This window comes from Pseudomonas sp. K2I15 (assembly GCF_002204795.1).
GTDB lineage: Bacteria > Pseudomonadota > Gammaproteobacteria > Pseudomonadales > Pseudomonadaceae > Aquipseudomonas.
In genome coordinates this window covers 1-57,671 of record NZ_NIXO01000015.1, presented here as the reverse complement: position 1 = coordinate 57,671, position 57,671 = coordinate 1, and the positions used below count along the sequence as shown (strand labels likewise).

19 protein-coding genes and 4 pseudogenes (1 of these 23 running past the window's edge) are annotated in these 57,671 nt (G+C 62.4%); 9 read left to right on the top strand and 14 right to left on the bottom strand.

The annotated features are described in order from the left end of the window. Positions 1-97: the final stretch of an efflux transporter outer membrane subunit gene (locus CEC48_RS11830; protein WP_088423906.1), read on the top strand. 1,310 nt of this gene lie to the left of the window's left edge; the window shows 97 of its 1,407 coding nt (coding positions 1,311-1,407); its start codon lies beyond the left edge, outside the window; its stop codon occupies positions 95-97. A gap of 61 nt (positions 98-158) precedes the next feature. Here CEC48_RS11830 and CEC48_RS11825 read toward each other — a convergent pair whose 3' ends face one another. Beyond that, positions 159-1,787 carry a PvdJ/PvdD/PvdP-like protein gene (locus CEC48_RS11825; protein WP_088423905.1) on the bottom strand — a complete coding sequence of 543 codons (1,629 nt, stop codon included), beginning with the start codon at positions 1,785-1,787 and terminating at the stop codon, positions 159-161. A gap of 152 nt (positions 1,788-1,939) precedes the next feature. On the opposite strand from CEC48_RS11825, the gene pvdM reads away from it, so the two are divergent. From pvdM to CEC48_RS11800, 5 genes are all read left to right on the top strand, one after another. Next, entirely contained in the window at positions 1,940-3,289 is a 1,350-nt protein-coding gene (gene pvdM / locus CEC48_RS11820) for a pyoverdine-tailoring dipeptidase-like protein PvdM (RefSeq protein WP_088423904.1), read from the top strand. 27 nt (positions 3,290-3,316) lie between these two features. Continuing rightward, positions 3,317-4,594, top strand: coding sequence for an aminotransferase class V-fold PLP-dependent enzyme (locus CEC48_RS11815; RefSeq protein WP_088423903.1), 1,278 nt, complete (start codon positions 3,317-3,319; stop codon positions 4,592-4,594). Positions 4,595-4,625: 31 nt separating this feature from the next. Further along, a complete protein-coding gene (locus CEC48_RS11810) occupies positions 4,626-5,501 on the top strand; it encodes a formylglycine-generating enzyme family protein (protein WP_088423902.1) in 876 nt (291 codons plus the stop codon). Positions 5,502-5,640: 139 nt separating this feature from the next. Then, on the top strand, positions 5,641-7,290 hold the full coding sequence (locus CEC48_RS11805; RefSeq protein WP_088423901.1) for a cyclic peptide export ABC transporter: 1,650 nt from the start codon (positions 5,641-5,643) through the stop codon (positions 7,288-7,290). A 142-nt stretch (positions 7,291-7,432) separates the two neighbouring features. Then, a complete protein-coding gene (locus CEC48_RS11800) occupies positions 7,433-9,853 on the top strand; it encodes a TonB-dependent siderophore receptor (RefSeq protein WP_371917762.1) in 2,421 nt (806 codons plus the stop codon). A gap of 50 nt (positions 9,854-9,903) precedes the next feature. Here the strand turns inward: CEC48_RS11800 and CEC48_RS11795 are convergent, their stop codons facing one another. The 7 genes and pseudogenes from CEC48_RS11795 to CEC48_RS11780 form a co-directional block, all read right to left on the bottom strand. Further along, positions 9,904-10,866, bottom strand: a complete 963-nt coding sequence (locus CEC48_RS11795) for an alpha/beta hydrolase (RefSeq protein WP_088423899.1) — start codon at positions 10,864-10,866, stop codon at positions 9,904-9,906. An 84-nt stretch (positions 10,867-10,950) separates the two neighbouring features. Further along, entirely contained in the window at positions 10,951-23,280 is a 12,330-nt protein-coding gene (locus tag CEC48_RS11790) for a non-ribosomal peptide synthase/polyketide synthase (protein WP_088423898.1), read from the bottom strand. Beyond that, positions 23,280-23,489: pseudogene (locus CEC48_RS32185) on the bottom strand (phosphopantetheine-binding protein); the annotation flags it as partial. The pseudogene CEC48_RS32185 and the gene CEC48_RS11790, both read right to left, overlap by 1 nt. Positions 23,490-23,672: 183 nt before the next feature. After that, positions 23,673-28,043 (bottom strand): annotated as a pseudogene (locus CEC48_RS32180) (amino acid adenylation domain-containing protein); the annotation flags it as partial. A 177-nt stretch (positions 28,044-28,220) separates the two neighbouring features. Next, positions 28,221-32,774: pseudogene (locus CEC48_RS32175) on the bottom strand (amino acid adenylation domain-containing protein); the annotation flags it as partial. Positions 32,775-32,933: 159 nt separating this feature from the next. Continuing rightward, a pseudogene (locus CEC48_RS32170) lies at positions 32,934-34,187 on the bottom strand (condensation domain-containing protein); the annotation flags it as partial. Positions 34,188-34,342: 155 nt separating this feature from the next. Next, positions 34,343-46,711, bottom strand: a complete 12,369-nt coding sequence (locus CEC48_RS11780; protein WP_088423896.1) for a non-ribosomal peptide synthase/polyketide synthase — start codon at positions 46,709-46,711, stop codon at positions 34,343-34,345. Between the two features lie 209 nt (positions 46,712-46,920). Here CEC48_RS11780 and CEC48_RS11775 point away from each other — a divergent pair, with 209 nt between their 5' ends. Next, a complete protein-coding gene (locus CEC48_RS11775) occupies positions 46,921-47,172 on the top strand; it encodes a type II toxin-antitoxin system HicA family toxin (protein ID WP_088423895.1) in 252 nt (83 codons plus the stop codon). Further along, positions 47,169-47,525 (top strand): type II toxin-antitoxin system HicB family antitoxin, encoded by a 357-nt coding sequence (locus CEC48_RS11770; protein WP_088423894.1) that lies wholly within the window; start codon positions 47,169-47,171, stop codon positions 47,523-47,525. Before CEC48_RS11775 ends, CEC48_RS11770 begins: the two co-directional genes overlap by 4 nt. Here CEC48_RS11770 and CEC48_RS11765 read toward each other — a convergent pair whose 3' ends face one another. Then, the gene (locus tag CEC48_RS11765) at positions 47,526-48,698 is read right to left on the bottom strand and encodes an MFS transporter (protein WP_088423893.1); all 1,173 of its coding nucleotides are present in this window, start codon (positions 48,696-48,698) and stop codon (positions 47,526-47,528) included. Between the two features lie 134 nt (positions 48,699-48,832). Here CEC48_RS11765 and CEC48_RS11760 point away from each other — a divergent pair, with 134 nt between their 5' ends. Continuing rightward, on the top strand, positions 48,833-49,417 hold the full coding sequence (locus CEC48_RS11760) for a TetR/AcrR family transcriptional regulator (protein ID WP_088423892.1): 585 nt from the start codon (positions 48,833-48,835) through the stop codon (positions 49,415-49,417). Positions 49,418-50,370: 953 nt separating this feature from the next. Here CEC48_RS11760 and CEC48_RS11755 read toward each other — a convergent pair. The 5 genes from CEC48_RS11755 to CEC48_RS11735 form a co-directional block, all read right to left on the bottom strand. After that, entirely contained in the window at positions 50,371-51,882 is a 1,512-nt protein-coding gene (locus tag CEC48_RS11755; protein ID WP_088423891.1) for an MDR family MFS transporter, read from the bottom strand. Beyond that, positions 51,872-53,002 (bottom strand): HlyD family secretion protein, encoded by a 1,131-nt coding sequence (locus CEC48_RS11750; RefSeq protein WP_088423890.1) that lies wholly within the window; start codon positions 53,000-53,002, stop codon positions 51,872-51,874. Before CEC48_RS11750 ends, CEC48_RS11755 begins: the two co-directional genes overlap by 11 nt. Further along, complete coding sequence (locus tag CEC48_RS11745; RefSeq protein ID WP_088423889.1) at positions 52,999-54,447, bottom strand: efflux transporter outer membrane subunit; 1,449 nt, start codon at positions 54,445-54,447, stop codon at positions 52,999-53,001. The genes CEC48_RS11750 and CEC48_RS11745 overlap by 4 nt, the downstream gene beginning before the upstream one ends. Before the next feature lie 103 nt (positions 54,448-54,550). Next, entirely contained in the window at positions 54,551-56,812 is a 2,262-nt protein-coding gene (bglX, locus tag CEC48_RS11740; protein WP_088423888.1) for a beta-glucosidase BglX, read from the bottom strand. A 121-nt stretch (positions 56,813-56,933) separates the two neighbouring features. Beyond that, positions 56,934-57,671: helix-turn-helix domain-containing protein (locus tag CEC48_RS11735; RefSeq protein ID WP_256579702.1), on the bottom strand; the 738-nt coding region annotated here is incomplete at its 5' end.

Below are 57,671 nucleotides of genomic sequence, written 5' to 3'. Positions count from 1 at the left end.
TTTGAATGTGCAATTGCGCCGGTCGCGGCTGAACGCAAGCATTGCGCTGTATAAGGCACTGGGGGGTGGATGGCAGGTGCCAGGCACCATCAACTGAACAACAAAATTCCAATCCAGGAGCCTGGCTTGCCGGCTCCTGCAGTTGAACGACGCACCCTTTAGAGCACCCGCTCCTTGACCTTCAAATGCCGCGCGTACCAAGGCCGCCTGGGCACCTTGCGAAACAACCCGGTCAACGTGTCCTCATCCGCACCGAAGGTAATCCGCAGTGCCAGCTTCATGGTCTCCGGGTCCATCTCCATCGATTTTCCCATCTGCAACCCTGGCGTGGTGCTGCAACCATGGGTATCCGGCCCCAGCCATGGATCATCCACTTCCACCCAGCGCCCCGGCGCAAACCAGGGCACGCCGTTGACCTGCAAGCGGCTCACTTCCCCCGGATGAAAACGCTCATGAGCGCGAAACCAATCCTCGATGCGGTCATCAATCCAACCGTGAAAACGCCAGAACACCGGATTCACATGCGAGGAAAACGGGTCACCCAGAAAGTCATTCTCCGGTGCATACCAACGCCCCGCAAAGTCAGCGGGATCACGCGCAAAAGGCACCGGGGCACCGTTGGACGGGTCACGTGGCACCGAGGCCCAGCGCATATGCAGCCAGTCGTGCAGCCCCAGTTCCACCTCGGAGCCGAACTGCCCTAACGTCAGTTTCGCGAGGTAACGCGGGTCACGGTACTGCGACTCCCAGACCTCGAAATTACTGTGGTAAGTCTCGGCTGCCTTGATATCGCTGACCCACTGGGTGTACGCGCTGTCATTCGCCGCCCTCCAGGTGGGCGGTAGCGCAAAACCGTCATGGTTGTCGAAATAGCGGACAAACCCTTGGCGATCACGCTCCAGCCCCGGTTGCGGCTGCGGGAAGTATGCCCACGATGGCAAATCCTGCATCGAACGGGCGGCGCCGAGCATGTGCCGGTGCATGAAAAAGAAGTCGATACCCGAACCGTTGCGATCCTTGCGCGCCCCACGGGCATCGCGCTCGTTGTCACGTGGGCCCGGCTGCCAGCCGATCCCCCGCAAGGCATTGCGCTTGTCTTCAGAGAGTTTATGCCACTGGTCACGAGAGGCGTGCCAGAGCTGGTGAAACAGACGGTGTTCAGGAGCAATCAGCCAGGCCAGTAACGTTGGGTTGAGACCAATGCGCTCACGGGCTTCGGGAAACAGCTGCTTGGTGGCGACAAAATGGTTGTCTTGTTCGAGCAGGGCCAATGGCCGATCCAGGCTGAGGACTTGCCCACTCAGGGTGCCGCTGCCAGCGTTACCGAACTCGGCCCAGACTTCATCGAGGGTCATTTTGAATTCATAGGCAGGAGCACCGTCCGCTGCATCGCGGTCGATCAGGCGCCAATACAGATGCGCCCCGTCGCCCGTAGCCAGGTCACCCAGCACACGGTAGCGCGGTTCGCCGTCGGCACGCAGCTGTTCGGCGGTGTCCAGGTAGCCACGCAGGCCACGCCCTCGCGGTGCGATGTCGAGGAGCAATTCCAGGCCGTCCAGGGGCAAGCCGTTCAGACCTGCATCGCGCCCTGCCAACCGCACACTCCAGACGCCGCGCAGGCTGTCCGCCAAATGCTGGCCGGCGGTGTCTGCCAGGTCGACCGTGGCTTCGCCGGGGGTAATCGGAAACTCTTCACGCGTCAGCTCGCGATGGGCATAAAAGGCCGCAGGCACTGCAGCGCCAGTCAGCGCCAGGCCGGCGATAAACCCTCGTCGAGAAATCGTCATTGCTTTACCTGTGTCAGCCATCAAGCAGGCTTTATCCAAGCTAGAACGTTCGCTGACAGGGGAAATTTAGCACCGCCGGCAACACGCCTAAATTTTCTCGCCCATCGCTCGTTCATCCCAGATAGCAAAGGCCTCAACTGACTGAGATGGCAATGACAAAACCACGTTCGAAAAAGGCGTTGTACCTCGGCCTGCCACTGGTCCTGGCCATTGGCGCCGGGGCCGGGTTCCTGGTTTGGGACCATTGGTTCAAGGGTAATGCCGGGTACCCGTTGGCGGTAATCAAGCAAGCCAATGAGTTGCAGGACCGCCTGCTGTCGTTCGACAGTCACATCACCGTGCCGCTTAACTTTGGCACCGCCGGCAACGAAGCTGACAAGGATGGCAGCGGCCAGTTCGACCTGGCCAAGGCCAACCGAGGGCGCTTGTCCGGCGCAGCCCTGACGATTTTCGGCTGGCCGGAAATGTGGAACGGCCCCAACGCGCCCCACAAGCCCACCGAAGGTTTTGTCGAAGAAGCCCGCCACCAGCAGGAGACTCGCTACAAGATCATTTCCGGCATGGTCCGCGACTTCCCCAACCAGGTCGGCATTGCCTACACACCGGATGATTTCCGGCGCCTGCATGGCGAAGGCAAGTTTGCGATTTTTATCAGCATGCTCAACGCCTATCCGCTGGGCGATGACCTGAATCAGTTGAACCTGTGGACGGCGCGCGGCATGCGCATGTTCGGTTTCAGCTACATCGGCAATAATGCCTGGTCGGACTCGTCGCGCCCGCTGCCGTTTTTCAATGACTCGCCCGACGCCCTCGATGGCCTCTCGGACATCGGCAAGCAAGCGGTACATCGCCTCAATGACCTGGGCGTAATCATTGATGTCTCGCAAATGTCTACCAAGGCCCTGGAGCAAGTGGCGCAGTTGAGCCGCACCCCCATGGTGGCCTCCCACTCGGCGCCACGGGCGTCGGTGGACATACCGCGCAACCTCAGCGACAAAGAACTGCAACTGATCAAGAACAGCGGCGGCGTAGTCCAGGTGGTGGGCTTCCCTGCGTACCTGCGCCCCCTCAGCCAGCCCATCCAGGACAAGCTCAACGCTCTGCGCGCACGCTTCGACCTGCCGCCACTGCCCAACCTGGCCGTGGCCCTGATGCCTGGCGATCCGATCATCTCGGCCTGGCCCGAACAGAAGTTCGGCCAGTACGCCAGTGCGCTGTACGCCATCCTCGAAGAAGAACCCAAGGCCACTCTCAAGGACCTGGGCGATGCCATCGATTACACCGTGCGCAAGATTGGCATCGACCACGTCGGCATTGCCTCGGACTTCAACGACGGCGGCGGAATCAAGGGTTGGGAGAACGTCGGCGAAGTGCGCAACGTGACCGCCGAGCTGATCCAGCGCGGCTACTCCGAAGCCGATATCGCCAAGCTGTGGGGAGGCAACTTCCTGCGGGTCTGGGACCAGGTACAAAAAGCCGCCAAGCCATTGGCCAACCGCTGAACCACCCCCAATGAATGAAGTGAATTCATGACCGACCGCCGTACATTTCTCAAGCAGGCCGGGCTTCTCGCCGCGAGCCTGCCGCTGGGCACTGCCATCATCCCCCAGGCACTGGCAGGCAATGCGGCACCACCTGGCGACCCATGGGCAGGGTTTCGCCAACTGTTCACCCAGGACCCGGACTACCTGCACTTTTCCAACTTCCTGGTGGCCTCGCACCCCAAACCGGTGCGCGACGCGATTGACCGTTACCGCGCACAGATCGACCGCAACCCGGGCCTGGCCATGGACTGGGACCTGCAAGAGACCTGGAAACGTGAAGGCCAGGTGCGCGAATGGGCCGGCCGCTACCTGAATGCCAGGCCTGGCCAGATCGCCCTGACCGGCAGCACCTCGGAAGGGCTGGCGATGATTTACGGCGGCATCCACGTGCGGCCAGACCAGGAGATCCTGACCACCGTTCACGAACATTACGCTACCGCCTACAGCCTCGATTTCCGGGTACGCAAGCAAGGCACGCAGGTACGCAAGATCAAATTATTCGAAAACGCCCATTCGGTATCCGTCGACGAAGTGCTCGGCTCTATCGAGCGCAATATCCGTCCCAACACCCGCGTGCTCGGCATGACTTGGGTGCAGTCCGGCAGCGGCGTCAAGTTGCCGATCGGCGAGATCGGCAAGCTGGTGGATGAACACAACCGCCACCGCGACGACAAGGACCGCATCCTCTACGTGGTCGATGGCGTGCATGGCTTTGGTGTCGAGAACCTCGACTTCCCGCAGATGCATTGCGACTTTTTCATTGCCGGCACCCACAAGTGGATGTTCGGCCCACGGGGCACCGGGATCATTTGCGCCCGCTCGGAGCAGAACACCGACGTGACACCGATGGTGCCGACCTTCTCCGAAGACACCAACTTCGCGACCACCATGACACCCGGTGGTTATCACGCCTTCGAACATCGCTGGGCCGCAGACGAAGCGTTCAAGCTGCACCTGCAACTGGGTAAGCCGCAGGTTCAGGCGCGCATCCATCAGCTCAACGATGAACTGAAAACCCAATTGCTGGCGCACTCGAAGATCGAGCTGGTGACACCCCGCAGCTCCGATTTGTCGGCGGGCTTTACCTTCTTCCGGGTCAACGGCCAGGACAGCCGCGACGTGGCGGCTTACATGATGAAAAACCGGGTAGTGATCGACTCGGTCTATCGGGATGCCGGCCCGGTGATTCGTACCTCCCCGGGCCTGCTCAACACATCGGCCGAGATCCAGCGCTTCATGACCTTGCTGAGCCAACGGTTGTGACACCTCTTTTTCTTTTCATCGAGATGCTCCCATGAACCATCACCCGCACCTCAAACCACTGGCCGCACTGATTCTGACGACACTGTGCGGTGCCCTGCTGCCAGGCCTGGCGCAGGCCGCCACGCCAGCACCCGGTAAAGTGTTCAAGGACTGCAAGGACTGCCCCGAAATGGTCGTGCTGCCCGCCGGTACGTTCACCATGGGCACCCCCGAAGACGAAGTGGGCCGCGAGCCCGACGAAGGCCCGATGCACCCGGTCACCTTCGCCAAGCCCTTCGCCATGAGCCGCTTCCAGGTCACCGCCGGCGAGTGGGACAGCTATGTACGCCAGTCCGGGGTCAAGATCGCCAATGGCGATGAGCGACCGGGCCGTGAATGTGTCGCCAGCAAGCCACGCTATCTACAAGGGCCGCGCCAACCTGCCGTATGCATGGACTTTGAGGATGTGCAGAGCTACGTCGCGTGGTTGTCGAAGAAAACCGGCCATCACTACCAAATGGTCAGTGAAGCCCAGCGCGAATACGCCGCCCGTGCCGGCTCCACCGGCCCGTTCCCCTTCCCGTTCGATGAGGGCAAGGGCTACAGCATCGCCCTGCATGCCAATACCTACGGCCCGGCGGACGGCTACAGCTATTCGTCCCCGGTGGGCAGCTACCCGCCCAACGCCTTCGGTATGTACGACATGCACGGCAACGTCTACGAATGGACCGCCGATTGCTACAACGACGATTACGTCGGCGCCCCAGGCGACGGCAGCGCCTGGCTGACCGGCAAATGCGAATTCAGGCGCATCCGCGGCAACGACTGGGGCGAAGCGCCCGTGTTCTCCCGCTCCGGCAACCGCAACGCGCTGATACCAGACAACCGTGGCGACTGGATCGGCTTTCGCGTCGTGCGGGATCTGTAAGGCGGCCAGCCATCTAAATTAACCCTCCTCCCAGTCGTTTTACAGGTGTGTGCGACCCGCCGTGCAATGCACTGCGGCGCACCACCGCCCTCTATGCCACCCAGGCCGCGCCCGGCCGCTCTTCAAGCAGGGAACCTCCATGAGCAAACCAACACGTGGGGTGATCAATGAATTGTTCACCCTGCTCAAACCCTTTCGGCTGATTGTCGTCGGCTCCATCCTGCTTGGCATGGTCGGTGGCCTCAGCGTCACGGTATTGCTGGCGACCATCAATACTGTGCTGCACGCCGACAGCGGCCTGACCAACACTGTGGTCGGCGCCTTCGCCGGCCTCTGCCTGCTGGCACTGGTCAGTTCGATCTTTTCCGATATCGGCACCAATTATGTGGGGCAAAAGATCATCGCCCGGCTGCGCAAGGAGCTTGGGGAAAAAGTCCTGTCGGCGCCGATCGAACAGATCGAGCGCTACCGCAGCCACCGCCTGATCCCGGTACTCACCCACGACGTCGACACCATCAGCGATTTCGCATTCGCCTTCGCGCCGCTGGCCATTTCCCTGACCGTCACCCTTGGCTGCATGGGTTACCTGGCGATGCTGTCATGGCCGATGTTCCTGATCATGGTGGTCGCGATCATCATCGGTACAGTCGTCCAGTACATTGCCCGGGGCCGCGGAATCAAAGGATTCATGGAGGCCCGCGACGCCGAAGACGAACTGCAAAAACACTACAACTCCATCGCCGAGGGCGCCAAGGAGTTGCGTATCCATCGTCCACGCCGGCACCGCATGTTTGTCTCAGGCATAGAAAACACTGCCGACAAAATCTGCGACACGCAGATCCGTTCGGTGAATATTTTCGTCGTCGCCAAGACCCTCGGCTCCATGTTGTTTTTCGTGGTGATCGGCCTGGCGCTCGCGCTGCAATCATTGTGGCCGAGTGCAGACAAATCAGTGATGAGCGGCTTTGTGCTGGTGCTGTTGTACATGAAAGGTCCGCTGGAGCACCTGATCGGCACTCTGCCAATCGTCAGCCGCGCGCAGATAGCCTTGCGCCGCATTGCAGCCTTGTCGGAACAGTTTTCCTCGCCCGAGCCCCACCTGCTGCTCAGCGACCAAGGCAACAAAAGCACGCCGGTGCACAGCTTGGAACTGACTGACGTCGCCTACAGCTTCCCCCCCACCGAAGGCAGCGCACCGTTTCGCCTGGGGCCGGTAAACCTGAAGATCGAGCAAGGCGACATCATCTTCATTGTCGGCGAAAACGGTTGCGGCAAAACCACCCTGATCAAGCTGCTGCTTGGCCTGTACGCGCCGCAGCAGGGGGAGATCCGCCTCAACGGCCAGGCCGTGACCGCAGTGACCCGTGACGACTATCGCCAGTTGTTCACCACGATCTTCGCTGACTACTACCTGTTCGACGATGTGGTGCAAGGCGACACGCATATTCCCGAAGATGCCAACCAGTACCTGCAACGCCTGGAGATCGGCCACAAGGTCAGCGTGCGTGACGGTTCGTTCACCACAACCGACCTGTCCACCGGCCAGCGCAAGCGCCTGGCGCTGGTCAATGCATGGCTGGAGGAGCGCCCGGTGCTGGTGTTTGACGAATGGGCCGCAGACCAGGACCCGACGTTCCGGCGAATTTTCTACACAGAGTTGCTGCCGGATCTGAAGCGCCTGGGCAAAACCATCATCGTGATTTCCCACGACGATCGTTACTTCGACATCGCCGATCAACTGGTTCGCATGGAAGCCGGAAAAGTGGTCACCGAACTTCAACCGGCATGAATAAGTTCGATTCTCATTCTGGTTTTTGCAGCCTCGTGCGTCTAACTAAGAATCGATAACAACTACGCAACCATTAAAACCAGTAAGAGTGAGCACAATGTCAGCAATTGCGGGGATTCCACGTTTTACCAAGGCCTTGTTCATGCGTCGTATGCTGCAGCCGGGCTTCAGCGCCACCGCGTTCAGCATGGCGCTGGCGTTGCCGTTCAGTGCGCAGGTTCAGGCCCAGGAGATCAGCTTCAATATCCCGGCACAATCGCTGGCAAGCGCACTGCAGGCACTGGGCACCCAGTCGAACATGCAAGTGCTGTACAGCGCCGATGATGTAAAGGGCCAGCGCAGCCAACCGGTGAGCGGCCGGTTTTCGTCTGAACAGGCGTTATCGCTGATGCTGGTGGGGACCGGCGCAGTGTTCACTGTTCAAGACAACACCGTCACCGTACGTGCCAGGGCAACGGGCGACTCGCTGGAACTGGGTGCCACTACTATCAGCGGCCGGGCTGTTGAATCGGCCTACGGCCCCGTGGACGGTTACGTCGCCACCCGCAGCGCCACCGGCACCAAGACTGATACGCCCATCCTGGAAATCCCGCAAACCATCAACGTGGTCACCGCCAAACAGATCGAGACCCAGGGCGCACTGAACTTGACCCAAGCCTTGCGCTACACGCCCGGCCTGAACACTGGCGGCTTCACCGACCGCAACGCGATCGCTGACGAAATCACCAGCCGTGGCTTCGCCCCTACCCAGTTGTACCTGGACGGCGCTTACCTGCCCTATGCCGGCAGCCTGGGCGGCGCTCCGCAGATAGACCCGTACACCCTGGAGCGCATCGAAGTGCTCAAAGGCCCGTCGTCGGTGCTCTTTGGCCAGAACCAGCCAGGTGGCCTGATCAACATGGTCTCCAAGCGACCGACCACGGAACAACGCACTGAAGTCAAGATCGGTGCCGGCAGCTACAACCGGGTCAACGGCGCATTCGACACCAGCGGCCCGCTCGACGAGCAGAAAGAGTTCAGCTATCGCATCGTCGGCGTCGCGAAGAAAGGCAACCAGCAGGTCGATCACACCCACAGTGAACGCATGCTGCTGGCGCCAAGCCTGACCTGGGCCCCGAACGACGACACCTCCCTGACCGTACTGGCGCAAATCCAGCGGGACCGGGGGCTGGAAGACTATCAGGCGCTGCCGATGATCGGCTCTCTGGAGCGTGGCCCCAACGGCAAGCGCATCGACCGCAATTTCTTCTCCGGCGACTCGAAATACAACGACTACAAACGTGACCAGTTCATCCTGGGCTACGATTTGACCCACAGCTTCAGCGACAACCTGAAAGGTCGCTCCACCGCCCGCTACACCGACGTGCGCGACGACTACAAAGGCTTCTACCTGCGCAGCTTCGTCACCGACGCAGTCACCGGCGCGGTCGACCAGACCCAGGCCAATCGCGTCAAACTCGACTGGCGCCAGCACAACACCGCTTACACCATCGATAACAACCTGGAATACAAATTCAACACCGGCGCGCTTGAGCACACCACTCTGGTCGGCCTGGACTATCGCAACTTCAACCGCAAATACACCGGCTACAACTCCTACAACGTGCTGCCGATCAACCTCTACGGCGAAAACAACAACTACGACACCAGCAGCGTGACCCCAGAGAAAACCACCAAGTGGGACAACACCGTGCGCCAGACCGGCGTCTACCTGCAGGACCAGATCAAACTGGACAAGTGGATCCTGACCGTTGGTGGCCGCCAGGACTGGGCCGAAGTGGAAAACAAGGACCTGATTGCAAACTCCATCACCGAACAGCGTGACAACAAGTTCACTGGCCGTGTCGGCCTGACCTATGTCACCGACTTCGGACTGGCGCCATACGTCAGCTACTCCGAATCCTTCCTGCCGACCGTCGGCACCACCGCGCCCGAGCGTGGTGGCAAGGCCTTCGCGCCGACCGAAGGCGAACAGTACGAAGTGGGTGTGAAATACCAGCCGTTCGAGAAGACCCTGATCACCGCTTCCGTGTACCAGATCAAACAGAAAAACGTGCTGAGCCAGGATAACGAATACACACAGTACTCGGTCCAGCAGGGCCAGGTGCGCTCCCGTGGTGTTGAACTGGAAGTCAAATCGTCGATTGCCAACGTCGACGTACTGGCCGCCGCTTCCTACTTGGATGCGTTCTACATCAAGAACAACTACGGCAACACCGGCAACCGCACCGAGCAACAAGCGCCGGTTTCAGCCTCGCTGTGGGTTGACTACCACTTCACCCAAGCCGTGCTCAATGGCCTGACCTTCGGTGCCGGCGCCCGCTACACCGGCCCCAAGCCGGGTGACGCAGCCAACTCGTTCGAGATCCCGGGCTTCGTGGTCTATGACACCACCGTCAGCTACGACCTGAGCAAAGTATCGCCAAGCCTGCGCGGCGTGGAGACCAGCCTGAACGTGCAAAACGTGTTTAACCGCGAGTACGTGTCCCACTGCAACTATTCGTTCGGCTGCTACTACGGCCAGGAGCGTGTCGCCTCGGTTGACGTGACGTACAACTTCTAAGCAGCACCCACAAAAAAACCGGGCCTGGCCCGGTTTTTTTGTGCCTGCTCTCAAGCTGTCAGCGCGGTTCGCAATGCCTGGGTCAATTGACCGTACACCCCGTCGATATCCGGCACCACGCTCTGCAAGCGCAGGAAGTCGTGAATCAACCCGGCGTACTCGATCACCTCCACCGCCACCCCCTGATCCTGCAAACGTCGGGCGTAGGCACGGCCTTCATCCAGCAGCGGGTCATGACCGGCCAACGCAATCAACGCCGGTGGCATTCCCTGGTAACCCGGCGCCAGCAATGGCGAGAAGCGCCAGTCAAGACGATCCGCCGCCTCCCGGGCGTAATGCCGGTAGAACCATTCAAGTGTCTCGCTCTCCAGCAGATACCCCTCGCCGAACAACTCGGTCGACGGGCTATTGGTGGAAGCGTCCGTCACCGGATAGCACAGCAGTTGCCAGCAGGGTTTGATTGCCAGTGTCGCGGGCTCAAGCACCGACTGCAACGCCAGTACCGTCGCCAGTGTGGCCCCCACACTGTCGCCACCGAAAGCCACGCGGGTGATGTCCAGGCCTTCGCCTGCGGCGTTATCGGCCAGCCAGGCCAGGGCATCGGCGCCATCGTTCAGCGGCGTCGGGAACCTGTGCTCCGGTGCCAGTCGATAACCCACTGAAACCACCGCACACGGGGTTCTGGCGCAGAACTCGCGGCACACCCCGTCATGAGACTCCAGGCTGCCGACCACATAGCCACCGCCATGAAAGTACACGAGTACCGGCAGGCTCTGCGCCGAAACGGCAGCAGGACGGTACACACGCAACGCCAGCGTCGAGCCATCGCGTGCCGTGAATTCGATGGCGCTACAGCGCACCTGCGCAGGTGCCTCCCAGCGCAGTTGCGCGGTGGTGCGCTCGAACGCCTCACGGGCCTGGGCAGGCGTTGACAGGTGAAACGGCCCAGGGCCGTCCGCCTGGCTTTCTTGCGCCAGGTCGAGGAAGGCATTGAGTTCCGGATGCAAGGACATCGCAGGTTTCCTTATGAAAAAGCCACAGACGAAAGAGGAGCCGCAAGGGCCCCTCTTTGTATAACGTTGGATCGGCCTCAATCCTTAAGCCGCTTGTGCCACGCAATGCTCGATCAGCGCCTCCAGTTCGGCCTGGTACTCACGCATCAACTGTTCAACGGTTTCGGCACGGTAGCGGCGCGTGCTGAAGATACAGCGCATCGCCAGGCGTCCGTCATACACCTGCCCCACCACTTCCAGCCAATTGCCCAGCGCCGCCTGCGGGCTGTAGCAACTGCCATAGCTCTCCTGAGCCGGCACCAACATCGCCTTGTCATCGAAGCTCTGGTCGAACTGCCCCAGGTAGTTGAAGGTGACACGCGCCTGCGGTGCAAGGCGCAAGGTATCGGCCATTTGCCCACCGCTCATGTGACGCAGTATTCCATAGCCCAGGCCTTTGTTCGGTACGCCCGCCAATTGCCGCTGCACTGCACGCACCGAGGCCCCGATATCAGCCCCGGCACCGGGTGCCAGGCGCACCGGGAACATACTGGTAAACCATCCCAGGCTGCGGCTCAGGTCGATGTCCTTGACCAGGTCTTCGCGGCCATGGCCTTCGAGCTGGATCAGTACCGAAGGCTGCCCGCTCCAGCGGCACAACACCCGGCTCAACGCCGCGAGCAACACATCATTGATCTGCGTCTGGTAGACCGCAGGCACCTGTTTGAGTAACTGCTGGGTGTGCTCCTGCGACAGGCCCATCAGCGCGACCGATTGGTACTGCACCTGGTTCTTGCCACGCGGGTTGTCGCACGGCAGCTCACTGCCCGGCTGGTCGATCTGCTCAAGCCACCAGGCTTGCTCCTGCGCCGGATAATTCGCCGCGTACGCTTGCAAACCCTCGGCCCAGGCCCGGTAGCTGCTGGTGCGAATCGGCAGGGCCGGCGCCTGGCCATTGCTGTAAGCCTCATAAGCGACCTGCAAATCCTGCAGCAGCAAACGCCAGGAAACAGTGTCGATCACCAAATGATGGATCACCATCAATACCCGGACCTGGCCATCGCCCAACGTCACATGAGCGGTACGCCACACCGGCCCGTCTTGCAAGTCCAGGCTGCGCTGTACCTGTTCGGCATACAGTTCAAGCTCAGCCTCATCGGCCACGGTGTGTTGCCATAACAAGGGCTCAGTGGCCCATTGCGCCTGCATTTCCTCAAGTGGCTGGTAATGCTGGTAATGGCGTGCGCCCACCTCACGAAAGCGCAAGCGCAGGGCGTCGTGCTGCTTCAACATGCAGCGCAATGCCAGCTCCAGCGCCGGCAGATTCAGCGCCTGGCGTGCACGCAGCATCAATGCCTGGTTGTAATGATGCGGCTCGCTCATACGCTGGTCGAACAGCCACTGCTGGATCGGAATCAGGTTGAACTGGCCCTCGGCGGCCACCTGCGACACGTCATCGATCACCGTGGCGCCGCTGCTGGAGCGCTGCTCGAAAATCGCCTCGATGGTCTGCCCGCGCATCAGGTCCCGCAGCTTGAGGTCCATCTTCAGTTCAGGGTGGTTGCGTACCCGCGACACGACCTGCAGGCTGAGGATCGAGTCACCGCCCAGCTCGAAGAAGTTGTCGGTGATACCCACGCGCTCCACTTGCAACACATCAGCCCAGACCTGCGCCAGTAGTTGCTCGTCACGAGTACGGCCGGGGACATACTCGCTGCCCTTGAATTCAGGTTCCGGCAAGGCCTGGCGATCCAGCTTGCCGTTGGGCGTCACAGGCAGCGCCACCATGCAGATGATCTGGGTGGGCACCATGTAATCCGGCAATTGCGCGCGCACGTGCGCCTTGAGGCGATCACCGATGGCCATGCCATCGGGCGTCACCACATAACCGATCAGTTGCTTGCCCGATGCACTGTCACGGGCGATCACCAACGCATCGCTGACGTCGTCCAGTTGCCGCAGGCTCGCCTCGATTTCCCCCAGTTCAATGCGAAAGCCCCGGACCTTGATCTGGTGATCAATTCGCCCGACGTAATCAAGCACACCATCAACGCGCTGACGCACCAGGTCGCCACTGCGGTAGAGACGATCGCCCGGCGGCCCGAAAGGGTCCGGCACAAAGCGCTCGGCACTCAGGTCCGGACGACGGTAATAGCCGCGGGCAATGCCCTGGCCCCCGATGTACAGTTCACCGGCAATCCCCGGCGGCAGCGGGTTGAGGTCTTCGTCCAGCACGTACAACGCTCGCTCGCCGACAGCACGCCCGATCGGCGCATAAGCGGCCTCGCAACGGGTGCCGACCGGGACCTTCCAGAGCATCGGCGTGACCACGGTTTCGGTCGGGCCATAGCCGTTGGTAAAGAACTGTGGGCGCAGTGCCGCTTTCACTTGTTCGAAGGTCTGGTCCGGCACCGCATCGCCACCGAAGCAATACACCCGTACCGGTGGCGGTACCTGTTGGCTATGGGCCGCGTATTCGGCCAACTGCTTGAGGTAGGCCGGCGGGAAACAGGCAATCGTGATGCTGTGTTGATGCAAGGCGTCGAAGGTCTGCTCCGGCGTCCACAGGCTGGCATCGCGGATCACCAGCGTGCCCCCGCTCAATAGCGTACTGAGCCAGCGCTCGTGAGCGCCGTCGAAGGCAAACGACATGAAATGCAGCTCGCGGGTGCGCTCATCCATGTCATACAGCCCGGCAATGGCCTGGCAATGCATGCTCATCGGCCCATGCGCCACTGCCACACCTTTCGGCCGGCCTGTGGAGCCCGAGGTATAAATCAAGTAGGCCAGATTGGCGCCCAGCAAACCGCTGGCTGGCGGCGTGTCGCTGTAGCCCGCGCGGTCAAACGTATCGATGGCCAGTTGGGCCAGGCCTTCCACCGCTGGCAGGCGCGCCTGCACCTGGCTATGAGTCAGCAGCAGCGCCATCGCCGAGTCTTGCATCATGAACGCCAGGCGCTCGGGCGGATAGTCGATGTCCAACGGCACATAAGCCGAGCCGCTTTTCATCACCGCCAACAACGCCACGACCATTTCTACGGAACGTTCCAGGGCCACCCCGACCACCACTTCCGGCCCGGCCCCCAATTCGATCAAACGATGGGCCAGGCAATTGGCTCGACGTTCCAGCTCACCGTAGCTCAGCGAGTCGCCCCCACACACCAGTGCCGTCGCCTCTCCACGCGAATGGGCATGGCGCGCGATCAGTTCCGGCAAGAGCTGCGCCTGGTAGCTGGCATTCGGCGCCGCACTCCACTGCTCAAAGGCCTGCCACTGATCGGCGCCAAGGCGCTGAAGGTTACCCAGTCGCGCTGTCGGCGCAACGATCATGGCCTCAAGGGTGTCTTCCATGCAGCGGCGAATCTGCTCCACCGCCTCGACACTGAAGGCATTGCGCAGGAACAGATACTCGATCGACAACTGTTCGCCGAGGTTTACCGCCAGGTCCATCGCAAAGTTGGTGACGTCATGGTTGCGCGACTCGCCGAAGCTCAGGCCAGTGTCTTGTTGTTCACCCAGGCGCTCATCGATCGGGTAGTTCTCAAACACGATGATGCTGTCGAACAGCCCCTGCCCCCCCAGGCCCGACCAGCGCTGAATGTCTGCCAGCGGCGCGTGTGCGTGCTCACGGATATCCATGTTGCAGGCCTGCAACTGTTGCAACCACTGATCCAGAGGCTGCGCCGGCTCCAGGGTCTGGATCACCGGTAGCGTATTGATGAACAGCCCCAGGATGTTGTCGGCGTTGACCAGCCCCGCAGGACGGCCGGCGACGGTGGCACCGAACACCACGGTGTTCTGCCCGGTAAAGCGTTGCAGCAACAACAGCCACGCCCCCTGGATCAGCGTGTTGGGTGTGATTTGCAAGGCGCGGCAAGCCTGTTGCAGGCGTGCGGTTTGCGCCGCATCCCAGCGCGAATAAAGCGCCTGGTGCCCCGGCAAATCCTCGACATGGCGCGGGAACATCGCCTGGTTCAGCGAGGTTGCCTGCTCCAGTGTTGCGAGACGGCTTCTCCAGAAGCCCTCCAGTGCCCCTTGATCCTGGCGTTGCAGCCATTCGATGAACTCGCGGTAACGACCGTTGCGCCCCGGCACGTGGCCGTGGGCATAAAACTGTAAAACCTCGCCGAACAGTCGCGAGCTGCTCCAGCCGTCCATCAGGATGTGATGGCAGGTCCAGATCATCTGGTAGCGGTCGTCCTCAAGACGCAACAACAGCACACGCTGCAACGGCGCACGGGCCAAATCGAAACCTTGCAGGTAATCGGCCGTTGCGCGCTCGCCGATCGCCTGTTCGCTGATGTCCTGGCCGCGCCAGTCTTCGATCAGCAGCGGCAGTTCGGCCTGGCGGTGGACAATTTGCACCGGGGCGCTCAAGCCATCCTGCCAATGAAAACTGGTCCGCAGAATGTCCTCACGCTCAACCACCGATTGCCAGGCTGCGGTGAAACGTTCGGTATCCAGCCCGCGTACCGGCAGGCTGATCTGGTTGATGTACAGGCCGCTGCTGTCGTCGGCCAGGGTGTGGAACAGCATGCCTTCTTGCATCGGTGACAACGGATAGACGTCTTGCACCTGCGCCACGGGTACCGGCAAGCCGTCCAGATGCGCCTGGGTCAAACGGGCCAACGGGAAGTCAGACGGCGTCAGGCCCTGATGCTCTTCGCCGCAGCAATGCTCGATCAATGCCCGCAACGCTACGCCGTAGGCATCGGCCAATTGCTGGACAGTGGCCTCATCAAAAACGTCGCGACTGAAGGTCCAGTCCAGGGACAACTGGCCGTTGAACACCCGGCCATCGATGGTCAGCCAGTTGCCCAGCGCCACGTCATCAGCGTGCCCTGCCCCGCTGCCCTCCTCGCTCGGCGTGAACAACGCCTGCTCATCGAAGCTTTGGTCGAACTGGCCGAGATAGTTGAAGGTAATCCGCGCCTGCGCGAGTTTCGCCAAATGCGACCGGACGTCCTCGGCACCGAGGTAACGCAGCACGCCATAACCCAGGCCCTTGTTCGGCACCGCGCGCAGTTGTTCCTTGATGCCCTTGATCGTGTCTGCCGCGTGCGCCGATGGTGTCAATACCACCGGGAACAGGCTGGTGAACCAGCCCAGCGTGCGGCTCAGGTCGACACCCCCGAATAACTCCTCACGCCCATGACCTTCCAGTTGCACCAGGCACGCAGGTTGCGCAGTCCACTGGCAAATCACCTGCGCCAGGGCACTGAGCAAGAGATCGTTGACTTGCGTGCGATAGGCCGACGGCGCCTGTTTGAGCAGGCGCCGGGTCTGTTCTGTATCCAGACGGGTATTGACCGAATGGCCATGCACCGAAGCCTGGCTGCCCTCAGGCCGCGCCCGTGGCAGCTCCGGCAACGTATGGGCCAGTTGTCTGGTCCAGTAACTCAATTCCCGAGCCAGCCCTTCACTGTGGGCGTAGCCCTGCAACTGATCGGCCCATGCCTTGAACGCCGTGGACTTGGCCGGCAACACCACCGGCTGGTTCGCCGTCAGTTGCCGGTAGGCCGTTTGCAAGTCTTCCAGCAGCACGCGCCACGAAACTCCGTCCATTACCAAGTGGTGAATCGCCAGGTGCAAGCGCGAACTGCCGTCCTGCACCGCGATCAGGCTGCAGCGCAGCAACGGGCCGTGTTGCAGGTCAAGGCTGCGTTGCGCCTGGTTGGCAATGGCGATGATCTCATCGGCGTTCTCTGCCTGGCGCTGCCAGAGGTCCACCGGTTGTGCACCGACGGCCTCATGGCCGGCCTGCCAGGTACCCTCGCCCGATTGCAGGAAGCGCAAGCGCAAGGCGTCATGATGGGCCACCACGTGCTCGAGTGCCTGTTGCAAACACGCGACGTCCAATGGCTCGCGCGGGGTCAGCATCAGCGACTGGTTCCAGTGGTCACGGTGCGCCATGTCACTGGCGAAGAACCAGTGCTGCATCGGTACCAGGTGGCTGTCACCGCTGACCGGCCCCTGATCGATCGTACCGGCTTGATCAGCGGTCGCAGCCCGGGCCAGCGCCTGGATGTTCTGGTGCAGGAACAGGTCCTTGGGGGTCAAGCCGATTCCCTGCTGACGTGCGCGGCTGACCACTTGAATCGAATTGATCGAGTCGCCACCCAAGGCGAAGAAGTTATCGGTGGTACCCACCCGGGCCACGCCGAGCACGGCTTGCCAGATCTCGACCAGGGCACTTTCGACCGCATTGGCGGGAGCCACGAAGTCCTGCTGCACCTCAACCAGGTCTGGCACCGGGAGTGCCTTGCGGTCGAGTTTGCCGTTGGGGCTCAGGGGCATTTTTTTAAGCGGCGTCAGGTGCGTCGGCACCATGTGTTCCGGCAGGGCCTGGCGCAGATGCGCCGCCAGCGCCTCGCGCAGTGCCGGCCAGTCGGTGGCGGCGTCAGGCTGGGTCACGACGTAGCCACTCAGGGCTTTGCCGTTGCGGCTGTCCTGCGCCACCACCACGGCTTCACGCACGGCCTCGTGCTCCAGCAGGCGCGCTTCGATTTCTCCCAACTCGATACGAAAACCGCGGATCTTCACCTGATGGTCGATACGGCCGATGTAATCAATCACGCCGTCGGCGCGGTAGCGTGCCAGGTCACCCGTGCGGTACAGCCGTTCGCCGGCGACAAACGGACTGGCAACGAAACGTTCGGCCGTCAGTTCCGGACGACGGTGGTACCCGCGCGCCAGCCCCTGGCCGCTGAGGTACAGTTCGCCGTTGACGCCGATAGGCACCGGGTTCAGTTCAGCGTCGAGGATGTAGGTCATCAAGTTCGCTATCGGCTCACCGATGGGCACTGCATCACGACCTTCGTCGCGACAGGTCCAGTGGGTGACATCAATCGCCGCTTCGGTAGGGCCGTAGAGATTGAACAACCCCGCGCCCGGCAGCTTGGCGAATACCTGCTGCTGGGCATCGACCGGCAAGGCTTCGCCACTGCAGACGATACGGGTGAGGCTGGTGCAGCGGCTGACGTTGGCGTCCAGCACAAATGCTTGCAGCATCGACGGGACGAAATGCAGGGTAGTAATGCCTTCGCGTTCGATCAGCCGCACCAGCTTCTGTGGATCACGGTGATCCCCTGGCGACGCCACGACCAGCCGGACGCCAGTCATCAACGGCCAGAAAAACTCCCAGACCGACACATCGAAGCTGAACGGCGTTTTTTGCAGCACGCGGTCGTCGGCGTGCAGCGCGTAGGCCTGCTGCATCCAGCACAACCGGTTGGTCAGGGCTCCGTGGCTGTTGCCAGCCCCTTTGGGTTTGCCGGTAGAACCGGAGGTGTAAATCACATAAGCGAGGTTGTGCGCGACGGCGCGCGACTCGGGGTTGCTTTGCGCCTCACCGGCCAGCCAATCGTCGCCACCATCGAGTATCAGTGTGCGCACCCGCTCCGGCAGCGGCAAGGTTGCGACCAGCGCTTGCTGGGTCAGCAGCCACTCGATGCCGCTGTCGTCGATCATGTAGGCCAGGCGCTCCGGCGGGTACTCCGGGTCCAGGGGTACATAGGCACCGCCGGCCTTCAGGATCGCCAGCAGCCCCACCACCATTTCCACGCTACGGTGCAGTGCAATGCCCACCAGCACGTCCGGCCCGACGCCACGCGCGATCAGGGCATGGGCCAACTGGTTGGCCCGCGCGTTGAGCTGGGCATAGGTCAGCGACTGGCCCTCGAACACCAACGCTACCGCATGCGGGGCCCGCTCCACCTGGGCTTCGATCAAGTGCTGCACCGGCTGGTGATTCGGGAAGTGGGCGAACGTGCGGTTCCAGTCCTGAACCATCATCCGGCGCTGCACCGCATCGAGCATCGGCAACTCGGCGATGCGTTGGGTGGGGTTGGCCACAATCGCGCGCAGCAGGTTCAGCCAATGCTCGCCCAGGCGCACGACAGTAGCCGGCTCAAACAAGTCAGAGGCGTAGGACAGTGCGGCACTGATGCCTTCGCTGTACTCGAACGTATCCAGGGAGAGGTCGAACTGCGCGCTGCCCGAATCCCAGGTCAATTGCTCCAGGCTCAACCCCGGCAGGTCAATAACCTCACGACGGGCATCGCTGGCATGGTTGAACATCGCCTGGAACAATGGCGTGTGGCTCAGGTTGCGTGCGGGAGCAAGCAGTTCCACCAGTTGCTCGAAGGGCAGGTCCTGATGAGCCTGCGCCCCCAGTACCCGCTGCTTAACCTGATGGAGCAACTGGTCAAAGCGCAAGTGCCCCTCAATGTCGGCCCTGAGCACCTGGGTGTTGACGAAGAAACCCAGCATCCCCTCGGTTTCAAGGCGATTGCGGTTGGCAATCGGTACCCCGACACGAATATCCTGCTGCCCGCTGTAGCGATGCAACAAGGTCTGGAAACCGGCCAACAGCAGCATGAACAGTGTGGTGTTTTGCTGTTGCGCCAGGCGCTTGAGGCTCTCGGCCAGGGACGGTTCGAGGGTGATCGGCAGCCTGGCACCGCGATAGCTTTGTTGAGCCGGACGTGGATGGTCAGTTGGCAGCTCAAGAACGGGTTGCTCGCCTCCCAACTGTTCTGTCCAGTAGCCGAGCTGACGTTGCTGCTCACCCGCCGCCAGCCACTGACGCTGCCAGTGCGCGTAATCGGCGTACTGGATCGGCAGTGCCGCCAGCTCAGCCGGCTGGCCTTGACTGAAGCCGCGATACAACTGCATCAGTTCGTCGATCATGACCCGCATCGACCAGGCGTCCGACACGATGTGGTGCTGAGTCAGGATCAGCACATGATCTTCAGCGCCCAGTTGCAACAGTTTGACCCGCAGCAACGGCCCACGCTGCAGATCAAAGAGCTGGCGGGTTTCAGCTTCAATCAAGCCGCGCAGGCTATTGGCATCCAGCTCGGCAGCCGCCGACTCCACTGCAATGGCCACCGGCACCGGCGCGTCAATCCGTTGTACGGGACGTTCGTTCTCCAGCACAAACCGGGTACGCAAGCTCTCATGACGCGCCACCAGGGCGTCAAAACACTGTTGCAACGCCGCCTGGTCAAGGTGGCCGCGCAAACGCAGGGCGGCGGGAATATGGTAGGCGCTGCTGGCAGGCTCCAGTTGCCACAAAAACCATTGCCGTTGCTGGGCGTACGACAACGCAAGCGATTGGTCCCGCGCGAGACGCGGGATAGCCAGCTCAGGGGTCGACGATGCCGGGGCCATCGCCTCGACAAACGCTTGCAGGCTGTTATGGGCGAACAGCAGGCGCAAAGGCACCTGGACGTACAGTTGCTGGCGAATCCGCGAAACCACTTGGGTCGCCAGCAGCGAATGGCCGCCCAGCTCGAAGAAGTTGTCACTCAGGCCAACCCGCGGCACGTTGAGCACCTCGGCCCAGATCGCCGCTACCGCTTGCTGCACGGGCGTCTGCGCAGCCACATAGGTTTTCTGCCATTGGCTGGCATCCGGCTTGGGCAGTTGCTTGCGGTCCAGCTTGCCGTTGGGGGTCAGCGGGAACCTTGGCAGCAGCACCATGTGCGCCGGCACCATGTAATCGGGCAGGTTGACGTTGAGCCGCGCGTTCAAGCTGTCACGCAGGCGACACTGCCCGTCAGCATCCAGGTTCTGCCATTCGGCGCTGGGGACCACATACGCCACCAACGCCTGGCCGCCCGGGGCATCCTGGGCCAGTACTGCGGCTTCGCGCACGGCGTCCTGTTCGAGCAGGCGTGCTTCGATTTCCCCGAGCTCGATGCGGAAACCGCGAATTTTCACCTGATGGTCGATCCGCCCCAGGTATTCGAGGATGCCGTCCGGGCGCTGACGTGCAAGGTCGCCGGTACGGTAAAGCCGCTCGCCGGCACTGGAAAACGGATGGGGAACAAAGCGTTCGGCGGTCAATGCCGGGCGCTGGAAGTAACCCCGCGCCAGGCCGTCCCCGCCGATCAGCAACTCGCCGGCAACACCATAGGGTACCGGCATCAGGTCTGCACCGACGATGTACAGCGATGTGTTGTCGATTGGCCCGCCCAGCCATGGTTGCGCAGCCTGCGGACCCAGCCGGTGCAACGCCGACCAGACGGTGGTTTCCGTAGGGCCATAGAGGTTCCAGACCTCACCGCCAAGGCCAAGCATGCGTACCGCCAGCTCCTGGGGCAACGCCTCGCCACCGCACAGGCACTTGCAACCCTGGAGCACCTGGGCCTGTTCGTTGTCGAGCAACATGCGCCAGGTCGAGGGGGTCGCTTGCACCACGTTGACCTGTTCGGCTTCGATCAGGGCCAGCACCGCGTACGGGTCCTGCGCCACCTCCTGGCCGGTCAGTACGATGCACGCACCGACCATCAGGGGTACGTAGATTTCCAGGCCAAAAATATCGAACGAGAACGTGGTCAGTGACAACGCCCGATCCTGGGCGGTCATTCCCGGCACCCGGGCCATGCTTGCGACAAAGTTGGTCAGTGCAGCATGCCGCACCATCACCCCTTTGGGCTGGCCGGTGGAGCCGGAGGTGTAGATTGCATAAGCCAGGTGCTCCGGGTCCAGCCGGGTCGGCAGATCGTCACCGGGATGGCCGTCAAGCCAGTCGCCCGGTTGATCCAGCACCAACGTCTTGACCGTGTCGGGCACCGGTATCTGGCTAAGCAGCGAATGCTGGGTCAGCAACAGGTCAATACCACTGTCTTCAATCATGTAGGCGAGGCGATCCTGCGGGAACGCGGGATCGAGGGGCAAATAGGCGCCTGCGGCCTTGAGGATCGCCAACAACCCGATCAGCATGTGCGGGCTGCGCTCGACGGCAATGCCCACCAGCACACCGGCGCTCACGCCGTGACGCTGCAACTCCACCGCCAACTGATTGGCCCGGCTGTTGAGTTGCCCGTAGCTCAAGCGCAGGCCATCGACGACCAGCGCCGGGGCGTCCGGTGAACGGGCCACCTGCGCCTCGAACAGTCGATGAACATAACCCGCCTGCGGCATGGCGACCGGAGGGGGGGCGCAATCTTGGAGCTGTACTTGACGCTGTACAGCGTCAAGCAACGGTAGCTCACCAATGCTGTGTGCCGGGTTCGCGACAATTGCCTGCAGCAGGTTTTGCCAGTGCCCGGCCATGCGCGCAACCGTGTCCACGCCGAACAGGTCCGTGGCATAGATCAGCGCCGCAGACAGGCCCTCGGGACGTTCCATGGTTTCCAGGGTCAGGTCGAATTGCGCACTATGGGTATCCCAGCGCAGCCCCTCGACCTTCAATTCGCCCACCGGCCCCTCGCCCGTCGGGCCTTGGGTCTGGTGGTTGAACATCACTTGAAACAGCGGGCTGTGGCTCAGGTTGCGTTGCGGCTGCAAGGCTTCCACCAGTTGCTCGAACGGTAGATCCTGATGCGCCTGTGCATCCAGCGCGGCCTGCTTGACCTGTTGCAGCAACGCACTGAATGAGCCCTGGCTGTCGACCTCGCTCTTGAGCACTTGGGTGTTGACGAAAAACCCGATCAACCCCTCGGTCTCCACCCGGTTGCGGTTCGCAGTCGGCACACCGACCCGAATGTCGTTCTGCCCGCTGTAGCGATGCAGCAAGGCCTGGTAGGAGGCCAGCAGAATCATGAACAGGCTGACCCCTTCGCGCTGGGCCATCTGCTTGAGGCCTGCAACCAGCGCGGCGTCGATATTCAACTCCAGCCGGGCACCGCGATAGCTCATCACAGCCGGCCGGGCAACGTCAGTCGGCAGTTCAAGCACCGGCTGCTCGCCACCCAGTTGCGCGGTCCAGTACTGCAACTGACGCTCTCGTTCGCCGGCCTCCATCCAGTGCCGCTGCCAGATGGCATAGTCGCTGTATTGAATCGGCAAAGCCGGCAGTTCCAGGCTGAGCCCCCGACTGAACGCGGCGTAGCCCTTGACCAACTCCTCAACCATTACCTGCATCGACCAGCCATCGGAGACGATGTGGTGCAAGGTCACAATCAGCACATGGTCATCCGCTGCCAGTTGCAACAGGCACGTGCGCAACAACGGCCCCTGCTGCAAGTCGAACAACCGGCGGGTCTCGTCTTCGATCAAGTGCCGCAGTTGCGCCTCGTCCGGCACCTGGGCCAGAGGCTGCACGTGCAGATGTACCGGTGCTGCCTCCTGCACGTGCTGCACCACTTGCTCGCCGTGCGTCACGAAGGTGGTACGCAGGCTCTCGTGGCGCGCGACCAGCGCACTGAAACTCTGTTGCAGCGCAGCGATGTCCAATGGCCCGCGCAAGCGCAGGGCCGTGGGCATGTGATAAGCCGCACTCTGCGGGTCCAACTGCCACAGGAACCATTGGCGTTCCTGGGCAAAAGACAATGACAACGTGTCGAACTCGGCACTGACAGGCGGAATCGGCAGGTTCGCCGGGGAAACGTCCTCTTCAAGCATTTTCTGCAGGTAAAGACGGCGTTTTTCCAGCGGCAGCGTTATGAAGCGCCTGGCAATACGTTGTGCGACAGCGGTGTCCATCAAACCTCCTCGAATTCATCAAGCAGCGCTTCAAGCTTGCTCAATTTTGACGTGCTCATTTGCGTGCCGGTCTGCTCCAGTTGCGCGACAAACGCACCGAGAACCGGAAATTGAAATATCAATTGGGGCGTTAACTTCATGCCCAGTTCGAGCTGCAGGCGCGACACCACATTCACCACCAGCAGCGAATGCCCGCCCAGCTCGAAGAAATCGTCAGCCAGCCCGACCTGCTCAACGTTGAGCACGCCTTGCCAGATGGCCGCGACCTTGCATTCCAGGTCGCTTTGCGGCGCCAGATAAGCCGAATGCAGCGCGCGGGTATCCGGCGCGGGCAAGGCCTTGCGGTCGAGCTTGCCGTTGGGCGTAAGCGGCAGTTGATCGAGAAAGACCAGTTGGGTGGGTACCATGAAGTCCGGCATCTGTTGCGCCAGACGCGCCTTGAGCTGTTCACCCAGGCGCGCCTCGGCCGCCATGTCCAGGCTGCTGTCCTGGCTGACAAGCCAAGCCACCAGGCTCGTGCCGCTCGACGTTTCACGAGCCAGCACTACGGCGTCGCGTACTTCAGTTTGAGCGTGGAGGCGTGCTTCTATTTCTCCCAGCTCAATGCGCAGGCCACGGATTTTCACCTGATGGTCAATCCGGCCGATGTATTCGATTACGCCATTTTCAGCGTGGCGCACCAGGTCGCCGGTACGGTACAGGCGAGCAGCGGCCGACTCGCCAAACGGATCGGGAACGAAGCGTTCAGCGGTCAGCCCCGGGCGCTGGTGATAACCACGGGCCAGGGACTCACCACCGATGTACAACTCGCCAATTGCGCCGATGGCGCAAGGCTGCAAGGCGCCGTCCAGCACATAGGTGCGTACGTTGTTGATTGGACGGCCGATGGCGATGATTCGCCCGTCGTCTTCGACGGTGGGAGCCACCACATGGCTGCTGGTATCAATCGTGGCCTCGGTAGGGCCATAAAGATTGCGCAGCTCGCCATCGAACAGCCCCAGGGCCTGGCGGGAAAGATGCGCACTCAGCGCTTCGCCGCCACACAGCAGCAGGCGCAGGGAGGCCAGATGTTCACGGGTCGCCAGCGGCAACAGGGCCTGCAGCAACGATGGCGCCATTTGCAGCACGCTGATACGCCAACGTTCCACCTCGGCCCACAAGGTGGTCAAGTCCAGGTTCAACTGCGGCGAAGCCAATACCAGTTGCGCACCGCTCATCAGCGGCAACCAGAATTCCCACACCGAGGCGTCGAAACTAACGGCGGTCTTTTGCAGAACGCGGTCGCTGTGATTCAGCTTCAGGCAACCCTGCATCCATTCCATATGGTTGCTCAGCGCGCCATGGCGAATCGTCACGCCTTTGGGTTTACCGGTGGAACCGGAGGTATAGATCACATAGGCGAGGTTCTGGCTGTCGACGGTGACCGCAGGCTCGTGCTCGCTGTAGCCATCGAACCGGTCGGGCAGTGCGTCCAGCAGCAGGCAGTCCACGGCCACGTCGGCGAAGTACGGCTGTACGCTGGTTTCGGTCAACAGCAAGGCAATGCCACTGTCCTCGACCATGTACATCAAACGATCCTGTGGATAAGCAGGGTCCAGCGGTACATAGGCACCGCCGGCCTTGAGGATCGCCAGCAACCCGACGACCATCTGCACACTGCGCGGCATGCACAGGCCCACCAACACGTCCGGACCTACACCCCGCTCGATCAACGCATGAGCCAGGCGATTGGCGCGCAGGTTGAGCTGGGCATAGGTCAGCGACGCTTGATCGGCCAACAGGGCCGGCGCATCGGGCGTGCGTCGGGCCTGGGCCTCGAACCATTGATGAACGTGGCATCGGTCGGTGGCCGGCACTGCCGTGGCATTCCAGTCGCGCAACAGCACGGTGCGCGTCGCCGCGCCTACCAGGTCGATATCACCCAGGCTGCGGTCGGCGGCCAGGCTCACCATCTGCGCGAGCACGTGCTCCACCTGCTCAGCCAGGCGCTGGATTGTATGTGTATGGAACGCAGCATGGGCATAAGTGAAGTGCAGGCTCAGGGTCTCATTGAGATTAACGGCCAGGGTCAATGGGAAATTAGTCTGTTCCTGATTACCCACCGTGCCGAAGCTCAGGCCGGACGGCGCCTGCGCTTGCAGGGCCTCGGCCAGCGGGTAGTTTTCGAACACCAGCAGCGTGTCGAACAGGCCTTCACCGCCCTGCCCGGCCCAGCGCTGAATCTCGAACAGCGGTGTGTGTTCATGCTCGCGCAACGCAACGTTGCGGGCCTGAAGCTGTTGCAACAGGCTGGTGACCGATTGTTCCGGCCGGGGGCTGGCAATCACCGGCAGGGTGTTGATGAACAGGCCGATCTGCTGCTCGACACCTTTGAGCTCGGCGGGGCGCCCCGACACCGTGGCGCCGAAGGCCACCGTGTCATGCCCGGTGTAATGCTGCAGGAGCAGCAACCACACCGCCTGGACAACGGTGTTGAGGGTGACTTTCTGCTGGCGAGCGAACTCGCCCAAGCGCTGGGTCTGCTGGCGGGACAGTGAGTGATACAGGCTGGCGTGGCTGGTCTCGAAAGCCGGCTGCTGCGCTGCGAAACGGTTTTCGGCGAGGCGTGTCGGCGCTTCGAGCGCATGCAGTTGCGCGCGCCAGAACGTTTCGCTGGCCTTGGCATCACGCCCTTGCAGCCAGGCAATGTAGTCACGATAGCGGCCGGCAGGTCGCGGCAGCGCCTGGCCATCGTAACGTTGCAGCACCTCGCCCAGCAGCTGCGAGTTGCTCCAGCCATCCATCAGAATGTGGTGATGGGTATAAATCAGGTGATAACGCTGCTCTGCGGTCTTGACCAGCACCAGCCGCAGCAGCGGCGCGAGGGCCAGGTCGAAACCCTGGTCGCGCTCGCCGCACGCCAACTCGACGAGGGCCTGCGGGGCATCCGTGCGGGTGCTCCAATCCAGCGAGGTAAAGGGTACGCGCACCTGCTTGTGCACCACCTGCACCGGTTGCTCGCTGCCCTCCCAGATGAAACTGCTGCGTAAAATGTCATGGGCGTCGACCGCCGCCTGCCAGGCTGCCTCGAAACGCTGCGGGTCGAGACCGTCGATGTCCAGGCACATCTGATTGATGTACTGACCGCTGCCGTGTTCGTACAAACTGTGAAACAGCATGCCCTGCTGCATCGGTGCCAGCGGGTAGAGGTCATCCACCGAACGGGCCGCGAGGCCCAGGCTATCGAGTTGCACCTGGGTAAAGCTGGCCAGCGGGAAGTCGGAAGGCGTCATGCCATGGTTTGCCGGGTCGCAGCAATGACCGATCAGCAGTGCCAGCTCGGCTGCATAATCATCGGCCAATCGCTGGATGGTGGCCTGCTCGAACTGTTGGTGGCTGAACGTCCAGCCCAGGCTCAGTACGCCATCAAATACCCGCCCGTTGAGGCTCAGCCAATTGCCCAGGGGCGCCATCGAGCTTTGCTCTTCACCGGCGCTTTCGCTGGCCGGGCTGAACAACGCGCCCTGTTCCTTATCGAAGCTGGCGTCGAACTGGCCCAGGTAGTTAAAGGTAATACGTGGCACCGGCAGCGCTTGCAAGGCTGACCGGCTGGCCGCGTCACCGAGGAAGCGCAGCGCGCCGAAACCTACACCCTTGTCCGGGATCGACCGCAACCCTTGCTTGATCGACTTGATCGAGTCCCCGAGTGCCGCCGCCGGCGATAACTTGACCGGGAACAGACTGGTGAACCAACCCACGGTGCGCGTCAGGTCGATGTTGGCAAACAGCTCTTCGCGGCCATGGCCTTCAAGCTGGATCAAGGTGCTTGCATGCCCGGTCCAACGGCAAATCACCCGCGCCAAGGCTGTCAGCAACAGGTCGTTGACCTGAGTGCGATAGGCGGCCGGCGCTTCCTGAAGCAGTTGGCGCGTAAGGTGTTTGTCCAGGCGCGTATGAACAGTGCTGGCCTGGCCGTTCTGTGGGTTCGCCTCGGGGTTGAGGCACGGCAGATCCGCCGGCGCACCTTGCAGTTGCGCCTGCCAGTAGGCCAACTGCTGCTGCAATTGCGTGCTACGTGCATGCGCTTGCAACTGTTCGGCAAACGCCTTGACCGAACTGGTCTTGGCCGGTAATTGCAACGCTTGCCCGGCGAGCAATTGGTTGTAGGTAGTTTGCAGATCGTCGAACAGAATCCTCCACGACACGCCGTCCACCGCCAGGTGATGGATCACCAGCAGCAGCCGCTGAGTACCATCGCCCAAGGTTGCCAAAACGCCACGCAGCAACGGTCCGGTTTGCAGGTTCAGGCTGCGCTGGGCTTGATTGGCCAGCACTTCCAGCGCGGCTGCATCGGCCACCGGGCGCACCCATAACAGGTCGTTGCGCATCGATACTTCGCGATGGCTGGCACTCCAACCTTCGGCGCTTTCGTTGAACATCACCCGCAACGCGTCGTGATGCACCACCAGCGCCTGCAACGCTTGCTCCACCAGCGCCGCTTGCAACGGGCTGGCCGGTTGCAGCAGCACCGACTGGTTGTAGTGATGACGCTGCGGGATGGCATCGGCAAAGTAGGCCTGTTGAATCGGCAGCAGCAACGCCGGGCCCTGCACGGGAGCCTGATCCATCACCTGCACCTCGGCACCGGTCTGCGCGACAGTCGCCAATGCCTGCACCGTCTGGTGCTGGAACAGGTCTTTGGGACTAAAGCGAATGCCAGACTGCCGAGCGCGACTGACCACCTGAATCGAGATAATCGAGTCGCCACCCAGTTCGAAGAAATTGTCGGTGAGGCCAACCCGTTCCAGTTTCAGCACGTCTTGCCAAATCGCAGCGATTTGCTGTTCCAGTGCACTTTGCGGCGCCACGTACGCTTGCTGTACCTGGCTCGCGTCTGGCTGCGGCAAGGCCTTGCGGTCGAGTTTGCCGTTGGCGGTCAGCGGCCATTCACTGAGGAACAGCAGGTGCGTGGGCACCATGTAGTCCGGCAGGTCAGCCTTCAATTGCGCCTTGAGGGCGCCCGCATCCTCGACGCCTTGCGCCGGGATCACGTAAGCCACCAGTTGCTGGCCGTTCAGCCCTTCCTGGGCCAATACCACGGCTTCGCGCACCGCCGCCAGGGCGTTCAGGCGCGCTTCAATTTCACCCAGTTCGATACGGAAACCACGGATTTTTACCTGGTGGTCAATCCGCCCGATGTATTCGATCACACCGTCGCTGCGGTATTGCGCCAAATCGCCGGTGCGGTACAACCGCGCGCCGCTTTCACCGAAAGGGTCCGGGATAAAACGCAGCGCCGTCAGGTCGCCACGGTTCAGGTAACCCCGGGCCAGGCCGGCACGGCCAACATACAGTTCACCGATGCAGCCTTTGGCCACCGGGTTCAGTTCACCGTCGAGCAAGTACCACGACAGGTCAGCTATCGGCTCGCCGATCGGGCTGCTGGCGTCCTGTTCAAGATCAGCCACCGACAGCGGACGGTAGGTCACGTGCACCGTGGTTTCGGTGATGCCGTACATGTTGATCAACTGTGGCGCGCTGTCGCCAAACCGTTCGAACCAGGGGCGCAGGCCTTTGACGTCCAGCGCCTCGCCGCCGAATACCACATAGCGCAGGGCATTGGCCCGTGAGTCGGCACAGGCCACGTGCATCAACTGCTTGAACGCCGACGGCGTCTGGTTGAGCACCGTGACGCCCGCGTCGCACAACAGGTCGAGGAATTCCTGGGGCGAGCGGCTGACGTCGTACGGCACGATCAGCAGTTCGCCACCGTGCAGCAGTGCTCCGAAAATCTCCCAGACCGAGAAGTCGAAAGCATAGGAATGAAACAGGCTCCAGACGTCCTGCGGGCCAAAGCCGAACCACGGTTCAGTGGCGGCGAACAGACGCAGGATGTTGTGGTGCGCGAGCAAGGTGCCTTTGGGGTTGCCGGTGGAACCGGAGGTGTAGATCACGTAGGCGAGGTTCGAGGGATCCATGACGACGTGCGGATCACTGTCGGCAAAGGCGCTGACGTCCGTGTCCAAAAACAGTGTTTGCACGCCGCCAGGCAACGGTAATTGACCGGCCAGCGAGGCCTGGGTCAGCAGCAGTTGGATACCACTGTCTTGCATCATGTAGGCCAGGCGGTCCTGCGGGTACGTTGGGTCGAGCGGCACGTAGGCGCCACCGGCCTTGAGGATCGCCAGCAGGCCGACAATCATCTCGATACCCCGCTCGGCGGCCAGGCCCACCAGTACGTCCGGACCCACGCCGTGAGCGATCAACTGGTGGGCGCGGCGGTTGGCCTGGGTATTCAGTTCGGCGTAGGTCAGGGTCTGGCCGTTGCAACGCAAGGCCACGGCGCCGGGCCTCTGGCGGGCCTGTTCGGCAATCAGTTGATGGGCGCAGGTGTCGCTTGGGAAGCTGCGCAGGCCAGGGTTCCACTGGGCGATGTTGTGCTGTTGCTCGGTCGCATCCAGCAACGGCAGTTCGCCGATGCGCTGTTGCGGATCGGCGACGATGCCTTGCAGCAGGTTCAGCCAGTGAGCGGCCATACGCTCCGCAGTGCTCGCATCGAACAGGTCGGTGGCGTAGGTGAGGGTTGCACTGAGCTCGCCGTCGGCGTCCAGGGTGTCGAGGGTCAAGTCGAACTGGGCGGTACGGCTTTCCCACTCCTGAGCCTTGATCACCAGCCCCGGCAGTTGCGGGATAGCTTGGCGGCCGGCGCTCTGGTGGTTGTACAACACCTGGAACAACGGGCTGTGGCTCAGGTTGCGCTCGGGGCGCAAGGCTTCGACCAGTTGCTCGAACGGTAGATCCTGATGCGCCTCGGCGCCAAGCGCCGCCGTCTTGACCTGTTGCAGCAGTTCGCTGAAACGCTGTTGCGGATCGACTTCAGCCTTGAGCACCTGGGTATTGACGAAGAAACCGATCAGGCCTTCGGTCTCGACCCGGTTACGGTTGGCAATCGGTACGCCCACGCGGATATCAGACTGGCCGCTGTAACGGTGCAGCAGGCCCTGGAACGAAGCCAGCAACAGCATGAACAGGCTGCAGCCTTCGCCCTGGGCCAGTTGCCGCAGTTGTTGGCCCAATGCCTGTGGCAACTGGACGCCCAGACGGGCGCCGGCAAAGCTCTGGCGTGCCGGTCGCGGACGGTCCGCAGGCAGTTCCAGCAATGGCTGTTCACCGCCCAGGACGCGGGTCCAGTAAGCCAACTGCCGCTCGCGCTCACCGGCGTCCATCCATTGGCGTTGCCACACCGCGTAATCGGCATACTGAATCGGTAATTCGACCGGTTCAACCGACCCGCCCTGGCTGTAGGCGGCATAACGTTCAATCAGTTCCTGCACCAGCAACTGCATCGACCAGCCATCGGAGACGATGTGGTGCTGGGTCAGCACCAACACCTGTTCATCGGCCGCCACCTGAAGCAGCCCGACCCGCAGCAGCGGGCCGTTTAGCAGGTCGAACGGCTGGCTGATCTGATCGCGAACAAAAGCCTGGATCTGTTCGGCCGGGTTGGCCGAGGTCAGGTCGAGATGCTGCGGCGTCAGCAGCGGGCCGGGTTCGGTATGGATGACCTGGTACGCACGCTCATCCCTCTGGACAAAGGTCGTGCGCAGACTCTCGTGACGCTGCACCAGTGCGCTGAAGCTGCGTTGCAGCGCCTTCAAATCCAGGCGGCCATGAATCCGTAGCGCCGCCGGGATGTGGTACGCCGCACTGGAGGGCTCCATTTGCCAAAGGAACCACTGGCGTTGCTGGGCGTAGGACAAGGGCAACGGCTCGTCACGCGGCACCGTTGGAATGCTCGCCGGCTTCGCCACTTGGGTTTGCTCAAGTGCAGCCACGCAAGCCTTGAGGCTGACATTTTCGAACAGCTTGCGCAGTTGCAGGTTCATGCCAAGGTGTTGGCGGATGCGCGACACCATCTGCGTAGCCAGCAGTGAATGGCCACCCAGTTCGAAGAAATTGTCGGTGAGGCCAACCCGTTCCAGTTTCAGCACGTCTTGCCAAATCGCTGCGACTTGCCGTTCCAGTGCACTTTGCGGCGCCACGTACGCTTGCTGTACCTGGCTCGCGTCTGGCTGCGGCAAGGCCTTGCGGTCGAGTTTGCCGTTGGCGGTCAGCGGCCATTCACTGAGGAACAGCAGGTGCGTGGGCACCATGTAGTCCGGCAGGTCAGCCTTCAATTGCGCCTTGAGGGCGCCCGCATCCTCGACGCCTTGCGCCGGGATCACGTAAGCCACCAGTTGCTGGCCGTTCAGCCCTTCCTGGGCCAATACCACGGCTTCGCGCACCGCCGCCAGGGCGTTCAGGCGCGCTTCAATTTCACCCAGTTCGATACGGAAACCACGGATTTTTACCTGGTGGTCAATCCGCCCGATGTACTCGATCACACCGTCGCTGCGGTATTGCGCCAAATCGCCGGTGCGGTACAACCGCGCGCCGCTTTCACCGAAAGGGTCCGGGATAAAACGCAGCGCCGTCAGGTCGCCACGGTTCAGGTAACCCCGGGCCAGGCCGGCACGGCCAACATACAGTTCACCGATGCAGCCTTTGGCCACCGGGTTCAGTTCACCGTCGAGCAAGTACCACGACAGGTCAGCTATCGGCTCGCCGATCGGGCTGCTGGCGTCCTGTTCAAGATCAGCCACCGACAGCGGACGGTAGGTCACGTGCACCGTGGTTTCGGTGATGCCGTACATGTTGATCAACTGTGGCGCGCTCTCGCCAAACCGTTCGAACCAGGGGCGCAGGCCTTTGACGTCCAGCGCCTCGCCGCCGAATACCACATAGCGCAGGGCATTGGCCCGTGAGTCGGCACAGGCCACGTGCATCAACTGCTTGAACGCCGACGGCGTCTGGTTGAGCACCGTGACGCCCGCGTCGCACAACAGGTCGAGGAATTCCTGGGGCGAGCGGCTGACGTCGTACGGCACGATCAGCAGTTCGCCACCGTGCAGCAGTGCTCCGAAAATCTCCCAGACCGAGAAGTCGAAAGCATAGGAATGAAACAGGCTCCAGACGTCCTGCGGGCCGAAGCCGAACCACGGTTCAGTGGCGGCGAACAGACGCAGGATGTTGTGGTGCGCGAGCAAGGTGCCTTTGGGGTTACCGGTGGAACCGGAGGTGTAGATCACGTAGGCGAGGTTCGAGGGATCCATGACGACGTGCGGATCACTGTCGGCAAAGGCGCTGACGTCCGTGTCCAAAAACAGTGTTTGCACGCCGCCAGGCACCGGTAATTGACCGGCCAGCGAGGCCTGGGTCAGCAGCAGTTGGATACCACTGTCTTGCATCATGTAGGCCAGGCGGTCCTGCGGGTACGTTGGGTCGAGCGGCACGTAGGCGCCACCGGCCTTGAGGATCGCCAGCAGGCCGACAATCATCTCGATACCCCGCTCGGCGGCCAGGCCCACCAGTACGTCCGGACCCACGCCGTGAGCGATCAACTGATGGGCACGGCGGTTGGCCTGGGCATTCAGTTCGGCGTAGGTCAGGGTCTGGCCGTTGCAACGCAAGGCCACGGCGCCGGGCCTCTGGCGGGCCTGTTCGGCAATCAGTTGATGGGCGCAGGTGTCGCTTGGGAAGCTGCGCAGGCCAGGGTTCCACTGGGCGATGTTGTGCTGTTGCTCGGTCGCATCCAGCAACGGCAGTTCGCCGATGCGCTGTTGCGGATCGGCGACGATGCCTTGCAGCAGGTTCAGCCAGTGAGCGGCCAGGCGTTCGATGGTGCCGGCGTCGAATAAATCGGTGGCGTAGGTCAGTGTGGCAGCCAATGCGCCCTGGCTCTCGTGCGTGCCAAGGGTCAGGTCGAATTGCGCCGTGTGCGAGCTCCAATCCAGGCTCTCGACATGCAAGCCAGGCAGTTGCAACGCTTGGGCGGCGTCGCTGCTCTGGTGATTGAACATCACCTGGAACAACGGGCTGTGGCTCATGTGCCGGTCCGGTGCGAGCGCTTGCACCAATTGCTCGAATGGCAAATCCTGATGTGCCTGCGCGCCCAACGAAGCCTGCTTGACCTGCGCCAGTAATTGATCGAAAGGCATTGCCCCCTGAATGCGCGCATCCAGGACCTGGGTATTGACGAAGAAACCTATCAGGCCTTCGGTTTCCAGGCGGTTGCGATTGGCCACGGGCACACCCACGCGGATGTCCGACTGGCCGCTGTAACGGTGCAGCAATACCTGGAATGAGGCGAGCAACAGCATGAACAGGGTGCAGCCTTCGCGTTGGGCCACGTGTTTGAGGCGTTCGGTCAGCCCGGCACCGACGGCCAGGTCCAGCCGCGCACCGCGATAACTTTGTACGGCTGGGCGTGCGTGGTCCGTGGGTAACGGCAGTACTTCGCCACCATCACCCAGGCGCTCGGTCCAGTAGTCCAGTTGCCGCGCAAGCTCGCCGGCTTCCATCCATTTACGCTGCCAGATCGCGTAGTCGGCGTACTGAATCGGCAGCGGCAACAGATCCGCCGCCTGGCCGGTGCTGTGGGCAGCATAGAGTTTGACCAGGTCGTGAACCATGATCTGCGCCGAAGCGCCGTCACAAATGATGTGGTGCTGGGTCAGGACCAACACATGGTCGTCCGGCGCCAACTGCAACAGTTTGACCCGCAACAGCGGGCCCCGCTGCAAATCAAACAGCGCAGTGATTTCAGTATCAATCAGCGCCTTGAGCGCTGCGGCGTCCGGCACCGCTTCCAGCACCACCGTCGTAACCGGCAGGCTCAGGCACGCGTGCGCAACCTGCAACGGCCCTTGCGGCCCGTCGACAAACACCGTACGCAGCACCTCATGGCGCTCCAGCAACGCATCGAAGCTGCGCTGCAACGCCGGCAAATCCAGGGCACCGCGCAGCCGCAGCGCGGTCGGCACATGGTAAGCCGCGCTGTGGGGGTCCAGTTGCCAGAGGAACCATTGGCGCTCTTGGGCATAGGACAAGCCGATGTGCTCGAACTCATCACGCATCGCCGGAATCGGCAACGCGGCGAAGCTCATGTTTTTGCTGTGCAGTTTTTGCAGGAACGCTTGCCGTTGGGCGAGCGGCAAACGGATGAATCGCTGAACCAGAGACAGGTTATCGAGCTGAGTCATTTTCAAAGGGTCTCCAGGTCTGCCAGGAAATCATGCATCTCACTCAGGTCTTCGCTGGAGTGAGGTGTCAGGTGCACCGCCAGTTGCGCGGCATACTCCGACAGCGATGTGGTTCGGAATAAAAGGTCCAGGGGCACGGCTGCGCCTTGCTCCATTTGCAGGCGTGCGGTCGCTTGGGTCGCCAGCAACGAATGCCCGCCCAGCTCAAAGAAGTTGTCGTCGCGCCCTACCCGCGCAAGCTTGAGTACGTCTTGCCAGATCAGCGCGACGCTGTGCTCAAGCACCCCTTGTGGTGCCACATAGGCGCGCAGCGACTGATTGGCGTCGGGCAGCGGCAAGGCTTTGCGATCCAGCTTGCCGTTGGGTGTCAGCGGGAAGCGCTCAAGCAGCATCCAGTGCGCCGGAATCATGTAGTCCGGCAGGTCGCAGGCGAGCCGCGATTTCAGTTCGTCGCGCAGCGCCACCAGCGACTGCGCCTCGGCAGCCTCAGCGGTGGCCGCAATCAGGTAAGCCACCAGTTGCGTGCCGCCCGGTCCTTGCTGAGGGACTACCACGGCCTCGCGGATCGTGTCCTGCGCCAACAGGCACGCTTCGATCTCCCCCAGCTCGATGCGAAAACCACGAATCTTCACCTGGTGGTCTACGCGGCCGATGTACTCGATCACCCCGTCGACGCGATACCGCGCAAGGTCACCGGTGCGGTACAGCCGTGTGCCATTGCCAAATGGGTCCGGCAGGAAGCGTTCGGCGGTGAGTGCGGCTCGCTCGTGATAACCACGCGCCAGGCCATCACCGCCAATCAGCAATTCGCCGATCAAGCCGATGGGGTTCGGCGCAAAGTGCTCGCCGACGATGTACAGCGAAGTGTTGGCAATCGGCCGGCCGAGGTAAGGCAAGCGCTTGTCTGTGGTCAGTGGATAAGCCGCCGACCAGATGGTGGTTTCCGTGGGGCCGTAGAGGTTCCAGACCGGGCCTGCGACCGTCAGCAAGCGCTCGGCCAGGTCCTCGGCCAATGCCTCGCCGCCACACAGGCATTTGCGCCCGGCGAGACGCTCAGCCATGGGATGCTCAAGCAACATGCGCCACGTCGACGGCGTGGCCTGCACGATACTGACCTGCTGCTGTTCGATAATCCCCAGCAGTGCTTCAGGGTCGTGGGCGCTCTGTTTGTCCACCAGCACCACGGCCGCACCGCTGAACAGCGCGCCGTACAGCTCCAGGCCGAAGATATCGAACGAGAAGGTGGTCAGCGACAGCAAGCGGTCACTCGCCTCGATGCCCGGCTCGCGGGCCATGCTGGCGACGAAATTCACCAGGGCGCCATGGCGTACCATCACGCCCTTGGGTTTGCCGGTAGAGCCCGAGGTATAAATGGCGTAGCACAGGTTATCGCCGTCCACCGACACCTGTGGATCGGCCGCCTGTTCAGCACTGACCGGTTCATCCAGGGCACTCGGCAACACGGTTTGCACCCCGGCCGGAATCGGCAACTGGCGCAACAACGATGCCTGGGTCAGAAGCAACTGCAGCCCACTGTCTTCAATCATGTGGGCCAGGCGGTCCACCGGATAGTGCGGATCGAGCGGCACGTAAGCGCCACCGGCCTTGAGGATCGCCAACAGCCCGACAATCATGTCCACGCCACGCTCAAGGGCGATGCCTACCGGCTGATCGGCACCGACACCGCGCTCAATCAGGCGATGCGCCAGGCGGTTGGCCTGGGTGTTGAGTTGAGCGTAAGTCAGCGACTGGTCAGCAAACAGCAGCGCCGTGGCATCCGGCGTATGCCGTGCCCGGGCCTCAAACAGACGATGAATACAGTGCTCGCCCGGGTAGGCGCTCGCGGTGGCGTTCCAGGCCTGCACTTGCTGGCGGGTTTCACTCGGGTCCAGCAGCGTGAGTTCACCCAGCGGGCGTGCGGCACCGCTGCTCATTTGCAGCAGAAGACGCTTGAGGTGCATGCCGAGCTGCTCCACCGACGCCTGAGTGAAGCTTGCACATTGGTAACTGAACTGCACGCTCAGCTCGGTACCCAGGCCCACCAGCAGGGTCAACGGGTAGTTGGTTTGTTCCAGATTGCCCACGGCACCAAAGTGCAGGCCCTGGGGCGAACCTTTCTCCAGGGCTTCTGAAATCGGATAGTTCTCAAACACCAGGATGTTGTCGAACAGCGCTTCACCGCCCTGCCCCGCCCAGCGCTGGATATCGAACAACGCGGTGTGCTCGAAGTCCCGTAAAGCCAGGTTCTGCGCCTGGACGCTGTGCAGCCAATCCCCCAGGCTCTGCTCGGAGCGCGGGCTGGCAATGACCGGCAATGTGTTGATGAACAGGCCAATCTGTTGCTCGACACCTGCCAGGTCCGCTGGGCGGCCCGACACGGTTGCACCGAACGCGACACAGGGTTTACCGGTGTAACGCTGTAACAGTAACAGCCAGGCAGCCTGTACCACGGTGTTGAGAGTGACTTTTGCCTCGCGGGCAAAGTCGCCCAGATGGCGTGTTTGCTGTGCATCGAGGTGCAGGTGATGGTGGGCGTACAGGTGGCTTGCGATGCCTTGCGACGGGCGCGCAAACACCTGGGCCAGGCGAATCGGTTCATCCAGGGCGTGCAACTGGTCCTTCCAGAAGGTTTCGCCAAGCGACGCATCCTGGCGCTTGAGCCAGGCAATGTAATCGCGATACCGCCCAGCCGGCCGCGCCACGGTTTCTGCGCTGTAGTGCTGTAACACTTCGCCAAGCAACTGCGCGCTGCTCCAGCCATCCATCAGGATGTGATGGTTGGTGTAAATCAAGTGATGACGATCAGCCGCCGTGCGTACCAGTACCAGGCGCATCAATGGCGCGCAGGTCAGGTCCAGGCCTTGGGCGCGCTCCTCGTTGGCAAGGGTTTGCAATTCGGCATCCAGACCGGCGTGACCGCTCCAGTCGAGCACGCGGAACGGCACCTGCACCTGACGCTGCACCACCTGCATCGGTTGCTCAAGATTGCCCTGCCAGAAAAACCCGGTACGCAGGATGTCATGGGCATCGACCACGGCTTGCCAGGCCGCGCGGAAGCGTTGCGGGTCCACGCCATCAACGTCCAGGCGCATCTGGTTGATGTAGTTGCCGTTACCCTGTTCGAGCAGGGTATGGAACAACATGCCTTGCTGCATCGGCGACAATGGGTAGATATCGTCGACGGCCTGCGGCTCTGGCACCAACGTATCCAACTGCGCCTGGCTGAGCGCCGCCAGCGGGAAGTCAGACGGTGTGACGCCACGGTTAGCACGGTCGCAGCAATGGCCGATCAGCGCCGTCAGTTCTTGCACATAGTCATCGGCCAGACGCTGGATGGTCGCTTCATCGAACATCGCGGCGCTGAACGTCCAGCTCAGGTCCAGCTCACCCCCGAACACTTTGCCGTTGAGCGCCAGCGGGTTGCCGAGCGGCCCGTGCATGTTGACTTCTTCACCGCCGGATTCACCGGTTGGCACAAACAAGGCATCGGCGGCGGCATCGAAGCTGGCGTCGAACTGACCGAGATAGTTGAAGGTCAGGCACGGTACCGGCAAGGCCTGCAGCGACTCACGCGCCTGTTCATCGCCCAGGTGCGCGAGTGCACCGAAGCCGATGCCTTTATGCGGAATCGCCCGCAGCTGTTCCTTGATCTGCTTGAGCGACGCACCGAGGTCCACAACCGGCGACAGTCGCGCCGGGAAGACACTGGTGAACCAGCCCACGGTACGGGTCAGGTCGATGTGCTCGAACAGGTCTTCGCGACCGTGGCCCTCAAGCAACACCAACGCGTTGTCGTCCCCCGTCCAGCGCACCATCACGCGTGCCAGCGCGGTCAGCAACACGTCGTTGACCTGGGTGCGATAGGCCGCCGGGGCGTCCTGCAACAGCTGACGGGTCAGGGTCCGGTCCAGTTTGCTGCGAAGGGTCACGGCCTGATCGTGTCGCTGCCCGCCGTTCGGACGGTCATACGGCAAGGTTGCCGAAGCGCCCTGCAACTGTTGTTGCCAGAAACCCAGTTCGGCCTGCAGCGCAGGCGTTGCGGCGTAGTCCTGTAATGCTGCCGACCACGCCTTGAGAGCACTGGTCCTGGCCGGCAATTGCACAGCCATGCCAGCGGCAATCTGCCGGTAACCGTTTTGCAGGTCCTCGAACAGAATCCGCCACGACACGCCATCGACCACCAGGTGATGGACGATCAGCAACAGCCGTTGAGTACCATCAGCCAGGTTCGCCAGCACCGCACGGATCAACGCGCCACCGTTCAATTGCAGGCTGCGCTGGGCCTTGTCACCCAGCGCCTCAAGGGCTGCGAGGTCTGCGACCTCCACTTGCCACAGGCGCGCTTCATCCGCTTGTGCGACGGCGTTGCGGTAGTGCGCCGACCAGCCACCCGCCTGCTCGACAAAATCCAGGCGCAAGCTGTCGTGATGCGCCACCAACGCCTCCAGCGCCTGCTCCAGCACCTGCGCATCAAGGGCCTGTGTTGGCTTGAGCATCACCGACTGGTTCCAGTGGTGACGATCGGGGATGTCCTGCGCGAAGAATTGCTGATGAATCGGCAGCAGCACGGCAGTGCCGGTCGCCGGTTGCTGATCGATCAACTGCAGCGCCTCGCCGGTCTGTGCGACAACGGCCAGCGCCTGAATGGTCTGGTGCTGGAACAGGTCTTTGGGCGTGAAGCGAATCCCGGCCTGCCGCGCACGGCTGACCACCTGGATCGAAATGATCGAGTCGCCGCCCAGCTCGAAGAAGTTATCGCTGATGCCCACCTGCGCAAGCTTGAGCACGTCCTGCCAGATCGTCGCCAGTTGCTGCTCCAGCGCGTTCTGCGGAGCGACGTAGGCTTGTTGCAGTTGGCTGACATCCGGCTTGGGCAGGTTCTTGCGATCCAGCTTGCCGTTCGGCGTCAGCGGCATACGTTCCAGGCGCAGCACATACGCCGGGACCATGTGCGCCGGCAAGGTGGCCTGGAGTTGCGCACGCAGGTCTTCGGTGAAGTGCGCACGGGTTGAATCGCCGACCACGTAAGCCACCAGACGCTTGCCGCTGCCGGCACTGCCTTCCTGGGCCACAACCACCGCTTCGCGCACGCCACCCAGGGCTTGCAGAGCCGCTTCGACTTCACCTAGCTCGATGCGGAAACCGCGGATCTTCACCTGATTGTCGATACGGTCCAGATAGTCGAACGTGCCGTCGGCGCGCTGGCGCACCAGGTCGCCGGTGCGGTAAAGCAAGCCGCCAACTGCGCTGAACGGGTCAGCGACAAATCGTTCGGCGGTCAGCCCCGGGCGGTTGAGGTATCCACGGGCCAGCCCCGTCCCACCCAAGTACAGCTCACCGGCCATGCCTTGGGGCAACAGGTTCAGATCAGCGTCGAGCACATACGCGCTGCGGTCACCGATGCGGCTGCCGATCGGCGCGTAGGCGGCACCGCACGGCAGCTCGCGGCCGGCCTTCCAGATCAGCGGGGTGACCACGGTTTCGGTCGGGCCGTAGCCGTTGATGATGTAGTCCGGATCAAGCGCACGTTTGACCCGCTCGAAACTGGCGTTTGGCACCGCGTCGCCGCCAAAACAATAGATGCGCACCTTCGGCGGGTTACCGACGCGCTCGGCGTGTTCAGCCAGTTGTTGCAGGTACACCGGCGGGAATGCGACCACGGTGACGCCGTGCTCAATCATGGCGTTGTAGGTCTGCTCCGGCGTCCATAGCGTGTCGTCGCGAATCAGCAGCGAAGCACCGTGGGTCAGGCTGGTCAGCCAGCGTTCGTGGGCACCGTCGAAGGCGAACGACATGAAGTGGAATTCACAGTCGCTGTCGCGCATTTCATAGCGCTGCCCGATGGCCTGGCAATGCATGGCCAATGGACCGTGGGCAACGCCGACGCCTTTCGGATTGCCGGTGGAGCCGGAGGTGTAGATCACATACGCAAGGTTGTGCGGGTCGAGTGGCACCGACGGCGCCTTGATCGATTGCTCACGCAGATCAAGACGATCCAGTTCCAGCAACGGCACCGATTCGGCGACCGGCAATTGCGCCGACACCGACGAATCGCTGATCAGCAGCGCCAGCCCTGAATCCTCGATCAGATAGGCCAGGCGTTCACGCGGGTAACTGGTGTCCAGCGGCACATAAGCGCCGCCCGCCTTGAGCACCGCCAGCAACGCGACGATCACCGACTCACTGCGCGGCAACGCCACGCCTACCCGGGTTTCCGCACCCACGCCACGGGCGATCAGCGCGTGGGCCAGTTGGTTGGCGCGCTGGTCGATTTCACCATAGCTGAAGTGCTCTCCGTTGAAGATCACCGCCGTGCGCTGCGGGCGTTCGGCGGCCAGGGTGGCAATGCGCTGATGCACACTGATGCCTACCGGGTACGGCTGCGGGTGGTTCTCGGCGTGCTGGCGGGCGTGTTCATCAGCATTGGCCAGGGCGATTTCACCGAGGTTGCGCTCAGCCGACTCGGCAAACTGCTCAAGCAGTTGCAACAAATGCGCACTGATGCCTTCGATCACCTCACTCGCGAATTGGCCGCGGTCGAAGCTGTAATGCAACGCCAGCTGCCGGCCGAGGGTTACCGCCACGCTCAGCGCATAGTGCGTCTGCTCCAGATTGCCCACATCACCGAACACCAACCCTTGCCCGGCCTGGCTCAGCGCCTGGGCAACCGGGTAGTTTTCGAACACCAGGATATTGTCGAACAGCGCTTCACCGCCCTGCCCGGCCCAACGCTGGATGTCCGCCAGCGGCGTGTGTTCGAAGTCACGCAGGCTGAGGTTCTGCGCCTGCACCGCTTGCAACCAGTGGCCGACGCTTTGGTCCGGACGCGGCGCGCCAATCACCGGCAAGGTGTTGATGAACAGGCCGACCTGTTGCTCGATGCCGGGCAAGTCCGCCGGGCGCCCGGCCACGGTCGCACCGAACGCCACCGCTTCGTGCCCGGTATAGCGTTGCAGCAACAGCAGCCACGCGGCTTGCACCAAGGTGTTGACGGTGACTTTCTGCTGGCGGGCAAACGCCTCCAGCGCCTGGGTGCGTTGCGCGTCCAGCGTCAGGTAATGGTCGCCGTGACCGCGTTGGCGCTCGCCAGCGGTGGCCGCGCGGGCCAACCGGGTCGGCTCCTGCAGCGCGGCCAGTTGTTCGCTCCAGAAGTCCTGGCTCAACTGGCCGTCCTGGCGTTGCAGCCAGGCGATGTAATCGCGATAGCGTCCGCCGGCATTCGCCGGTGTGCGGCCGCCATAGCGCTGCAATACTTCGCCGAGCAACTGCGAGTTGCTCCAGCCGTCCATCAGGATGTGGTGATGGGTGTAGATCAGATGCCATTGATCGCTGCCGGTCTGTACCAGCACCAGGCGCAGCAAGGGCGCACAGGCCAGGTCAAAGCCTTGCACACGCTCGGCATCGGCCAGCGCCGCGAGGGCTGCGGGTTGATCGTCGCGGGCGCGCCAATCCAGCGTGGCGAACGGCAGTTGCACCTGCTTGTGCACGATCTGCAGCGGTTGCGCCAGTTCGCCCTGCCAGACAAAACCGCTGCGCAGGATGTCTTGCGCATCGACGGTGGCCTGCCATGCGGCGCGGAAACGCTCCGGGTCCAGGCCCTGCACGTCGACGCGCAACTGGTTGATGTACTCCCCGGCCGCCTGCTCGTACAGGGTATGGAACAGCAACCCTTGCTGCATCGGCGACAGTGGATACAGATCGTCAAGCTGACCGGCCGGCACCGGCAGTGCATCGAGCTGCGCCTGCGTGACCTGTGCCAGCGGAAAGTCCGACGGCGTGGCTTGCGCGGCCGGTAAGGTGCAGCAATGTTCGATCAGCGCCTGCAGCTCGCTGGCGTAGTGATCCACCAGTCGCTGCACGGTCGCGCCGTCGAACATCTCGCGGCTGAAGCCCCAGCTCATTGAAAGCTCGCCGCCATAGACCTGGCTTTCAACGGTCAGCCAGTTGGCCAGCGGTGCCGCCAGGTCCTGGGCTACGCCGCTGGTTTCAGCGGACGGCACAAACAAGGCAGCCTCATCAAACTGACGGTCGAACTGACCCAGATAGTTGAAGGTGATGCGCGGTGGCGCCAGTGCCGCCAGCTCGGCGCGCACGGCAGGTGCCGCCAGATGACGCAGCACGCCGTAGCCCAGCCCTTTGTCCGGCACCGCGCGCAGTTGCTCCTTGATCGACTTGATCGAACCGTCGAGGTCATCGCAAGCGGTCAGGTTGACCGCGAACAGGCTGGTGAACCAACCCACGGTGCGGCTCAGGTCGATGTCATCGAACAGGTCTTCACGGCCATGGCCTTCGAGTTCGATCAGCGTGCCCGGCTGCCCGCTCCAGCAACTGATGGTGCGTGCCAACGCAGTGAGCAGCAGGTCATTGACCTGGGTGCGATAGGCGGCGGGCGCCTGTTGCAGCAACTGACGGGTACGCTCGGCGTCGAGTCGCCACTCGATTTTCTCGCCATGCAGATTTTGCAGGCTGGCGTCAGGTCGCTCGCACGGCAGGTCCTTCGCGTCCTGATGCTGGATTTTCCAGTACGCCAGTTGCTCATCGAAGCGTGGCGCTTGCTGTTCAAGGCGCGCGGTCCAGCTCTGGAACGCGCTGGTTTTCGCCGGCAGTTGAATGCCGCCGCCCGCCGCCAGCTGTTCGTAAGCCTGTTGCAGATCCTCCAGCAATACCCGCCAAGAAACCCCATCCACTACCAAGTGGTGAATGATCAGCGCCAGACGCTGGCTGCCATCGGCCAGCGTGACCAGCAAGGCTCGCAACAGCGGACCGCTTTGCAGGTCGAGGCTGCGCTGCGCCTCGCAGCAGAAGGCATTCAAGTGTTCGGCAGACTCGGCAGCGCGTAGCCACAGATCAGCGCTCGCCACCAGACCCTCGTGGCGTTGCTGCCAGCCCTCGGCGCTTTCGGTAAAACGCAGGCGCAAGGCATCGTGGTGATTGATGACGTGCGTCAGCGCTGTATCGAGCCACTGCGCATTCAATGCCTCACGCGGGGTCAACAGCAGCGATTGGTTCCAGTGCTCACGCACCGGCATCCCACGGCTGAAAAAATGGTGCTGGATCGGCCCGAGCACGGCGGCACCGGTCACCGGCCCCTGATCCACCGCCGAGCGATTGTCGAGGGTGGCGACCAGCGCCAGGCTGCGCACGGTCTGGTACTGGAACAGGTCACGCGGGCTGACGCGGATACCGGCTTGCCGCGCACGGCTGACCACTTGAATGGAGATGATCGAGTCGCCGCCCAGTTCGAAGAAGTTGTCTTCCAGGCCTACATGTTCGACCGCCAGCACGTCGCTCCAGATTGCGGCCAAGGTTTTTTGCAGGTCACTTTCCGGCGCCACAAACGTCTGTTGCGACGCAGCATCCGGCAACGGCAAGGCCTTGCGGTCGAGCTTGCCGTTGGCGGTCACCGGCAGCTTCACCAGCGGCACCAGGTGGGTGGGCACCATGTATTCCGGCAGGCTGTTCAACAGCCACGCTTTCAACTCCGGTTGCCATGGGGTAGTTGGCTCGCCGCCTTCCAGCACCAGGTAGGCGACCAGTTGTTTGCCGCCCTGCACCAGCACCACCGCCTCGCGCACCAGCGGGTGTTGCATCAGGCGGGTCTCTATTTCACCCAGCTCGATACGCAGGCCGCGCAGCTTGACCTGGTGATCGAGGCGGCCGAGGTATTCGATCACGCCGTCGACGCGCTGGCGCACCCGGTCACCCGTGCGGTACAGCCGCGCGCCGTCATTGAACGGGCACGGCACAAAACGCTCGGCGGTCAACGCCGGGCGACGGTGGTAACTGCGGGCCAGCCCGGTGCCGCCGAGGTAAAGCTCACCGGCGACGCCTGCCGGCACCGGGTTCAGTTGCGCGTCCAGGACATAGGTGCCCAGGTTGGCAATGGGCCGGCCGATCGGCACGCTGTCGGCACCTTCGTCGATGCAGGTCCAGTGGGTGACATCGATGGCCGCTTCAGTCGGGCCGTAGAGGTTGTACAAACCGGCGCCGGGCAGTTTGGCGAACACCTGCAGCTGCGCATCCAGCGCCAGCGCCTCGCCGCTGCACACGATGCGTTTGAGGCTGGCGCAGGCCTGCACGCCCGGCTCATGGATAAATGCCTGGAGCATCGACGGCACGAAGTGCAGCGTGGTGATGGCGTGTTCGCCAATGGTCTCGATCAGGCGTGCAGGCTCGCGATGCGCGCCGGGCGCTGCGACCACCAGCCGTGCGCCGCTCATCAGCGGCCAGAAAAACTCCCACACCGAGACGTCAAAGCTGAACGGGGTTTTCTGCAACACCGCGTCACTGGCGTCCAGGCCATAGGCTTGCTGCATCCAGCACAGGCGGTTGACCAGCGCGCGATGGCTGTTGCCGGCGCCCTTGGGTTTGCCGGTGGAGCCGGAGGTGTAGATCACATAAGCAAGGTTCAGGGCTTGTACGCTGACGGCCAGCGACTCGCGGCTGTAGCCGTCGAGCCAGCCTTGTGCCTGGTCGAGTGCAATGACGTTGATGGCGTCGACCGGCAAGGTGGCCAGCAGACTTTGCTGGCTGAGCAGCAGCCCGATGCCGCTGTCTTCGATCATGTAGGCGAGGCGTTCGCGGGGGTATTCCGGGTCCAGCGGAACGTAGGCGCCACCGGCCTTGAGAATCGCCAGCAGGCCGACCACCATTTCGATGGAGCGCTCGATGCAAATACCCACCAGCACGTCCGGGCCAACACCTTGCTCGCGCAAGGCATGGGCCAGTTGGTTGGCGCGCGCGTCGAGCTGAGCGTAGGTCAACTGCGTAGCGCCGAATACCAGTGCAGTGGCGTGCGGAGTGCGTTGTACCTGGTCTTCGATCAGGTGGTGGATGCCACGTTCGGTGGGGTACGCCTCAACGGTCTGGTTCCAGTCATTCACCAGCACGTGCTGCTCATCGGCGGCGAGCATCGGCAGTTCACCGATGCGCTGGCTGCCATCGGCGACCATCGCCTGCAACAGGCTCAGCCAATGGCCGGCCATGCGCTCGATGGTGGCAGCGTTGAACAGGTCGTTGGCGTAGGTCAGCGCGGCGTGCAGGGTGCCGGATTTTTCAAAGGTATCCAGGCTCAGGTCAAACTGGGTCGTACGGCCTTGCCATTGCACCAGGGACAGCTCAAGCCCGGAGGCGGTGCTGACTGCGGCAATATCTGCCACGTGCGGCTGATGGTTGTACATCACCTGGAACAGCGGCGTGTGGCTCAGGCTGCGCTCGACTTTCAGGGCTTCTACCAGGCGCTCGAACGGCAACTCCTGATGGGCCTGGGCGCCCAGCGCGTGCTCCTTGATGCTTTGCAGCAGTTGGTCGACACGGGTTTGCCCGGTCAGCTCGGTACGCAGCACCTGGGTGTTGACGAAGAAACCGATCAGCCCTTCGACTTCGCTGCGGTTACGGTTGGCAATCGGCACGCCAACCCGAATATCGCCCTGGCCGGTGTAACGGTGCAGCAGCACGCTGAACGCGCCGAGCAGCAGCATGAACAAGGTGACGTTGTGTTTTTGCGCGCAACTGCGCAACTGCGTGGCCAGCGCCGGATCAATCGTTAAATCATGCCGGGTGCCCTGGTAGCTGGGCATCGCCGGGCGCGGATGGTCGATGGGCAGTTCCAGCACCGGGTGCTCATCCCCCAGGCGCGCCTGCCAGTATTCCAGCTGGCGGGCCTGCTCGCCCGCCTCCAGCCAACGCCGTTGCCACAGGGCGTAGTCGCTGTACTGGATCGGCAGGGCCGGCAATTGCGGCTGCTCGTTGCGCTCATGGGCGTCGTAGCAACCGATGAACTCGTCGATCAACACGTTCATCGACCAGCCGTCGGAGACGATGTGGTGCAAGGTCAGCAGTAGCACATGTTCCTGCTCGGCCAGCTTGAGTAATTGCACCCGCAGCAGCGGGCCGTTGGCCAGGTCGAAGGGCAATAGCGACTGGCGGGTGGCGGCTTGCGTCACCGCCTGCTCACGCTCGGCGGGTGCCAGGGCGCTGAAGTCCAACTGCTCGACGACCAGCGGCGATTGCGCGGGCACTTGCAACAGACGCTCATCCGCCTGGCGCTGGAACACCGTGCGCAGGGTTTCATGGCGGGCCACCAGGCTGGCGAACGCCTGCTCAATCGCCGGCAGGCTCAGCGCGCCCTTGAGCCGCACCGCGCCTGGCAGGTTATAGGCGCCGCTGGCAGGATCCAACTGCCAGAGAAACCACATCCGCTGCTGGGCGTAAGACAACGCTTGACGGTCCTCTGCCTCCACCCCTGCCGGAATCGGAAACCGGGAAAAATCCACCCCTTCCTTGTGCAACGCCTGGAGGAACATCTGGCGTTTTTCCAGGGGCAACCCGATAAACCGGCGAGCAAGTTTCAAGGAGTCTTCAGCGTTCATTTCTTGGGATCCGGGGCAATAGGCAGGAAGCACAAAGGCACGTCGTCCCTATAAAACGAATCCGGAGGGGAAAAATTAGCGGGGGATTTGTGGCGCCGACAGCGGTGTCATCAAGGGTTACATCAAACACCGAGTGGCTCGGCGAGGCTGTCCTATCATTGACGCAACCCATCAATTGCAACTACATTTAGTTACAGGCAAGGATCGCCGTGTCGAAAAATGAAAAGCTGCTGGCCAAACTGCTCAATGAGCAATCGGCATTTACCTGGCCCGAACTCGTAACACTGCTGCGGCGCCTGGGATACACACAAATCGAAGGGGCTGGGAGCCGAGTCAGGTTCGACAAGGGCGACCCCAGTGCAATGATTACCCTGCACAAGCCTCACCCCGGCAACGAACTGAAACACTACATTCGGCGCCAGATCATCGAACAATTGAAATCAGGAGAACTGATTCAGTGAACAACCAGTTGAAACACAAAGGCTACATCGGCTCCATCGAAGCCAGCATCGAAGACAATTGCCTGTTCGGAAAGCTGCTTTTCATCAAGGCTCTGGTCAGCTACGAGGGAAAAACCGTCGCCGAATTGGACGCGGCCTTTTGCAACGCCGTAGACGACTACATCGAGACCTGCCAGGCCCTTGGGCAAACACCGGAAAAGCCCTGCAAGGGCTCGTTCAACGTCCGTGTCGGCCATGACCTCCATTTGGCCGCCGCCCTGGCGGCGACCCGGCAAAAAGTGACGCTGAACGATCTCACGCGGCAAGCGCTGAACGAGTTTCTGCAACATCGCGGCGCACTCATTGCGGGGTAATCAGCCCAATCGCCGATACCCCAACACCGCCGAGCCAAGCACCACAGCTCCAGCCGCCAGTGCCACCCAGAACCCGCTGGGTGCGCCAAAGTGGTCGATCATCCACCCGGAGCTGGCGGCACCAATGGCCACGCCTATGCTCAGGCCGGTGATCAGCCAGGTCATGCCTTCGGTCAGGCGACTTGGAGGAACAATCTGCTCCACCAGGGCCATGGACACGATTAACGTCGGGGCGAAGAACAGGCCGGAAATAAAGATCGCCGCCGCCAACCCGGGAATGTTCGTCACCAGCAACAACGGCAACGTGGTCACAGCCGTAGCCACGCCGCAGAACAAAAACTGGCGAGGCAGCGGCGCTTTTAGCTTTAGGGCACCAAACGCCAGCCCGGCCAGGCACGAACCAATGGCATATACCGACAACACAATGCTCGCGGCGGCGGGCTGGCCCTGGTGCTGGGCGAAGGCGACGCTGACCACGTCCACCACGCCGACGATAATGCCCATGGCCATCAACAGCACCATCAGGATCAACACCGAGGGCGAGGCGATCAGCCAACGGCCGTGCCCGGCCTGATGCTCATGCACCGGTGGCTCGGTCTGGCGTTGCAGCACGAACGCGGTCACGCCCACCGCCAAAAACAGCGCGGCAATCAACGGCCCGGCTTCGGGGAACAGCAGCACGCACAAACCCACCGAGACCGGCGGGCCGACAATGAACACCACCTCATCAAGCACCGACTCCAGGGCAAATGCGGTTTGCAACTTGGGCTGGCCGCGATACAGCTCGGTCCAGCGCGCCCGCACCATGGCCGACATGTTGGGCATGCAACCGGCCAGGGCGGCGAAGATGAACAGCGTCCACGTCGGCGCCTGCAAGCGGGTGCAGAGCAACAGCAACAACAGCGCGCCGCCGCCGATTGAGGCGGCCACCGGCAACACGCGGCCCTGGCCATAACGGTCCACCAGCCGCGAAACCTGGGGCGCGCAAAACGCCGTGGCCAGGGTGAAGGTGGCCGTCACCGCACCCGCCAAACCGTAACCGCCGTGCACTTGCGAAAGCATGGTGATCAAGCCGATCCCGGTCATGGAGATCGGCATGCGGGCGAGCATGCCCGCCAATACAAAAGCCCTGGAACCTGGCGCCTGGAACAGCTCGGCGTAAGGGTTTGCCATGGTGTGTAACCTCTTCCTGAGCGCCCTGAAACTTGCTATCTGGTGTTATCGGGGCAAAATACATACGGTGCGTATGTGACAAATCATGCGTAACATACGCGCCGTATGTCAATCACCTATTGTGAGCCTTACCCATGAGCCGAGCCCGTGCCGAGATGATCGAAGACACCCGCGCCCGCCTGATCGCCAGCGCCCGCCAGGCCTTCGCCACACAAGGCTACGCCCAGACGTCGATGGACGACTTCACCGCTCGCGCCGGCCTGACCCGGGGTGCGTTGTACCATCATTTTGGCGACAAGAAAGGCTTGCTGGCGGCGGTAGTTGCCCAGCTCGACGGCGAAATGGACGCGAGCCTGCACCGTATCACCGACCAGGCCACCGACCCTTGGGAAGGGTTTTGCGAACGCTGCCGGGCTTATTTGCGTATGGCTCAGGATGCCGAGATCCAGCGCATCGTATTGCAGGATGCCCCGGCGGTGCTGGGTGCAACCGACCAGCAGCAATGTGTGGACTCGCTGCGCCGTTTGCTCGATGACCTGATGCAAGCGGGCCTCATCGAGTACGCGTGCAGCCAGGCATTGGCGAGGCTGATCAATGGCAGCCTGGTGAGCGCATCGCTGTGGATCGCCCAGGATGAACACCCGGGCGAGCGACTGGAAGCAGCCTTGCAAGGGCTGGAGTTATTGCTGCGCGGTTTGAAGCCCAATGCCGTTCGCTGAACGAGTGCGGCGGAAGTTTTCGGATCAGATGGGGTACATATCCGTTGCTGCGGTAACGGCGGCTTAGGGTTCCGCTCTTACAGCGGGTCACTTTTGGCAAACGCCCGGAATGCCGGCCCAGCCAAAAGTAACCAAAATGTTTGCCCCACCACTCGGTGCCTCGCCTAGGCTCGGCATGCCCGCATTCCGGCAAGGCTCCGCGGGCCGCCGCGACGGCCCGTCCCTGGCCCGTCCCTGGCCCGTCGTGGCTAAATCGGCATCCTTGCCGATTTACCCGCTCCTCAATACCTGCGTTCGGCCTCGGGCTGAATGGGGCAGTCAGATCAAGATCAAGATCAAAAGCAAGAGCACGGCGGCCTGAAAGCCGACCTGAGTGTTAGAAGCAAGGGCCAGATCCAGAGCGAAAGCAGAGCTGCTTTTCTGTGGGAGCGGGCTTGCTCGCGAAAAACCCGAGAACGCCGCGTTCATTCAGGACGCCCGCGTCATCGTTAACGACCTTCGCGAGCAAGCCCGCTCCCACATTTTTTGACCGCGTGCGCCTTTGATTTTGCCGTTGCTCTACACCACTCAAGCCGGCCGGTAGGCCGCTGTGCTCTTGCTTTTGATCTTGATCTTAGGCGCCCCGTTAAACCACGCTGGCCGAACGCAGGTAGTACGGAGCGGGTAAACCGGCAGGACGCCGGTTTAGCCGCGACGGGGCAGGGACGCCCCGTCGCGGCGGCCCGCTTCGTGCTACCGGAGTTGAGGGCACACCGAGCCTAAGCGAGGTGCCGAGTGGTGGGGCAAGAGCGTTTTGCTTACTTTTGCGCTTTTCAAAAGTGAGCCGCTGTAAGAGCGGAACCATAGGCGGCTATCACCCATATAACGGATATGTACTCAGCCCCCCAGATACCCAGACACAACACTCCCAACATTGATATTGGCTACCTGAAGAGCCAACCACAGCATTGACCCTAGGTACGCCGCAACATCAACGCCGCCACCGCACACGCGGCCAACGCCACACACGCCAGAAAGAACGCATCACTGTAGGCCATCAAAAACGCCTGATGGCGAACACTCTGGTCCAGCAGGTTCAGCACCACCTGATGATCCGGCAACTGCTCCTGCAACCCCCCGCCACCGGGCAGTTTTTGTTGCAGGGCCGGATCAAACAGCGTCACCGACTCGCCGATACGCGCCGAATGCACGCGCTCGCGCACCACCACCAACTGCGCCAGCAACGCTGTACCCACCGCGCCGCCAAGGTTACGCAGCATCGAGAACACCGCCGAGGCCGACCCCGCCTGCGCCTTGGCCAGCCCATGTACCGCCAGCACCGACAGCGCCACCATGATCAACGGCTGGCCCATGCCGCGCACCACGATCGAGGGCACGATCACATTGCTGGCGCTGTCGGCCGACAGGTGTGCGCCCATCCAGCAGCCCAGGGCCATGATCGCGAACCCCGAGGCCACCAGCATTTTGGCGCTGACCCATTTCATCAAGCGCGGTAAAAACGGCGCCATGATCAGTTGCACCAGGCCATAGGCAATCAGGCTCTCGCCAATTTCACTAGCGTTATAGTGCTGCAATTGCGACAGATAATTGGGCACCAGGAACACCAGGCCGTAGGTGCTGGCGCCGAAGATAAACATCGCCACGCTGGCCACGCCAAAGTTGTAATGCCCCAGCAGCCGCAGGTTGATGAAGGCGTGGGCGCCCCATAACTGGCGAGTAACGAAGCCGATCAATCCCACCACCGCCAATAGCGTCATCCACACGATAAAGGGCGAGCCAAACCAGTCTTTGCGCCCGCCCTCCTCCAGAACGATCTGCAACGCGCCAAGGCCCAACACCATGCAGCCGATGCCCAGCCAGTCGCCCTGGCGCAGCAGGTCCAGTTTCATTGGCTGGCGGTCGATGGACCAGGCCACTGCCGCCAGCAACGCGATCCCCGGGAACAGTTGCAAGTAGAAGATCCAGCGCCAGGAATACGCGTCGGTCAGCCAGCCGCCAATCGACGGCCCGGCCGCCTGGGCGACGCTGTTGGCCAGGCTGAACAAGGCCATGCCCAGCGGGATCTTGCTGGCCGGCAGTTCGGTGATGATCAGCTGGAAAGACAAGGGAATCAGCACCGCCCCAGCCGCGCCCTGGACCACCCGAATAAAGATCATCACTTGCAGGTTCGGCGACAGCGAACACGCCACCGAAGCCACCAGGAATATCCCCGAGCCCCACAACATCACCCGGCGCAGGGAGAACACCTGCACCAGCCACGCCGTGAGGGGAATCATGATGATTTCCGCCACCAGGTAAGCGGTGGAAATCCACGAACCTTCCTCAAACGTCGCGCCCAGTGCGCCTTCGATTTCCGGCAACGCGGCGCTGGTGACGTGCACGTTCATCCCAGCCATGAAGCAGCCAAACAGCCCGCCGATCACCGCGACCCAGGCACGAATCGACACACGCCCTTCAACCTCCATGAGCGTGCTCCTGGCTCGCGGCTGGGCGGGTGTCGACCGTGGCGATGACCGACATACCCGGCAGGATCCGCGACTCGCCGGGCTGCAGGCGGATCTTCACCGGGAACCGCTGGACGATCTTGGTGAAGTTGCCGGTGGCGTTGTCCGGCGGCAGCAGGGCGAATACGGCACCGGAGCCGGGGGCGATGCTTTCCACTTCGCCGTGCCAGTGCGCGCCGGCAAAGCTGTCCACCGAGATGTCCACCGACTGCCCGGGCGCCATGTGCTGCAACTGGGTTTCCTTGTAGTTGGCAATCACATAGGCCTGCTCCACCGGCACCACCGCCAGCAGCGGCAGGCCGGGCATCACGTATTGCTGGCGACGAACCTTGCGCTGGCCCACCACACCGTCGAAAGGCGCACGAATCTCGGTGTCCTTCAGCGCATTGCTGGCCAGCGCCAGGTTGGCCTGGGCTTCGCCAATGCGCGCCTGATGCTCAATCATTTGCGCTTGTGCCTGCTGCCGACGCGCCTGCAAGACCCGCAACTGCGCTTGCTGGCGCGCGACCTGGGCGTTCGCTTGCGCCAGCGCCGCCTGGGCCTTGGCCTGGCTGGCGCTGACGGTTTCCAGGTGCTGGGCGCTGGCGACCTGTTGCGCCACCAATTCGCGATAGCGCTGGTAATCAAGCCCCGCACGCCGGGCCTCGGCCTCGCCACTGCTCAGTGCCGCCCGCGCCTGGGCGATGCGTTGCTGCTGCTCGCTCATTTGCGCGTCGAGGGTTTGCACCGAGGCCTGTTGCGCCGTCGCGGCCGCCTGCGCCTGTTGCAGTTGCGCCTGTGCGCTGTTCAGGCGCTCGGTAAAATCCCGGTCGTCGATGCGCACCAACACGTCCCCGGCCTTGACCGGCTGGTTATCTTCCACCAACACCTGGGCCACATACCCGGCAATACGCGGGCTGATGGCGACCCAGTCGGCGCGCACATAGGCGTCGTCGGTTTCCTCAAGAAAGCGTCCCCACTGCCACCAATACCCGGCAAAGACGGCGAGCCCCAGCAACGTAGCGAGAGAGGCAGTGGTCACCAGGGTGCGACGATGGCGTTGCATAACGGTCAGGCGAATCGGTTCAACAGCCTGGTTCATGGCCTGGCTCCATTGACAGCTACGGGAAAGTGGGCGGTTTGATCGTCACGCTGCCAACCGCCACCGAGGGCCTGGAACAGGTCGATCTGGCGGTTGATCAAACGCAGGTCGGACTCGGCCACGTGTGCTTCAAGGCCTACCAGGCTGCGCTCGCTGTCCAGCAGTTGCAGGGCATCCAGCGCGCCGGCGTGGTAGCCACGGGAGGCCAGGTCGAAGGCGCGGCGGTTGTTGTCCAGGGCAGCGGCCAGGGCCTGGCGACGCTGCTGTTCGCCTTGGTACAAGGCCATGGCCTGCTCAACCTGTTTCAACGCGTTCAGCACCGTGCCGTCAAACCGTGCCAGGGCCTGGCGCGCTTCGGCCTGGCTCTGCATGACGCGCGCCTGGGCGACCTGCCGATTGGGAAAACGCCAGGACACCAGCGGCCCGACGGAGTAAACCGTCGCGTAGCTATCCCCCAGTTTGCCCAGGCTGCTGGCGGACGAACCGAGCATCGCGCCGAAGGTGATGCGCGGATAAAGCTCGGCCCGAGACAGCCCCACCGTCGAGGTGGCAGCGCGCAGTTGCGCCTCGGCGCGGCGGATATCCGGCCGGCGTTGCACCAGCGCCCAGCCCTCGCCCACCGGCAGCGGCGCCTGCAACTGTGGGCCTTGGGCGCAGTTGCGCGGGGTGACCTGCTCCGGCGGCAACCCGCTGAGTACCGCCAACTCATACAACGCGCTGCGGCGACGGGCCGTGAACATCGGCAAGGGTGCGCGGGTTTCTTCCAGCAGGCCTTGCAGCCGGCTCAGGTCCAGGTCCGTCGCCGCGCCGGCTTTTTGCAGTTTTTGCGTGACCGAAACGCTTTGCTCCAGCAACTGCACCGAGTGCGCCTGCACCTGCGCCTGCAATCCATAAACGCAGGCCTGGGCATAGGCACGAGTCGTCTGAGCGGCCACCGTCACCCGCAACTCGTCCTCCAGTGCCCGCGCCACCTGGGCATCTGCCCGTGCCGCGGCAATGCGATAACGCACCTCGCCCCACAGGTCGAGGGTGTAGCTCAGGGAAAATCCAGGCGTGTGGCTCCATTCGGCACCGGCATGACCGTGGGTGGCCTGGGCCAGGGTCTGGTCATCACGGCTGCGACCGTAGGCCAGGCCATAGTCCAGGGAAGTGGACGGCAGGCGCTCGCCGTCGGCCTGCTGCAGCCGCGCCAGCAAGGCGTCGACGTGGGCGGCAGCGGCTTCAAGGTCTTTGTTCTGGCGCAGGGCCCGCGCCACCAGGGCATCCAGCTGCGGGTCGCGGTACAACTGCCACCAGCGGGCGGGCAATGGTTCGGCCGATTCGGCGGACAGGCGCGGCAATGGCTGCGCCGTGACGGTCGACGGCTCGCCGAGCACGCCACTGCACCCGGCCAGCACGCTTAACAGGGCGATGGGCATCCAGGGATGAAAAGAAGGGCTGTGCATCACAAGGCTCGCTCAAGAAGGAGCCTTGCAGGTTAGGCAGGTGGCCTGTGCGGTTCGCCCGCGTCAGGGCCATGTATCGTCGCTAAACGGACAATATGTTTGCTTAACGCAACTCGAAGCTTTGCTCCTGGACCGCTTGGGAGTCCAGGCCTACCTGAACCTTGAACTCACCGGGCTCGGCAACGTAGTGCAGTTGGGCGTCGTAGAACTTCAGGTCGTTCTCATCCAGGGTGAACTCAATGACCTTGCGCTCCCCGGCCTTGAGCATGAGTTTCTGGAAGCCCTTGAGCTCCTTGACCGGCCGACTGACAGAGGCAACCACATCACGGATATACAACTGCACCACCGTTTCGCCGTCGCGCGGGCCAGTGTTGGCAAGCGTAATGCTCGCCTTGAGTTGCTCCCCCGCGTGCAGTACCAGCGTTGACAACTGCAGGCCCGAAAGCTCGAACCGGGTGTAGCTCAAGCCGTAGCCGAAGGGATAGAGCGGGCCGTCGGGCTCGTCGATGTATTGGCTCGTGTACTTATAGGGCGCAGCAGGAAAGAACGGACGCCCGGTATTCAAGTGGTTGTAATAAATCGGAATTTGCCCCACCGACCGGGGAAATGTCATCGGCAGCTTGCCCGAGGGGTTGTAGTCGCCAAACAACACATCGGCCACCGCGTTGCCGCCCTCCGTACCACTGAACCAGGTCTCCAGTAGCGCATCGGCCTGTGCCTGCTCCCGGGTCAGGTCCATCGGACGGCCGCTCACCAATACGATCACCAAGGGTTTACCCAACGACTTCAGCGCACTGAGCAAGTGCTGCTGGCTGGCAGGCAGGTTGATATGCGCCCGACTGACGGACTCATCGTTGAAGCTCCAGGGCTCCCCGACAACTGCCACGATGACCTCGGCCTGACGAGCAACCTGCAGCGCCTCACCCAGAAGCTCTTCGGGCGAACGCGGGTCAAGCTCCAACGGCGTCTTGTAGAGCTTCAAGCGTTCGGCCAACTGCTTGTCCGTGGTCACATTCGCACCCTTGGCGTAGCGCAATGTTGCCTTGCCTTGAACGGCGCGGGCCAGGCCATCGTAGACACTGACCACGGGCTGGTCGTCGCAGTCACCGCAATAGCTGCCCAGCAAATCGTGCTGGCTCTTGGCCAAAGGGCCGACCAACGCAATGCTGGCCTGCTTGCTCAACGGCAGCGTCTGATGGGCATTTTTCAGTAACACGAAGGTCTTGCGGGCAATGTCCCGGGCCGCGTCTCGCTGCAGGCGCGCCGCACTGGGCGGCAACGCTACGCTGCCAAGATTGCGATACGGGTCGTCAAACAACCCCAGGTCATACTTAAGGCCGAGCACATGGCGGACAGCCTCATTCAGCAGCGCAACATCGACCTCGCCCGACGCGACCAACCCGGGCAAATACTGTGCATAAGCGTCATCGCACACTTCCATGTCGACACCTGCGCGCAGCGCCAACGCAGCAGCCTGCCTGGCATCACGCGCTACACCATGATTGACCAGCCCCTCAATCGCCCTGCAATCACCCAGGGTTACGCCGTCAAACCCCCACTGATGACGCAGCACATCCCGGATCAACCACCGATTGGCGGCTGCAGGAATTCCACCGATGGCATTGAACGCGATCATTGCCATGCCCGCGCCGGCATCGACGGCAGCGCGATAAGGTGCAAAGTAGAACTGGTACATGTTCGCGGTGCTCATCTCGACGCTGTTGTAATCCTTGCCGCCTTCAACTGCACCGTACAACGCGAAGTGTTTGACGCCGGCCATGAGGCTGTCGGCTGCGTGAGGATCGTCACCCCGATACGCCTTGACCATCACACCCGCGATACGCGAGGCCAGGAAAGGATCCTCACCGTAGCCTTCCGAAACTCTGCCCCAGCGAGGGTCGCGGGTAACGTCCACCGACGGGCCGAACGTCAAATGCACACCTTCGGCACGCGCCTCCCGGGCGCTGATACGCCCCGCCAGGGCAATCGCCGACAGGTCCCAACTGGCCGCCAGGCCCAGGCTCACCGGGAACACCGTGTGCAAGCCATGAATCACGTCCGCCGCAAAGAACAGCGGAATTTTCATCCGGCTACGCTCCATCGCCACGTGCTGCAACACCTGCCCATAAGGCGGTGACGCGACGCCACCGATGGCGCCAATCAATCCGGCAGCAACCCCTTCGCGGATACTGGCTTTCGTCTGTTCCCGGTCAATGCCCACCAATTCCAGTTGGCCGACTTTCTCGGCAAGGGTCATCTGCACAAGCACGTGCTCGATGAACGCAGCCTTTGTGAGCGATGGTTGCGCCCAGGCCTCTGTGCCAGAAAGGCCGACAAGCAGGCAAAACAGCAGGACTTTTCCCATCAGGCCCATCCTCTGGACACGTCAGTGACTGCCTGCAGCGTTGAGGATTGGAGCGTGGGTGTCTACTGTCAGAACTCACAGGGAGGCCGGCTTTTGATCATCGGCCAATACGGAGAAAAACCTACCCAACCGGCCGAAAATGACTCGGCGGATAGCCCAACGACTTGCGAAACATCGCACTGAACGCACTCGGGCTTTGATACCCATGTTCCAGCGCCACCTCCAAAATCGACACGCCTTGGGCCAGCAGCTTCAAGCTCAAGGCCAGCCGGGCGCGCTTGCGCCATTCGCCGAAGCTCATGCCCAACTCGCGCTGGAACACCCGGCTCAGGGTGCGGGCACTCATGTTCAGGCTGTCGGCCCAGGATTCCAGGCTGCTGTCGTCGGAGGGGTTGCGGATGAAGTGCGTGCATAACCTGGCCAGCCGCGCCTCGCCGGGCACCGGCACGTGCATCGCCACCACCGGGGCTGCGAGCAGTTCCATGCGGATCAATTCGACCATGGCCTGCAGCCGCGGGCTGTTGTGCCCGGCGATCAGCGTAGCGGCGACGATCAGTTCCCGCAGCAGCGCCGACACCTCGATCACCTGACAGGTGCGCCCCAACCCCGGCTCGGCCTCGGGCATCAGGAACAGCGTGCGCATATGCACTTCGCCGGCCATGCGGATTTCGTGCGGGGTGCCGGCCGGCACCCACAGCGCATGCCCGGACGGCACCAGCCAACTGCCCTGGGCGGTGCTGACCACCATCACCCCGGACACTCCGTGGATCAGCTGCGCCTGGGCATGGCAGTGGGGATGCACCACGTCATCGTTGCGGTAATTGTCGGCATAGGCTTCAAGCCAGGGCCTGGGCGGGAG

Excerpts from the sequence above, each read along its gene's own strand:
- CEC48_RS11760 (WP_088423892.1), top strand. The coding sequence starts at position 48,833 with ATGAGCCGAGCCCGTGCCGAGATGATCGAAGACACCCGCGCCCGCCTG.
- CEC48_RS11825 (WP_088423905.1), bottom strand. The coding sequence starts at position 1,787 with ATGACGATTTCTCGACGAGGGTTTATCGCCGGCCTGGCGCTGACTGGC.
- CEC48_RS11815 (WP_088423903.1), top strand. The coding sequence starts at position 3,317 with ATGACCGACCGCCGTACATTTCTCAAGCAGGCCGGGCTTCTCGCCGCG.
- CEC48_RS11755 (WP_088423891.1), bottom strand. The coding sequence starts at position 51,882 with ATGGAGGTTGAAGGGCGTGTGTCGATTCGTGCCTGGGTCGCGGTGATC.
- CEC48_RS11780 (WP_088423896.1), bottom strand. The coding sequence starts at position 46,711 with ATGAACGCTGAAGACTCCTTGAAACTTGCTCGCCGGTTTATCGGGTTG.
- bglX (WP_088423888.1), bottom strand. The coding sequence starts at position 56,812 with ATGGGAAAAGTCCTGCTGTTTTGCCTGCTTGTCGGCCTTTCTGGCACA.
- CEC48_RS11810 (WP_088423902.1), top strand. The coding sequence starts at position 4,626 with ATGAACCATCACCCGCACCTCAAACCACTGGCCGCACTGATTCTGACG.
- CEC48_RS11745 (WP_088423889.1), bottom strand. The coding sequence starts at position 54,447 with ATGCACAGCCCTTCTTTTCATCCCTGGATGCCCATCGCCCTGTTAAGC.
- CEC48_RS11795 (WP_088423899.1), bottom strand. The coding sequence starts at position 10,866 with ATGTCCTTGCATCCGGAACTCAATGCCTTCCTCGACCTGGCGCAAGAA.
- CEC48_RS11790 (WP_088423898.1), bottom strand. The coding sequence starts at position 23,280 with ATGGACACCGCTGTCGCACAACGTATTGCCAGGCGCTTCATAACGCTG.
- pvdM (WP_088423904.1), top strand. The coding sequence starts at position 1,940 with ATGACAAAACCACGTTCGAAAAAGGCGTTGTACCTCGGCCTGCCACTG.
- CEC48_RS11800 (WP_371917762.1), top strand. The coding sequence starts at position 7,433 with ATGCGTCGTATGCTGCAGCCGGGCTTCAGCGCCACCGCGTTCAGCATG.
- CEC48_RS11805 (WP_088423901.1), top strand. The coding sequence starts at position 5,641 with ATGAGCAAACCAACACGTGGGGTGATCAATGAATTGTTCACCCTGCTC.
- CEC48_RS11750 (WP_088423890.1), bottom strand. The coding sequence starts at position 53,002 with ATGAACCAGGCTGTTGAACCGATTCGCCTGACCGTTATGCAACGCCAT.
- CEC48_RS11765 (WP_088423893.1), bottom strand. The coding sequence starts at position 48,698 with ATGGCAAACCCTTACGCCGAGCTGTTCCAGGCGCCAGGTTCCAGGGCT.